A 56,897-nucleotide genomic window follows, 5' to 3' on the forward strand; every position below is an offset into this window, starting at 1 on the left:
TCGGTGCTGGTGTTCGGCGAATCGATCGCGATCTGCGCGATCGGCGGCGGCATCGGCATTCTCGCGACGCCGCCGCTCGCGGAAGTCTTCAAGCACGCGACGGGTGGCGTGTTCCCGGTCTTCCGGGTCTCGCACGAGACCATGCTGTTCCAGGCCGCCTGCGCGTTCGTGGTCGCGCTGGCTGCGGCGATCGTGCCGGCGGTGCAGGCCAGCCGGGTGCGCATCGTCGAAGGCCTGCGGGCCATCGGCTGAGGGCGCGCGATGGCCATTCCCGTCTCCTATGTCGCGCGCAACCTGTGGGCGCGCCGCCTCACGACGGCGCTCACGGCAGGCGGACTCGCGCTCGTCGTATTCGTGTTCTCGACGGTGCTGATGCTGGATGCGGGCCTCAAGAAGACGCTCGTCTCGACGGGCGAGGCTGACAACGTCGTCGTGATCCGCAAGGGCGCGGAGACCGAGATCCAGAGCGCAATCGATCGCGGGCAGGCGAACGTGATGGAGATGCATCCGTCCGTTGCGATGAACGGCGACGGCCAGCCGTTGGCATCGAAGGAAACGGTGGTGCTGATCTCGCTCACCAAGCTCGGCAGCAGCACGCCCGCCAATGTCGTGATTCGCGGCGTGTCGCCGATGGGCCCGCAACTGCGGCCGCAAGTGAAGCTCACGGCGGGCCGCATGTTTCGCAGCGGCTCGTCGGAGATCATCGTGGGCAGCAGCATCGCGAAGGGCTTCGGCGGCACGCGCATCGGCGATCATTTGCGTTTCGCGCAACGCGACTGGACCGTGGTCGGCCATTTCGATGCAGGCGGCAGCGGCTTCGATTCCGAGATCTGGGGCGACGTCGATCAACTGATGCAGTCCTTCCGCCGCACGAGCTTTTCGTCGATGGTCGTGCGGCTCGCGCGCAGCGACGCGTTCGAGCGCTTCAAGGCGGATATCGACGTCGATCCGCGTCTTGCACACGAAGCCAAGCGTGAAAGGATCTTCTACGGCGATCAGTCGAAGGCGCTCTCGACCTTCATCAATATCCTGGGCTTCACCCTCTCCATCATCTTCTCGATCGCGGCGATGATCGGCGCCATGATCACGATGTACGCGTCGGTGGCGAACCGCGTCGCTGAAATCGGCACGTTGCGCGCGCTCGGGTTCAAGCGGCTCGACGTGCTCGGCGCGTTCATGCTCGAAGCCTTGCTGCTCGGCCTGACCGGCGGCGTCGCGGGATTGTGCTGTGCTGCGTTGATGCAGTTCGCATCGTTCTCCACGACCAACTTCCAGACCTTCGCGGACCTGTCGTTCCGCTTCATCCTGACGCCGTCGGTTATCGTGCGGACACTGCTGTTCTCGCTCGCGATGGGCTTCGTCGGCGGCTTTCTTCCGGCGCTGCGCGCGTCACGCATGAATATCGTCGATGCGCTGCGCACGCGTTGACCGTGCTTCTCGATCATTCGATTTTTCTGCATCGTCGCTTCCAAACTTTGCCCTGTTCGCGGCGGACGCGGCGGCGTAGAGTCGCCACATCGGGCGATGCCCGCATCGCTCATCGTACTCATCGCGAAGGAGAATTCATCATGCCGCTCGTTCACATTTCGCTTCTGAAAGGCAAGCCGCGCAAGCACCTTCGCGCCATCGCCGACGGCGTTCACGAGGCGCTCGTCGAGACCTTCAAGGTGCCCGCCGACGATCGCTTCCAGTTGATCCAGCAATTCGAGCGCGACGATTTCATTTACGACGACGGCTATCTCGGCGTGGACCGCAGCGACGATGTCGTGTTCATCCACATCACCGCGAGCGACTGGCGCGACACGGCTACCAAGCAGGCGTTCTACCGGGCGCTGGTCGCGAAGCTCGTCGCGTCTCCTGGCTTGCGGCCCGAGGACGTGATGATCGTGCTCGGGCCGAATCGCCGCGACGACTGGTCTTTCGGGCGCGGCATCGCGCAGTACGTCGAGAATGCCGCATGAGGCTCAGGCGCTCCACGTGAAGGTGGAAACCGGGAATGCGCCTTGCTTCTCCCCGGCACCCACAAGCCGTTCGCCTTCGATGTGACGAAGCGCAACCGCGCCCCGGCACGAACATGAAGGCGTGCGAGAAAAGCACTCACGCGGAGCGCCATCATGACCGACAAGCCGTCCAAGCCCGTCTCCATCGAACCCGATGCAATACGCCGGCGCCTGCTCGCGGCGCTCGCCAGTTCGGCGATGCTGTCCGCCTGCGGTGGCGGCGGCAACGACGACAACTCCGGCACGGTCACGCCGACGAGTCCCATCGGCACGATCCCGGCGGATCGCGCTAACCTGCCGCGCCCCGCCTTGCCGGCGCCCGCGACATCGGGCATCGATCACATCGTGCTGGTCACGATGGAAAACCGCTCCTTCGATCACATGATGGGCTGGGTTCCCGGCGCGGAAGGCACGCAAGCCGGCAGGCAGTTCACCGATGCGTTCGGCACCGTGCAAACGAGCTTCTCGCTCGCGGCCAATGCGGCGTTCGGCTTCCAGGGCTGCCAGTATGCGGACCCCGATCATCAATACGACGCGGGCCGCACGCATCTTGCGAATGGCGCGATGAACGGCTTCCTGCTGACCCCAGACACGAACGAGACGCGCGGCGACCTGTTGCCCATCGGGTACTTCACCGGCGCCGATCTCGACTTCTATCGCCAGGCCGTTGCGCAATACACAGTCTGCGACTACTACATGAGCGGGATTCTCGCGGACACGTTCCCGAACCGCGTCTACCTGCACAGCGGCGAGACCGATCGGCTCAGCGATACGCTCGATACGTCATCGCTCTCGACCATCTGGGACCGCCTCGACGCGAAGAACGTCTCATCGAAGTACTACTTCCACGACGTGCCCTTCACCGCGCTCTACGGCACGCGCTATGTGGGACGTTCGAAGCTGTTCTCCGATTTCCTTTCGGATGCGGCGGGCGGCAACCTGCCGTCGTTCTGCATGGTCGATCCCAGCTTTGCCGGCGAAGCGAACGGCACCTCGAACGACGATCACCCGCACGCCGACGTCCGCAACGGCCAGGCCTTGCTCGGTCAGATCTACGAGGCACTGCGCGCGGGTCCCAACTGGAGTTCGACGCTGATGATCGTCGTGTACGACGAGTGGGGCGGCTTCTTCGAGCACGTCGCGCCGCCAGTCAAGTCGCTCTCGGTGGCGGAGCAGAAGCTCGGCAACGATGGCCGGCTGGGCTTTCGCGTGCCTTGCATGCTGCTCGGTCCGCGCGTGCGCGCGGGCAGCGTGTCGCGCTATCCGTTCGATCCGAGTTCGATCCATCAGCTGCTGGCGTGGCGCTTCGGGCTCGATCCGCTGGGCGTGCGCGCAAGCGATCCGACGACCTTCAACATGGCCTACGCGCTCGATCTGAGCGATGCGCCCCGCACCGATGCCCCTGCCTTCGTCGTGCCGCCAGGACCGTTCGGCCTCGAATGCTCGAACACGCCTTCGAGCGGAACGGGACTCGGCACCGTGGACAAGCGCGCGGGCGAGGGCGCGGCGCAAACGCTCACGCCCGGCGGCCGCTTTGCCGATCTGCGTGCGAAGGCCACGACGCTGGGCTTCCCTTCGAATTGATGCAACAGCCAGTCTGAAATACCGGTTCGACGCGAGGCGCATATGCGTGCATCATGTGCGTTCGCGTCGCGGGCGCCGTTTCGGAGGGTCCGTGGCCTGATGAAGCATGAGGCAGTTGTTCCTATCATCGACACAAGGACTCCATGGTCATGACTCGTCTGTTGCAGAAGCTCACGTGGTTCATCGCGCTTGCATGCCTCTCCACCTCGCTCGCGCTGTCATGCACACGCGTGCTCTATACGGGCGACAAGGGGCTCGTGGTCACGGGACGCTCGATGGACTGGTCCGAGGACATGCGCTCGAACTTGTGGGTGATGCCGGCGGGCATCGAGCGCGACGGCAATGCCGGGCCGCGCTCCATCAAGTGGAAGTCCAAGTACGGCAGCGTGGTGGTGTCGGGCTATGAGATCGGCAGCGTGGACGGCATGAACGAGCGCGGGCTCGTCGCCAATGCGCTGTACCTTGCCGAGACCGACTACGGCAAGCCCGACCCGAAGCGCGACCCGATGTCGATCAGCCTGTGGGCGCAATACGCGCTCGACAACTTCGCGACCGTGGCGCAGGCGGTCTATGTGCTGAGTCGCGAGCCCTTTCAGATCATCGCGCCGCCCTTGCCGAACGGCAAGCCGCTGACCATCCATCTGTCGCTCTCGGATGCGCGCGGCGACTCGGCCATCCTCGAATACATCAACGGCAAGCTGGTGATCCATCAGGGCAAGAAGTACAAGGTGATGACCAATTCGCCCATCTACGACGAGCAGCTTGCCATCGATACGTATTGGAAGAGCGTCGGCGGGCTCGGCTTCCTGCCGGGCACGAATCGCGCGGCGGACCGCTATGTGCGCGCCTCCTTCCTGCTGGACGCCATTCCAAAGCAGGCCGATCCGAACTACCTCGCGGGCGTGCCGCAGCAGTCGTATGCGTTTCAGGCAGTGGCCAGCGTGATGAGCGTGGTGCGCTCGGTCAGCGTGCCGCTCGGCATCAGCACGCCGGAGCAGCCGAACCTCTCTTCGACCATCTGGCGCACGGTGGCGGATCAGCAGAACCTCGTCTATTACTTCGATTCCGCCACGCGCCCCGACACTTTCTGGGTGTCGCTCAAGAAGCTCAACCTGAGCCCTGGCGCGCCGGTGATGAAGCTGACCATCGACGGCGGGCAGGTGTTCTCCGGCGAAACGGCGGGCAGTTTCGTGGCGACGCCGGCCTTTGCCTTCATGCCGGCGAAAGCGCCCTGACAGGCGCGCGATGGCCGCATGACGGGCAAACGGGGCGAGCCACGCGCGCGGGCAGGTAAAATACCGTCCTTTTGCCTCTGGTGATCTCGTGCAAGGCCTTAAGCGCACGGCATTCAGCGGCCCGGCGCTCGTGCGCCTGCTGGCGCAATGTGCCGATCTCGAAGTCCACGAACCCGCGCAATCGCTGTCGGACCGCCTGAGCCAGTGGCTCGGCTGGACCGATGCGATCGCGCTGTCCACCGCGCTCGGCACCGATCCGCAGCCTGTCGCCAGTCCGCGATCCGCTTCCGGCGATGATGCAGCGGCAGGTGCGCAGACGCGCGCGCGCCTCGTGAGCGCCATCACGCGCGATGAAAGCGGCGAGCCGGGCCTGCATGGCCGGCGTCGGACGACGGCAGTGCAGACGCCGCCCGATGCCGTGCAGATCGACTTCGCGATCTTCCGCCAGCACTATTTGTCGTTGCAGCAGACGATGGAGTCCGACATCGGCGAGTTGCGCAGCCGGCTGCGTGCGTCTGTGGCGGCCCGTGCGGGCGGCATGACGCGTCTCGCGGTCGTCGATGCCGTCATGGAGCGTACCTTCGCGGCGCGCGAACGCACGCTGCTGGCGCAGGTGCCTGTGATCCTCGGCCGCCACTTCGAGCGGCTCAAGCGCGGCCAGATGCAGGCCGAAGCCGATACGGGCACTGCCTCCAACGCGTGGCTCACTACGTTCCGCACGGACATGCGCAACGTCCTGCTCGCCGAACTCGAAGTTCGTTTTCAACCGGTCGAAGGCCTGCTTGCGGCGCTTCGTACTCAGTCTCAGTAACTGGCACGCTATGCCCCGAAATTTCGTCAAAGTCGCAGTCTTTCTGGTGGGCCTTGCAGCGGTGTGCGGCATCGCCATCGGCTATATCGTTTCGAATCCGCTCGCGTTCGCGGTGACCGTGTTGATCGGCGCCTGCTATGTCGTCGGCGCGCTGGAGCTGCGCCGCTTCCAGCAGACTACCGACGCCTTCGTGCAGTCCTTGGACGCGCTGCTCAATGCGCCGAAGAGCCTTGCCGTCTGGATCGATACGGTGCCACCAGGCCTGCGCAACGCAGTGCGTGCGCGCGTGGAGGGCGAACGCGCCGGTCTGCCCGGACCCGCGCTCACGCCGTATCTCGTCGGGCTGCTGGTGCTGCTGGGCATGCTCGGCACGCTGCTCGGCATGGTAGTGACGCTGCATGGCACCGGCGCCGCACTGGAAAGCGCAACGGACCTGTCCGCGATCCGTGCCTCGCTCGCCTCGCCGATCACGGGTCTGGGTTTCGCATTCGGCACCTCCATTGCGGGTGTCGCGACATCGGCGATGCTGGGTCTGTTGTCGGCGCTGTGCCGGCGAGAACGGCTGCACGCCGCGCACGCGCTCGACACGAAGATCGCCACGACGCTGCGCGCGTTCACGCAGACCCATCAGCGCGAGGAAGCATTCAAGCTGATGCAGAAGCAGGCCGATCTGATGCCCGCACTCGCCGAACATCTGCACGCGATAATGCACGCCATCGAGCAACACAGCCTCGCCGCGCACGAGCGGCAGATCGCGAGCCAGGGCGAGTTTCATGCGAAGACGGAAACGGCGTACCGCAGGCTGGCGACGTCGGTGGAACTGTCGTTGAAGCAAAGCGTCGCCGACAGCGCCCGCGCCGCCAGCGCCGCGCTCCAGCCCGTCATGCAGGCGACGATGGATGGCATCGCGCGCGAAACGGCCGCGCTGCACGTCACGGTCGAACAGGCGGTGACGCGCCAGCTCGACAGTCTGAACACGGGCTTTGAGGCATCGGCGACGAAGGTCGCAGGCATCTGGAATCAATCGCTCGATGCGCAGCGTCTTGCGAACGACGCGCTCGCGGAGAAGTTCGAGGCACGCTCGATCGTGCTGGTGGACGGCATCGCCACGCAGATGAGCGGCGTCAGGGAAGGGCTGGACAGTTTCGTCACCAGGCAGCGTGAAGCCAGCGACGCACAGACCGAGCGCATGGCCGCTTCTCTGGACCATTTCGCTGACACCTTCGAGCAGCGCTCGACGCGTCTGGTCACGGAAGTATCGACAGAGATGGCCGGCGTGAAGCAGGGCCTCGATACGCACGTCGGGCGCATGTCCGCTTCGATGGAGCAGTTTGCCTCGGCATTCGAGGCACGTTCGTCGAGTCTCGTCGACGGCATCGCGGCGCGCATGGAACAGGCCACGTCCGGCATGTCGGAAGCGTGGCAGAAGGCGCTCGCACAGCAGACCAGCAGCGGCGAACAACTCGCCGCGCAGCACGAACAGGCGCTTGCCAACGCTGCCGCGACCTTCGAAGGGCACGCGGCGTCGTTGCTGGATTCGATGAACCGGGCGCATGCAGCGTTGCGTACGGAGATCGGCACGCATCACGATGCGCGTCTCAGCGCATGGACCGATGCGCTCGGCGCGCTCGCCGCGACCTTGCGCGAGGAGTGGCAGAGCACGAGCGCGTTTGCCGCGAGCCGTCAGCAGGACATCTGCGACACGCTCGCTCGCACTGCAAGCGAGATCTCGGAGCAGAGCAAGCTGCACGCGAACGAAACCATCGCGCAGATCGGGGAGCTGGTGCAGGCGGCTTCCGAAGCGCCGAAGGCTGCGGCCGAGGTCATTGCCGAACTGCGTCAGAAGCTCTCCGATTCCATGGTCCGCGACACCGCGATGCTCGACGAGCGCGCGCGTCTGCTGGCCACGCTGGAAACGCTGCTCGATGCGGTGAATCACGCATCGACCGAACAACGCACGGCGGTCGATGCACTCGTGACCGGCTCGGCCGATCTGCTCGAACGCGTGGGCACGCAGTTTACCGGCAAGGTCGATGCCGAGGCCGCAAAGCTGAACGATGCGGCCGCGCATGTGACGAGCGGCGTCGTCGAAGTGGCGAGTCTTGCCGATGCCTTCGGCGCGGCCGTGCAGGCCTTCGGTGAATCGAACGAGACGCTGGTCGCGCAGCTGCAACGCATCGAAGGGGCGCTGGACAAGTCGCTCGCACGCAGCGACGAGCAACTCGCGTACTACGTTGCGCAGGCACGCGAGGTCATCGATCTGTCGATGATGTCGCAGAAGCAGATCGTCGAGAACCTGCAACATCTGGCCGGCGAGCGCGGCGCACACGGAGCGAAGGCCGCATGAACGAGGAGATCGACGGCGGCGTCGAGACCGCGGCGCCCGTATGGGCGGCATTCGCCGATCTGATGTCGGTGTTGCTGGGCGCGTTCGTGCTGATACTCGTCGCCGTGCTCGGCGTGCAGCTGCAGTTGTCGACCCGGCTCGAACAGGCCATCAAGCAGCAGCAGAAAGAGACTGAGCGTCGCAAGACGCTCGAACAGGCGCTCGCGGGGCCGCTCGCTTCGGGACGCGTGACGCTGGTGAACGGCAAGATCGGCATCAGCGGCAACGTGCTGTTCGCGTTGAACTCGGATCAGCTGCAGCCGCAGGGTCGCGATGTATTGAAGAGTCTCGCGGGTCCGTTGACCGCGTATCTGGGATCGCACGAACAGATCCTGATGGTGAGCGGTTTCGCCGATGATCAACAGGTCCACGAAGGCAACCGTCGCTTCGCGGACAACTGGGAACTGTCGGCCAAGCGCGCCCTGACCGTGATGCGCGCGCTGATCGATGCGGGCGTGCCGTCCTCGTCGGTGTTTGCTGCGGCATTCGGCTCGGAGCAACCGGTGAGCTCGAACGCCGATGACGCGGGCCGCGCGAAGAACCGGCGCGTGGAGATTTCGGCGGTGCCGCGTCCGGTCAATGCAGCGGTGCCCGCGCATGACTGACAGCGTGACGCGTGCGCGCGAGATGCTCGACGCATGGCGCGAGCGTGGCGACGCACGCGTGGGCGGCATGTCATGCCGCATCATCGAAGCGTTGACGCAGCGCGCCTCATATCATGAAGGTGATGCAAGGCGTGTGCTGAATGCGCGTCTCGCCGCGCTGCTCGATGCGCAGGAGTCTGCGGATGAACCTACCGCGGTCACGCAGGACACCCTTGACACGCCGTTCGCCGCATTGCTCGACGAGTTGAACCAGCGCGCGCAAGCCCGTCCCGCGCCCGCCGAGTATCTCGATGCATTGCGCGCCGTGTGGACCTCGGTCAGCGCGGAGAAGCGCCTGCGCGAGTCGCTTGCACAAGTGCCGAAGAATGCGGGGCCGCTCAATTCAAGCAGCCTCGTGCATCGTTCACTGGCGCTGATGGGTGAAGTGTCGCCGGATTATCTGCAACACTTTCTCGGCTATGTCGATGCGCTCTCGTGGATGGACGCACTGACGCTCGTGAGTGCCCCGGTGAAGGATGCGCCGCGCGCGGCCTCCCAGAAGAAGACCGCGCGCGGCAAGGCGCGCTGAAGCTGCCGGACTGCGCTATGCGAGCCAGCCTTTGATGGAACGTGCGATAGCGTTGGTCGAAATGCCGTAGCGTTCGTGCAGCGTCGGCAATGCGCCGGCATCGAGGAACGCATCCGGCAAGCCGATCTGCCGATACGCGCACGACACGCCTTCAGTCAGCAGCGTGGTGGCCACCGCTTCGCCCAGGCCGCCGATCACCGTATGATTCTCCGCCACCACCACGAGCCGCCCGGAACGGCGCGCTTCGCGGATGATCGTCGCCGTGTCGAGCGGTTTGATCGTGGGCACATGCAGCACCGCGACATCCACGCTGTCCTTCTGCAGCGCCTGCGCCGTTTCGAGCGCGCGCATGGTCAGGATGCCGGACGAGATGATGAGCACGTCACGGCCGTCGCGCAGCAGCTTTGCGCGGCCCAGTTCGAAGTGGTAGTCGTATTCATCGAGCACGGCGGGCACGTTGCCGCGCAACAGGCGCGCATACACCGGCCCCTTGTGCGCGGCAATGGCCGGGACCATCTGCTCGATGTCGAGCGCATCGCACGGGTCGATCACGGTCATGTTGGGCATCGCGCGCATCAAGGCGAGATCCTCGGCGGCCTGGTGGCTCGGGCCGTAGCCGGTGGTGAGTCCGGGCAGCGCGCAGACGATCTTTACATCGAGATTGTCTTCCGCAATGGTTTGATGGATGAAGTCATAGGCGCGCCGCGTGCCGAACACGGCGTAGGTCGTCACGAAGGGCTGCGCGCCTTCGTGCGCAAAGCCTGCCGCCGCGCCCATCAGCAACTGCTCGGCCATGCCCATCTGGTAATAACGCTCCGGGAACTCCTTGGCGAAGATATGCAGGTCCGTGTACTTGCCGAGATCGGCCGTCATGCCGATGACGTTCGCCTTCGTGCGAGCAAGCTCACACAACGCATGACCGAAGGGCGCCGAACGCGTGACCTGTCCTTCGCTTGCAATCGAGGCGATCATCGCGGATGTTTTCAAACGAGTGCTCATGCCTGTCTCCCTGCTTCAAGTGCTTCCAGTGCCAGCTTCCATTCGTGCGGATCGACGCGGATGAAATGGTTCTTCTCGCGCTGCTCGAGGAAGGGCACGCCGCAGCCCATCTTCGTATCGCACACGATGATGCGCGGCTTCGCCTCCTTCGAATTGCGAGCGTTGTCGAAGGCCTGCTTGACGGCGTCGATGTCGTTGCCGTTGACACGCTGCACATACCAGCCGAAGGCGTCGAGCTTCTCGACCAGCGGCTCGAAGGACATGATCTGCGTTGAGGGGCCATCGGCCTGCTGATTGTTGACGTCCACCATCGCGATCAGGTTGTCGAGCTTCCAGTGCGCCGCGGACATCAGGCCTTCCCAGATCGCGCCTTCATCGAGTTCGCCGTCCGAGAACAGCGTGTAGACGAAGGATTTCGAGCCCTTGCGTTTCAGGCCAAGGCAACGGCCCACCGCGATCGTCAGACCCTGGCCGAGCGAGCCGCCCGACATCTCCATGCCGGGCGTGTAGCTCGCCATGCCGGACATCGGCAGGCGGCTGTCATCGCTGCCATAGGTTTCGAGTTCCTCCGGCGGCAGGATGCCCGCTTCAAACAGCGCGGCATACAGCGCGATCGCATAGTGACCGTTCGAGAGCAGGAAGCGGTCGCGGTCTTCCCACTCGGGATCGTCGGCGCGGTAATGCATCGCGCCGAAATACGCGACCGCCAGTACGTCGGCGATATCCAGCGCCTGGCCGATATATCCCTGGCCCTGCACCTCGCCCATCAGAAGCGCGTTGCGGCGAATGCGCCAGGCACGTTCGGCGAGGGTCGTCTCCTCGATGACGGGACTGCTCATGGTTGTGTCTCCTTTGAATAATGCATTCAGCGATTGACCGTCCGGGCCGGCACGAAGAACACCAGCACCGCGCCCACCACGACGGCCGCCGAGATGAAGATCAGGCCGGCGGTGGACTTGCCCGTGAAGTCGTTGAGCCAGCCGACGATGGCGGGCGAGAAGAAGCCGGCGAGATTGGCGAAGCAGTTCACCGCCGCGATGCCCGCCGCCGCCGACATGCCGCCCAGCACGGCGGTGGGCAGTGACCAGAACTGCGATGACGACGCGAGAATGCCGGCCGCCGCGACGCTCACGCAGACGATCGAGGCGCCCACGCTGCCGAGCATCGGCAAGGTGGCGAAGCCGGCGGCGGAGATGAGCATCGGGATCGCGAGATGCAGGCGGCGCTCGCGGCGGCGGTCGGCACTGGCGCCGATCAACGGCAGCGCGACGATCGCGCAGAGATACGGAATGGCAGTGAGAATCCCGACCCACAGCGGGTCCGCGACGCCGGTCCTGCGCACGATGGTCGGCAGCCAGAAGGTGAGCCCGTACTGGCCGAGCACGACGCAGAAGTAGATGGCCGCCATGAGCCACAGCCTGCGGTCCGCGACGAATGCGCGGATCGACACATGCTGCACTGTCTGCGCGTTGTCCTTGTCGACGTTGCGCCGGAGCAGGGCCTTCTCGTCATCCGTGAGCCACTTCGCGCCGGCGATCCCATCGTCGAGATAGAACAGGATCGCGACGCCGAGGCACAGCGAGGGCAGCGCTTCGAGCATGAAGAGCCACTTCCATCCGGCCAGCCCATGCGCGCCCTGGAATGCATGCATGATGTAACCGGACAGCGGACCGCCGACGATGCCCGCGAGCGGAATCGCCATGAAGAACAGCGAGAGCGCCTTGGCGCGGCGCGCGGCCGGGAACCAGTACGTCAGGTAGAGGATCACGCCGGGCGCGAAGCCTGCCTCGGCCACGCCGAGCAGGAAGCGCAGCGCGTAGAACTGGGTGGGCGTCTGGACGAACACGAAGCTTGCCGAGATCAGCGCCCAGGTGAGCATGATGCGTGCGAGCCACTTGCGCGCGCCTACGCGGTGCAGGATGACGTTGCTGGGCACTTCGAAGAGGAAGTAGCCGAGGAAGAAGATGCCTGCGCCGACGCCATAGATGGTCTCCGAGAAGCGCAGGTCGTTCAGCATCTGCAGCTTCGCAAAGCCGACGTTGACGCGGTCGAGATACGCGCCGAGGTAGCACAGCATCAGGAAGGGAATGAGGCGGCGTCCGACCTTGGCGTAGGTCTTCGTTTCGAGGCTGGCGGCATCGTCGGCGGAAGCGAAGCCGGCCGCGGCCACCGGTGTGGCGAGTCTGGATTTCATGAATGTCTCCTGCCATGGAGCGCCCCGGTTGTTCCGGGTGCGCTGGTGGGTGCATCTGTAGGTGCGTTCGATCAGTGGATCAGCATGCCGCCGTTCACGTCGAGCGTGACGCCGGTGAGATACGACGAGAGATCGCTCGCGAGGAACAGGCAGGCGTTCGCGATGTCGGCGGCGTCGCCGAGTCGGCCGAGCGGAATGCCCTTGATGATGTCGGTGCGCATCTCGGGCGTGAGCTTGTCGCCGGTGATGTCGGTCTGGATGAGGCCCGGCGTGATCGAGTTCACGCGGATGCGGTCCGACCCGAACTCGCGCGCCATGGCTTTCGCGAGGCCCAGCACGCCGGCTTTCGCCGCGCTGTAGTGCGGTCCGCCGAAGATGCCGCCGCCACGCTGCGCCGATACCGACGACATGCACACGATGCTGCCGCGCTGCTGCTTCTTCATCTGCGGAATGACGGCCTGCGACATGTACAGCGTGCCGCGCAGGTTCACGCCGATGACGGCGTCGAAGTTGTCCGCGCCGATCTCCAGCGTCTTGATCGGCTGCGTGATGCCCGCGTTGTTGATAAGCGCGTCGATGCGGCCATAGCGCTCCGTCGTCGCTGTCGCGGCGGCGACGCAGGCGGCCTTGTCGGTGACATCGCAGGCCAGGCCGAGATGGCCTTCGCCTAGGTCGTCGGCGGCGGCTTGCGCATCGGCTTCCTTCAGGTCGAGCACGACAATGCGTGCGCCCTGTGCGGCCAGTGCCCGCGCCGTGGCCTTGCCGATGCCGCGCGGCGAGGCCGCGCCCGTGACGATCACTACCTGGTTCTCGAGCAACATCGCTGTCTCCGTTGATGGTCTGGTGTAGGCGCAGTGTCTTCGCCTTCAGCCTGACGATCAACGCAGTTTGGCTCAACTATTGCTGAGAAATTTTCAGGTATCGATATGCTGTGCCATTTGTTGATCCATCCACGCGAGGAACTTGGCGACGCGCGGCAGGCCTGCGTTCTGGCTCGGGTAAACCAGATGATGTGCGCCCACTTCGACCGCATATTCACGACCGAACACTGGCGCCAGCGTGCCGCGTGCGAGATGGCGCGAGGCCAGCATCGTGCTTTCCAGTGCGATGCCATGACCCAGCGCCGCCGCCTCGAGCGACATGTATGAGCGGTCGAACGAGAAGTCGAACGCCTTGCGCCTGACCGCCACGCCGAACTTGCCGAACCACTGCTGCCATTGCACCAGCGGCGACTCGGAGAGGATCAGGCGGCGTTCCAGCAGATCGTCGGGCGAGGCGACGGGAAAGCGTTCGAGATATTCGGGCGAGGCCAGCGGCGCGATGGTCTCGTGGCGCAGGGTCCGGATCTCGACATCGCTCCAGTGTGCATAGCCGTGACGCACGGCGATGTCGTAGTAACCCGAGGTGAACGACACATCCTCGTACGAGCACGCCAGGTTCATCTGGATGTCGCCGTTCGCCTCCTGGAAGGCGGCGAGACGCGGCAGCAGCCACATCAGGCCGAAGCTCGGGCTTGAATGGATCCGCAGGATCTCGACCGAGGTCTCACTCGATGCGCGTTCGGTGGCGCGGTTCAGTTCGGCGAGCGCGCCCGTCACGTCGGACAGATACTGCGTGCCGGTCGGCGTCAGCACGAGTCCGCGTCCCAGGCGCGTGAACAACGGCCGCCCGACGATGCCTTCGAGGTTCGCCAGTTGATGGCTCACCGCGGAGGGCGTGAGGCCGAGTTCGTCGGCGGCGCGGTTGACGCTCTTCGTCCGCGCCACGCTTTCGAAGGCGATGATGGCTTTCAGCGGAGGCAGGCGCATCGGCTTACTGCTTCGGCTCGCGCGGCACGCGTCCCATCAGGAAGAATTCGTCGTTGGGCCGCATCGAGATCACGTTCGCCATGCGGTTCGACAGGCCGAAGAACGCCGTGATGGCCGCGATGTCCCAGATGTCTTCGTCATTGAAACCGTGCGCGCGCAGCGTGACGAAGTCGCTGTCGTCCACGCTGCCCGACGCGCGGCAGACCTTCAGCGCGAAATCGAGCATGGCGTGCTGGCGCGGCGTGATATCCGCCTTGCGATGATTCACCGCGACCTGATCCGCCACCAGCACGTTCTTCTCGTAGATGCGCAGGATCGCGCCATGCGCGACGACGCAATACAGGCAGTCGTTCACAGCGCTCGTCGCGACGACGATCATCTCGCGCTCGCCCTTGCTCAGGCCGCCTTCCTTCAGCATCAGCGCATCGTGATAGGCGAAGAATGCACGGAACTCGGCGGGGCGGTGCGCCAGCGTGAGAAACACGTTCGGCACGAAGCCGGCCTTCTCCTGGACCTCGAGGATGCGAGTGCGGATGTCGTCGGGCCAGTCTTGCGGTTGGGGAACGGGATAGCGGCTGATGGGCGGGGTCGTCATGGCGTCGTCGTGAATGAAGGCGTTGATCGAACGCTCATTCTAGTTCGATGGCGCGCCGCGTGTGGCAGTCAGCGAACCCAGCAGCTTGAGCAGGCTCTCCACGTTCACGGGCTTGACGAAGTGATAGTCGAAGCCCGCCGACTGCGCGCGCAACCGGTCTTCGGCCTGACCGTAGCCGGTGATCGCGATCAGCAGCGGCATGGTCTCGCCCTTGCGGCGCAGGCGGCGCGCGAGTTCATAGCCATCGATATCGGGCAGGCCGATGTCGAGCAGCGCGACGTCCGGTTTCAGGAGCGGCGCCGCTTCGAGCGCTTCCGACGACGAATACGCCACCTGCGCGACATGACCTTCGGACTCGCACAGCATGGCGAGCGAATCGGCGGCGTCGCGGTTGTCATCCACCACGAGAACGCGCAAGGTCTTGCGCGCGGTGCGCGTACCCTGATCGGCGAGCGCGAGCGCCGAGTGCCGCTCATGATGATGCAGGCGCGGCAGGCGAATCGTCACGGTCGTGCCGAGTCCCGGGCCCGGACTCTGCACGCTGATGGTTCCCTTGTGCATCTCGACCAGCTTCTTCACCAGCGAAAGCCCGATGCCGAGCCCGCCGTTCGAACGGTCGAGCGTGCGCTCGCCCTGCGAGAACAGCTCGAAGACCTTCGGCAGGAGATCCGCCGAGATGCCGGTGCCGGTGTCGGCGATGACGATCGCCACCGCCTCCTCGTCGGCGCGCACGCTCACGGTGATGCGGCCGTTTTCGGGCGTGTACTTGCTGGCATTGTTCAGCACATTGACGAGGATCTGCGACAGACGCGTGACGTCGCCGCACACCCAGGTGGTGGCATCGGAGACATCGACGTGAATGGATTGCGCGCGCGCCTCGACCATGCCCGCGATCGCCTCGACCGAGTGATACACCGCCGTGCCGACGAGGATCGGTTCGAGCTGCAGTGCAATGCGTCCCTGCGTGATGCGCGACACTTCGAGCAGATCGTCCACGATGCGCGTCATGTGCTCGACCTGCCTGCGCATCAGATCGATCAGGTCGCGCAGATGCGGCTCGCTGTCCTTGTCCTTCTGCAGCAGCGCGATGGCGGTTCGCAACGGCGCGAGCGGATTGCGCAGTTCATGGGCGAGCATGGCGAGGAACTCGTCCTTGCGCCGTCCCGACTCGCGCAGCATCAGTTCCATGTGCTTGCGCTCGGTGATGTCGATCACGCTGCCAATGATGCGCAGCGGCTTGCCGTCCTTGCTGCGCTGGAGCAGCGCGCTGCCTTGCATCCATCGTTCGCCGTGCAGATTTCGCACGCGGAATTCAAAATGCCCGCCGGGGTTCTCGCCGGCGGCAAGACTGCGCATGTAGCGGTCGAGCGACGCGCTGTCCTCGGGATGCACGCGCGTCAGCGCCGCGTCATAGGTGAGCGTCTCGTGGATCTGGCGCTCGCCGCCGGTTTCGAGGAAGAGCGTCCAGGTGGCGAGTTCGAGCGAGGCGATGTGGATGTTCGCGGCCTGCATGGCCACCGTGAGGCGCAGGCTGCGCGCTTCGATGGCGGCCTGCGCCTCGTAGCGCGGCGTGACGTCGGTGGTCGTGCCGAACCATTCCTGCAGCTTGCCTTGATCGTCGTGGAGCGGGGCGGCGTGTGCCTGCACCATGCGATACACGCCGTCGCGCCGGTACATGCGGAAGGTGAGCGTGCGCGCGGCGCCTTGCTCCAGTGCGTCGAGCCAGTCGCGCTGGGTGCGTTCGCGGTCGTCCGGATGAATGAATTCGAGCCATCCCCAGCCGGACAGCGCCTCGGGCGGGACGCCGGTGAAGCGCTCCCATTCGCCGCCCGACGGACGGATCTCGCCGTTTGCATCGGCGGACCAGACGAGCGCTCCCGTTGATTCCACCAGCGCACGATAGCGCCGCTCGGAGAGGCTCAGGCGGTCTTCGTCGGCGCGCTGCGTGCTGATGTCGAAGCTCACGCCGTAGACGCGCGTGAGCACGCCTTCGCGGTCGAACTCCGGATGCCCGCGCATGCGCAGCCAGCGGCGCGTGCCGGGATCGGGCTCGAGCACGAAATCGAATTCGAACGGACCGCCGTCGCGCAAGGCCTCGGTGAGGTTGCGCTGAAAGGGCGCGCGATATTCCGGAGCGACCCGGTCCCATACTTCCGAGAGCAGCACGGCTTCCGTGCCGGGGGGAAACGAGTAGAGCGCCGCGAGCTGCGCGGTCATGCGCACCACGCGCGTCTTCATGTCCCATTCCCACGCGCCCATGCGCGCGCCGGCAAAGGCCGCCTGAAGACGCCGCTCGCTGGCTTCGTACATGGCCCACGCATGCCGGCATTCGTGAATGTCGATGGCCACGCCCACGGTCTCGCCGATCAGCCCTTCTTCGTCGCGCCGCGCCTGCAGATGCAGCGTGTGCCAGCGGAATGCGCCGTCCGCGCGCAGCAGGCGCACATCGACGTTGCGCAGCAGGGTGCCGTCGCGCATGAGCCGCAGTGCATCGAGCACCGGAGGGATGTCGTCGGAATGGACGAAGGCGTTCCAATGCCGCCCCGACAGCTCTGCAAGCGCCACGCCGAGATAGCGGCACGCCCAGGGATTTGCGTATTGGATAGTGCCGTCGCGTGCGGCGCGCCAGACGAATGACGGCAGGAAATGAGCAGGATCGTGCATGGGCGTCCTTGCTTCCGCTGACTCGTTGTCGGCGAGACGCGTCGCCGTACGCGGCATCGAACGCTGCGATAGCCTGGGGCTACCATACAACAAAAGCGCCGCCCGGGACGCTCATGGCAGGCACTCTTGCCGCTTGTCGGGTGAGTCGAAAAAAATCAGGAGTAATTTCTACGCTGCAAGCAGCGAACGCTGTTGCCGAACCCGCGCCTGCCCATTGCGAAAGGGCGGGATTTGGCGTATCAGCCTGCTTCGCCCACTTCCTTCGGGTCGGGCAGCTTGCCGGACTGGCCGCCGCTTGGCCGTTCGGGTTCGTTCTTCAAGTCACGCTTTTGCTCGTCGGAAAGCCGCCGGTCAGCGACGTTCGGGTCGTCGGGTGTCTGTTTCGGCGGGGTCGGACGGTCGTTCTCGTCGGTCATGATGTGCGCTCCCTGTTCGTCATGAGATCGGAATCGTGTTCACAGGAGCGCATGTCGCGTGCCAGCGTGCGGGCCTTATGTCAGGACATTCCACAGCACCAGCGTGAGCACCAGCCCGACCACCGAAACGATGGTCTGCAAGATCGACCACACCGCGACCGTGCGCTTCAGCGTGAGACCGAAGTATTCGCGCACCATCCAGAAGCCCGCGTCATTGACGTGGCAGAAGAACACCGAGCCCGCGCCGATGGCGAGCGCCATCAGCGAGTTGTGGGTCGCGGTGAGTCCGCTGACGACCGGCGCGACGATCCCCGCCGTGGTCGTCGTGGCGACGGTCGCCGAGCCGGTCGCCTGACGCAGCGCGACGGCGATCAGCCATGCGAGCAGGATCAGCGGCAGGTGCGTGCCGACTGCAATCTTGCCGATGGTCACGCTGATGCCCGCGTTGACCAGCATCTGCTTGAGACCGCCGCCCGCGCCGATGGTCAGCAGCAGCGCGGCGATGGGCGGCAGGCTCTTGCGCAGGATGCCGCCGACGCGTTCCCGCGCCATGCCGCGCGACCAGCCCAGCATCACGATGGCGAACAGCACGGTCAGCGCGAGCGCGACGAGCGGTTCACCGACGAAGTCGAGCATGTCGTACAGCAGCGTGTCCTTCGTGAGCGCCAGCTTGGCGACGGTGCGGCCGAGCATCATCACGACGGGCAGCAGGATGGTCACCAGCGAGATCGCGAAGCCGGGTGTGGCCGCGCCTTCGTCGCGAGTGGTGAACAGCTGGCCGATTTCCTCGGGCGCCTCGATATGCAGCCGCTTCGACAGCCAGATGCCGTAGACCGGTCCGGCGAGAACGACAGCAGGCAGCGCGACGAGCAGGCCCAGTCCGAGCGTCAGCCCGAGGTCGGCATGCAGCGCGCTCACGGCGATCAGCGGACCGGGGTGCGGCGGCAGCAGCGCATGCAGGGTGGTCATGCCGGCGAGGGCAGGAATCGCGATGCGCAGGATGGGTTGCCCGGAGCGGCGCGCCATGACGAAGATGATCGGCACCATCATCACGAGGCCGACTTCGAAGAACAGCGGCAGCCCGACGATGATCGCGACGAGCGCCATCATCCACGGCAGCCTGCGCGGTGTGGAATGGTCCAGGAGGGTGGTGACGAGCCTGTCGGCGGCGCCGGATTCGGCCATCAGCGCACCGAGCATGGCGCCGAGCGCGATGATGATGCCGACGTCGCCGAGCAGCGCGCCCGCGCCCTTGCTGAACGCCTGCGCGATGGCTTCGAGCGGCTGATGCGCGGCGAAGCCTGCCGCGAACGTGCCCACCAGGATGGAAAGGAACGGCGCGAGCTTCAGGACGCTGATGGAAACGATGATGATCGCGAGGCCGAGTGCGCAGGCGATGAGAAGCTGGGTGTCGTGTGCGGACCAGGGGGCGAGGGTTGTCGTTGGGTTCACTGTGGTCTTGAGGTGGTTCTTGAGATGACGCTTGCTCTGACGTTCGATCTGACGCGGCTGAGTGCGACGGCAATACGATTACGGTTTGCTTTCGCGGTGCGGGTCGTGCCAGCTTCCCGCGAGGCCGTGTCGTAATAGCATTTTTCGCGGCGCCGGTCAAAAAATCGGACCAATCGGCCGGCGCGCCGCTCAGTTTAAGCAGAGACGCACGCGCTTGCATTTTGCGTTTTGCACTTTGTATTCGAGATGCCGTCCGTCGACGAGACGAAACCGGCGTCGCGGCTGAACGAACGGGGCGGGCCGTCGTGCGTCCCGGCGCAGGCTTGCGCTACGATTCTGTATGGACCTTTTTCAGAGGCTTGAACCCGCACGGATCCGGAGCCGACACCATGGATGAAGCCACGCGCGAGTTCGATCGCCTGCGCCCTCGTCTGCAGGCCATTGCTTACCGCATGCTGGGTTCGGTGGCGGAAGCCGAGGACATCGTCCAGGATGTCTGGCTGCGCTGGCATGCGGCTGCGCGCGTGGCCATCGAGAATGCGGAGGCGTGGCTGGTATCGGTCACGACGCGTCACTCGATCGACCGCCTGCGCGCCGCGAAGATCCAGCGCGAGCACTACACCGGTATCTGGCTTCCCGAACCGCACATCACCGAGCCGCCCGCGACACCTGAGGAAATGACGGAACGGGCCGACGATGTCTCCGTCGCTTTCCTGATGCTGCTCGAACGTCTGACGCCGGAGGGGCGTGCCGCCTTTCTGCTGCGCGAGGTATTCGACGCCGACTACCCCGAGGTGGCGCGCATCATCGGCAAGACGGAGGCCGCCTGCCGTCAGCTCGTGAGCCGCGCCAAGGTGCAATTGCGCGAGGAACGTCCGCGCCGCACGGTGTCGCCCGAGCTTCATCGGCACGTGCTGCTGGCCTTCGTGAGCGCGCTCGAACACGGCGACTTCGCATCGATTCATGCGATGCTCGCCGACGAAGCCACGCTCATCGGCGACGGCGGCGGCCGCGTCCAGAGCTTCCCGGAGCCCATGCGGGGCGGCCGGCGCATCGCGCAGCTTTTCTATGCCGCATATCTGCGCTACGGAAGCGAAGTGCGCGTGGAACCGGTGATGCTGAATGGGCAATGGGCGTTGCTGCGCTTCATCGAGGGCAAGCTCGAGTCCGCGCAGTCGTTTGAAATCGAGCAGGATCGCATCGTCAACATCCAGGTGCAGCGCAACCCCGACAAACTCGAACGGATCGCGGCCTGGCTGGACAGCCAGTAGGGAAGTGGACAACGATTGATGCGCAGCAGGCAACAGCGTGCGGCCTGCCGCGGGTCTACCGTCCCCAGCCGCGCAAACCTACGATGACATCCATGCCGGGCCGCGCCCGCGGTCGGCTGAACCCACCTGCATGGAGCCGTCATGTCGCAGCGCATCAACTACGTTCACCAGTCTCCCGAACTCTTCAAGAAGTTTTATGAATTCAGCAATACTGTCGCGGAATGCGCGATCGAGCAGACCGTTCGCGATCTCGTCTCGCTGCGCGCATCGCAGATGAACGGCTGCGGCTTCTGCGTCGACATGCATGTGAAGGAAGCGAAGATCCATGGCGAGCGTGAACTGCGCACGCATCATGTAGCAATCTGGCGCGAGTCCACTTTGTTCTCGCCGCGCGAACGCGCCGCGCTCGCCTGGACCGAAGTCCTGACACGTCTCCCGGAGCATGGCGTGCCCGACGAGCTGTATCAGCGCGTGCGCGAGCAATTCAACGAAAAGGAATTGTCCGACCTGACCTACGCCATCATGGCGATCAACGGCTGGAACCGCGCCAACGTCGCGTTCCAGACGGTGCCGGGTTCGTCCGACAAGGTGTTCGGCCTCGAGAAGGCAAACCTGTCCTGAAGCCTCGGGCGCCGTCCTTTTACCTGCGGAGACTCATCGTGCAGAACATCAGACGCATGGGACTGGCGCTCGCCCTCGGAAGTGCGGCGCTCTTTGCCCAAGAGGCGCGGGCGGCGCCCGAGGCCGTCGTCACCGAGTTGATGACCCGGCCGTTGCCGGACTATCCCGGCAAGGAGGCGTTGATGATCAACGTGGACTATCCGCCGGGCGCGGTGGATCCGGTGCATCGGCACGATGCGCATGCGTTCGTCTATGTCGTCGAAGGGTCGATCGTGATGCAGCTCAAAGGCGGCAAGCAAGTGACGCTGAAGCCGGGCGACACCTTCTACGAAGGTCCCGACGACATCCACACGGTCGGCCGCAACGCCAGCATGACGAAGCCCGCGAAGTTCATCGTGCTGTTGCTCAAGGACAAGGGCAAGCCTGTGCTGACGCCGGTGAAATAAAACCGGAACCAGGCGCGAAAATTTTTTTCAGCATGCGATGTCACAAACCGGGCGGCGCAAACGTCTTGTAAGTCAGAGCCACTCCGTTTAGCGCCGCCATGCCACTGGACCTCGTTTCTCATTCCGACGATTCGCTCGCCTACAGCTTCAGCACCAGTTATGCGGGCGTCGTTTCGTTTCTGGCCGTCGCCAATGAAGGCAGCTTCGCGAAAGCGAGCGATCGCCTGGGCATCGGCCGCTCCGCCGTCAGCCGCAACGTGCAGAAACTCGAAGCGCAACTCGACGCGCGCCTGTTCCTGCGCACCACGCGCAGCACGTCGCTGACGCGCGAGGGCGAACTCTTCTACAAGAATTGCCAGCCGGGCGTCGAACGCATCGTGCAGGCGCTCGAAGACATGCGCGAACTACGTAATGGACCGCCGCGCGGACACCTGCGCATCGCCTCGACATCGGGCTTCGGCCGCAAGGTCGTGGCGCCGCTGCTGCCCGGCTTCAATGCGCGCTATCCGGACATCGCGCTGGAACTGCTGCTGAACGATGCGGCATGCGACTTCACCGCGGATCGTGTGGATGTCGCGTTCCGCGATGGCCATATCGACGATTGCGAGGTCGTCGCGAAGCAACTCATACCAATGCAGATGATCGTCTGCATGTCGCCCGGCCATGCGCGCGAACATGGGCTGCCGCGCAGCATCGAACAACTGGAGCGGCATCGCTGCATCAGCTTGCGCACGTCGTCCGGCCGTATCGCTGAATGGGAATTCAAGGTCAACGGCGTGGCGCACAAGGTGATGCCTCATGCGCGGCAAATCTTCAACGATATCGATCTGATGCTGCAGGCCGTGATGGATGGACAGGGCATCGCGCAACTTCCGGCCTATCTCGTGTGCGATGCGTTGAAAGCCGGCCGGCTGGTCATGTGTCTCGCCCAGTACGCGCCGGACGATGGCGGTCATTACCTGTGCTATCTCAGCCGCAAGCATCTTCCCACGCGCGTGCGCGTGTTCGTCGACTACATGACGGAGCAGACGCGCGCGCTCGATCTGCATTGCCTGACAACCACGATCAGCAACGCAACGCGCCCATTGAGCGGCGCGGATTGATGCGTGCAGGGCAACACCGTGCGTCCGCCGACGGGACTACCGGACGCGCGCCGGCATGCATACGATGCATGCTGGACAGACGTCGGGCATGCGCATCGAAGAGACCATCATGGCATCACTCACTCCGCCTTCCACGACTCTGCTCGACAAGTACCAGGGCCAGGACACGCACACGCTGTATTCGACGACCGTGACGATCACCGGCGGCGACGCGGGCCATGGCCGCGCCTCGGGCAAGGCACGCTCCGACGACGGCAATCTCGATCTCGAACTGCGGCTTCCCGAGTCGCTGGGCGGCGCCGGCGGCGGCACGAATCCGGAACAGTTGTTCGCGGCCGCCTATGCCGCCTGCTTCCATGGCGCCCTCACGCTGCTCGCGACCCGTGTGGGCATCGAAGTCGCGCAGGCCGCCGTGTCCGTCACGGTGAACTTCGCGCGCGATCCGGTCGATGGCCTCTTCGTGCTCACCGCGCATACCGAGGTGCAGCTTCCCGGCGTCGAGCGCACCGTCGCCGAGGAACTCGTGCGCAATACGGAACGCTTCTGCCCCTACACGAAGATGGCCCGCAAGGGCATCGTGAATATCGTTGTGCTCGCGGGAAACGCGGACCAAGCGTAACGAGGGTTGCTACTCGCGATCAAGCGTTCTATGCTTCGCCGTGCTGCCGAACGAACCCATAATCAAAAGCGCTGCTTGAGCGAGACCAGTCCGGTTCAACATCCTTCGAGGGAGGGAGCATGATCGCACTGTCTTCGCACGGCGCAGGGTCTGACGTGTCATCGCGTGAATCCGCAGCGACACGACGAGCAAGCACACGCCGAATGCTCGGCGTCTGGTTCTTCCTGAGCATCGCCGCGAGTGCGGCGCATGCCGACGCCACCAGCGGCTATGTGTTGCCCCCGCCGCCGAGCGAGCTTTATGGCGATCTCTTCGTCGCGGTGCAGACGCAAGGCGTCTATCCCGATCAGAAGACCTTCGTCGATGCGACCCCGAAGATGGATCCCGCGCAGATCCTGCAGGCCTATCAAACGCAGATGTCCGCGCCAGGTTTCGACCTGAAGGCATTCGTCGCGCAATACTTCACGCCGCCCACGGATCAGAGCATTACCCCTCCGCCGGGTCAGTCATTGCGTGATCATATCGACTGGCTCTGGCCGAAACTCACGCGCCTGACGACCGTAGCGGACGTGCCGCCGAACAGTTCGCTGATCCCGCTGCCGAAGTCGTATGTCGTGCCGGGCGGGCGTTTCCGCGAAGGTTACTACTGGGACACCTATTTCACGATGCTGGGCTTGCAGGAAGCGGGCCGCGAAGATCTGGTCGACGACATGCTCGATAACTTCGCGTATCTGATCGACACGATCGGCCACATTCCCAACGGTAATCGCACTTATTACGTGAGCCGTTCGCAGCCGCCGTTCTTCTCGTACATGGTGGAACTCGCCGCGCAGAAGGAAGGCGGGCGCGTGTATCAGAAGTATTTGCCGCAGTTGCGCCGCGAGCATGAGTACTGGATGAAAGGCGCGCGGTCATTGCAACCGGGCGAGGCGAAACGCAATGTCGTGATGCTGCCCGACCGGACGGTGCTCAACCGCTATTGGGACGAACGTGACACGCCGCGTGACGAATCGTATCTGGAGGACGTGACCACCGCGAAGCAGGCGAGCAGTCGTCCGCCGAATGAAGTCTATCGGGACTTGCGGGCGGCGGCCGAGAGCGGCTGGGACTTCAGCTCGCGCTGGTTCGGCGACAACATGACGCTCGCGACCATCCGCACCACCTCCATCATTCCCGTCGATCTCAACAGCCTGATGTTCCACCTGGAAACGACGATTGCAATCGGCTGCGGCGAGGTGCGCGACTTCGGATGCGTCGGCGAATACATTGGCCGCGCGGCGAAGCGGGCGATCGCCATCAACAAATATTTGTGGAACGACAACGGCTATTACGGCGATTATGACTGGCGGCTCGCACAGCCACGCAACAATCCGTCGGCCGCCATGCTTTATCCGTTGTTCGCAGGCGCCGCTTGGCCGGATCGCGCACAGAAGACGGCGAACACTGTCGCCAGGATCTTGCTCAAGCCGGGCGGTCTCACCACGACGACCTTCAATACGTCACAGCAATGGGATGCGCCGAACGGCTGGGCGCCCTTGCACTGGATAGCCGTGCAAGGGCTCAAGCGCTATGGGCGCGGTGACCTCGCGCGGCCAATCGGCACGCGCTTCCTCGCGGACGTGAACAACGTCTACTCGATGCAGCAGAAGCTTGTTGAGAAGTATGTCGTCGAAGGCGAGGGCACGGGCGGTGGAGGCGGCGGCGAATATCCGTTGCAGGACGGCTTCGGCTGGACCAATGGCGTGACGCTCAAGTTCCTCGATCTCTACGCGCCAGGGCAATGATGCGCTCGACGTGAGGCGTCAGCCCGGCCCGGCCTGCTTCTGCCGGCGATACGCCTGCACCGGCAGGCCGGCCACGCCCCAGTTGTCCATGTCCACTTCCTCGATCACGACGAAGGTGGCGTCCAGCGGCTTGTTCAACACGTCGAGCAACAACTGGCTCACGCCTTGAATGAGCCGCGCCTTTTCAGCGGCGGTGACGGCGTTCGTGCCTGGCGTCGTGCCCTCGCGCGTTACTTGAATGGTTACGATCGGCATGGGTGGCTCCTTTGAGCATCGGTTGTAACGGCCGTCATCAATGTCCGGCGCTCTGGCCGCCATCGACGTGAAGAATCTCGCCGGTCACGAACGACGCATTGTCGAGATACAGGACCGCCCCGGCGATGTCGCTCATTTCGCCCATGCGTCCCACCGGATGCAGTTTGCCGAGCGCTTCGTGCGTGTCAGGCGCATGCATGGGCGACTTGATGATGCCGGGCGAGACGGCATTGGCGCGAATGCCGGACTTCGCGTACTCGATGGCAAGCGACTTGGTAGCGGCATTCAGGCCGCCCTTGGTCAGCGAGGCGAGCACCGAGGGCACGCCGCTCACCGCGTGATCGACGAGGCTGGTCGTGATGTTGAGCACATGCCCGCTATGGTTCTTCTCCATCTGTTCGATGGCAAGCTGCGTGACATGGAAGAACCCATTGAGGTTCACGTTCAGCATCGCCGCATAATCCTCCAGCGTGTATTGTGTGAAGGGCTTGGCGATGAAGATGCCTGCGTTGTTGATCAGCGTATCGATGCGGCCGAAGTTTTCGATCGCCGCATCCACCACGCGCTGAGCGGTGGCGCGTTCGCCGATGTCGCCCGGCACGGCAATGATGTTCGGATCGTCGGCTTGCTGGATGGAACGCGCGGTGGCGACCACGGCATGACCCTGCGCGCGGAATGCCGCGACGATCTCTGCGCCGATGCCTTGCGACGCACCCGTGACGATAACGACTTTTTGCGTATTGCTCATGATGAACCTCGATAAGAGAAAGGGGCCTGTTGCGGATCGGCCTGTTGGCTCCGATGGCTTGTAATCTAGGCGCTTCGAGGTTCGTTGCGTACACCCGCGGTGGACTTTCAGTCTTGCGCGGCAGGAACAAATGGTCCGGCATGACCGTTCATTCAAACCCCAGGAAGGGAGCATTCCGGTGAGCTTGTCCCAGGTAAAGGCTTTCGTTTTCGATGTGTTCGGCACGGTGGTGGACTGGCGCGGCGGCGTGACGCGCGAGGCCGATGCATTCCTGAAGCGTCACGGGCATCCCGGCGCGCGGCCCGATGTCTTCGCCGATGCCTGGCGCAGCCGTTATGTGCCTGCCATGCGCAAAGTGATCAGCGGGGAGCGGCCGTTCGTCAGGCTGGACGTGCTGCATCGCGAGAATCTGCTGGACGTGCTGCCCGAGTTCGGCATCGATGCGAGCGCGGTCCCGCCGGAAGCGCTGGATGACCTCAATCTTGCGTGGCATCGGCTCGATCCATGGCCGGATTCGGTCGCGGGCTTGCAGCGCCTGAAGGCGCGCCATATCATCGCGCCGCTTTCAAACGGCAATATCAGGCTGATGGTGGACATGGCGAAGCGCGCCGGCCTGCCGTGGGATGCGATCCTCGGTGCTGAAATCGCGCAGATCTACAAGCCGGCGCCGGAGGCCTATCTGCGTACGGCCGAAGTGCTGATGCTCGCGCCCGCCGAGGTCTGTCTTGTCGCGGCGCACAACAACGATCTTGCGGCGGCAAGGCAATGCGGGCTGAGGACGGCGTTCATTGCACGGCCGCTGGAGCACGGTCCCGGTCAGACAAGCGACCTGCAAGCCGAAAGCGATTGGGATGCTGTGGTGAATGACATGAACGAACTGGCCGATGCCGTCGGCGCATGAGCGCGACGGACATCGGCCGGATAGTACGGTTCAGAGATGAATCAGGCCGCGCCTTCGACGATGCGGAAATCACGCACCACGGCGTCGCCGAGCACGCTCAGCGCTTCCTTGTAGGTGTCGCTGTTGTACGCGGCAATGGCGGCTTCGAGCGAATCGTATTCGACCACGACGGTGCGCTCGAGCGCGCCTTCGCCTTGCGCCAGGGCCGCGACGCCGCGCACCAGCGGACGGCCGCCGCCTTCCTTGATGGCCTGCGTGGCAAGCTTCGCGTATTCCGCAGCCTGCTCGGGCTTCATGATCGTCTTGTACACGCTGACCCAATAACCTTTTGCCATCTGTATCTCCGTGGTTTGAACGGCGCCCTGGCGCCTCGAGACGGACGCCATGCGTCAAGCGCGCGTGCGTCCGGTTGCGGCGGCCAGCATAGCAAATATTCGGGCGATCAATCGGCGGCGTACTTGCGGTCGAGTTCGTCGAAGAGCGGTTTGTTCACGAGCCTTTGACGCTCCGCAAATGGCGCAACGACCGCGGGATCCTCGTCGAGCCGGCCTTGCGACTTCAATGCGCCCAGCGCGTTCTGCATGCCGCGCACCGCGCCTTGCAGTGCCGCATTCGCATACAGCACGAGGCTGAAGCCGAGCTGCTGCAGGTCGGCGCGGTCCGTCACCGGCGTCTTGCCGCCAATCACGATGTTGATCAACTGCGGTGCGTCGAGCAGCTTGGGCAGCGACGCGATCTGCTCCGGCGTTTCGATCGCTTCGACGAAGAGAATGTCGGCGCCTGCTTCCACGAAGGCGCGGGCACGTTCGATGGCCGCGTCGAAGCCCTCGACCGCGCAGGCATCAGTGCGGGCAATGATCTGGAAGTTCTCGTCTTCGCGCGCATCCACCGCAGCGTGGATCTTGCCGACCATTTCGCTCGTCGACACCACCGCCTTGCCAGCGAAATGCCCGCATTTTTTCGGCATCACCTGATCTTCGAGCTGGATGGCATCGGCGCCCGCGCGTTCGAGCGTGCGCACCGTATGGCGCACGTTGAGGGCATTGCCGAAGCCGGTGTCGGCATCGACGAGCAGCGGCAGATCGACGGCATCGCGGATGCGCGCGGTATGTTCAGCAATTTCCGCGAGGCCGACAAAGCCGAGATCCGGCATGCCGAGCGACATGTTCGTGACGCCCGCGCCCGTGATGTAGATCGCTTCGAATCCCAGGTCCGCCACGACGCGCGCGCTCATGGCGTTGAAAGCGCCGGGCAGCAGCAGTCCGCGCCGTGCCTCGACCAGTTCGCGGAAGGCGGCGCGGCGGCGGGAAGAAGATGTCGTCATGGCAGAGTTCCAAAAAAAAGTGGAATAGAGCGTCTCGATGCACCCGGCGTTTGCCATGCTAACGCGGGCGTCGCCTCAGTGCTTGCCTTCGCTCGTTCTTCGTTTCTGTTAATCGAAACGAAACAGCGTGCGCGCCGAGTCGCGGATGACCGCCGTGCGCTGCGCGGCGTCCGGAATCCAGCGGTCCAGCGCGGCGCGCGAGTCGTCGTATTCGATCAGGCTGCGATGCTGCGTATGCGGCCAGTCGCTGCCCCACACGAGCCGTTCGGGGCCGAAGGCATCGAGCAGGGCGGCGGCAAGCGTCTGGCCGAGCGCCGTGCCGTTTTCGCCCACGACATTTCGATACGCCGCCGACAGTTTCACCCACACCTTGCCGCTCGATGCTGTCGTCAGCAGATAGCGGAAGCCTGGATCGGCGGCGCCGTGCGCGGGGTCGGGACGGCCGAAATGATCGATCACCACGGTGCAGTGCTGTTCGAGCAGCGGCGTGATGAGCAGCGGCAGGTCGATGGCGTTGCGATGGATCTCGACATGCCAGCCCAATGCGTTGACGCGTTCGAACAGGCCGCGCCAGTGCGCCGCCCGCACATCCGGCAACGCCAGTCCGATAAGATTCAGACGCATGCCCACGACGCCCTGTTCCGCAAGCCGATGCAACGCGGCGTCGCTGATCGAAGGATCGATGACGGCCACGCCGCGAAAACGCTGCGGATAGCGTTGCAGGACATCGATAAAAAACGAGTTGTCCGTGCCGAGAAAACTCGGCTGCACGAGCACGCCATGCGAAACGCCGTTGGCGCGCAGGTGCGCCGCGTAGTCATCGAGGGTCGCGTCATAGTCGGGTGCATGACGGCGATGCGGCGCGAGCGGCAGGCCGCGCACGAAGACATGCGCATGACTGTCGATGGCGTCGATGGGGGCGTGCGCCGCCTCGAGCCACTGCTCGTTTCTGGTGTCGAGTAATTGCGTCATGGCGTGTCAGACATGGTTGGGCGAACGTTCGCGCGCTGCGCCGGGTCCAGCATCCGTGGCGATGCGGCGGCCTCGGGTCTCCGGCAGCAGCAACGCGGCGATGACCACGAGTCCATAGGCGATGCCCGCATCGATGCCAAGCGCCTGTCCGATCGGCATTGAATTGCCCATGTGTCCGACGAGCACCGGAAACACCGCCGACACCACGCGTCCGAAGTTGTAGCAGAAGCCCACGCCCGTGCCGCGCACGCCTTGCGGATAGAGCTCGTTGAACAGCGCGCCGAGCGTGGCGGGAATGCCGGCGGAGAACAGCCCGAGCGGAAAGCTCAGGATCAGCATCGCGAGATCGCCGATGGGCAGGAACACATAGATGTTGACCGTGATGGCGCAGCAGACCGCGAAGAAGATCACGTTCCTGCGGCGGCCGATCCTGTCCTGCAGCCACGCGCTGACGAAGCAGCCGACGATGAACGCCGAGATCACTACCGCGAGATAGCCTCCGGTGCCGAGCACGGACAGATGGCGTTCCGTTTTCAGATAGGTGGGCAGCCATGTGGTGATGGCGTGATAGCCGCCATGCGCGCCCAGCCCGATCAGCCCGCCGACGATCGTCGTGCGCAGCACCGATGGATGAAAAATGCCGGCGAGGATCGAGAATGTGCCTTGAGGGCGGACGTCGCCGGCTTCGGCGGTGCGCACGGCGCGAGGCGGCTCTTCGATGTTGCGCCGCATGTAGATCACGAGCAGTGCGGGAATCAGGCCGATGGCAAACAGCACGCGCCAGGCCCATTCCGGCGAGACCCACGAGAACACGATCATGTAGAGCAGCACCGCGCCCGCCCAGCCGAAGCCCCAGGCGCTCTGCACGATGCCCATCGCCTTGCCGCGATGTTCCGCGCGAATCGTCTCGCCGAGCAGGACCGCGCCGGCCGTCCATTCGCCGCCGAAGCCGAGTCCCTGCAAGGACTTGAGCACGAGCAGCTGTTCGAAGTTCTGCGCGAAGGCGCTCAGGAAAGTGAATACAGAAAACCACAGCACCGTGATTTGCAGCGCCTTGACGCGGCCGATGCGGTCCGACAGCACGCCCGCCAGCAGGCCGCCGAGCGCGCCCGCCACGAGCGTCGCGCCGCCGATCAGGCCCGCCTGGCCCTTGCCGATGCCCCAGGTCGCGATGAGCGTCGGGATGACGAGGCTGAAAACCTGCGTATCGACGCCGTCCAGCGCCCAGCCGGCGAAGCACCCCCACAGCGTGCGTTTTTCAGCTGTGGATACCTCTCGGTACCAGTTCATGTCCTGTCTCCTGCGCGGATTCACGTCCGCCTCTTGTATCGATGAATGCAGATTGCCCGTGCATTCTAAAAACCAAAATTCGCCTCGCATACTATGCATATGTTCATTTTTCATAGCATTTTGATATGCTCGCACCATGGAGACCCGCAACCTCAAATACTTTCTTGCCGTCGCCGATGCGGGCAGCGTGACCCGCGCCGCCGAAGTGCTCGACATTGCCCAGCCCGCCTTGAGTCAGGCGTTGTCGCGCATGGAGCGGGATCTCGGCGTCAAGCTGTTCTCACGCACGCGGCGTGGCGCGCAGTTGACGCCGGCGGGTGAAGCCATCGTCGAAGATGTGCGCCTGAGCGTGGCGCGCATCGAGGCCGCTTCGCATCGCGCAAGGGAGATCGGCGCGCAGCGAGGTGGCCGCCTGACCATAGGTTTTGCTTCGGCTGCGCTGTTCAGTCTTCTGCCGCGCGCCATCGCCGCCCTGCGCGCCGAAGTGCCCAACGTCGAGTTGATGCTCAAGGAGATGAGCAACGCGGAACAGGCCAGTGCGCTGGAGCAGGGCACGATCGATATTGGTCTTTTGCATACACCGGTCGCGGTGGGTGGGCGGATGCGCGAGAAGCTGATCGTCCGCGAGCGGCTGCTCGCTGTGCTGCCGCAAACTTTCCGTACCGGCGAAGACGGCAAGGTCGGGCTCAAGGATCTCTCGGACGCGGGCCTCGTGTGGTTTCCCGGCGATCAATTACCCGTGGTGCGCGCTGGCATTTTGAGTGCATTTCGCCAGGCTGGATGTGAGGCGAATGTCGTGCAGGACGCGAACCGCTCCTTGACCGTGCTCGCTTGCGTTGCGGCGGGATGCGGTGCATCGTTGCTGCCGCAATCGGTGACGGCGCTGCAATTCGCGGGCGTGCGCTTCTGCGACGTGCGCGACGGAGACAACCTGCCGCCCTTCGAGCTGAGTGCAATCTGGCCGATGCGTTCGCGTCCCACGCTGGCAGACCGCTTCGCCGCGCTGCTCGAAGGATGATTCCAATTCAGAAGCGATAAAGAAATGAGCGACCCGTTGATCGATCTTCCTCTTCCCGAAGGCATTCGCGCGCGCAATGTCGACAACGGCAATGGCCTGTCGATGCATGTTCTCGAAGCCGGATTCGATGCGCCGGACCGGCCGTGCATCGTCCTCTTGCATGGCTTTCCCGAACTGGCGTATAGCTGGCGCAAGATCATGCTGCCGTTGGCCGCGGCGGGTTATCACGTCATCGCGCCGGACCAGCGAGGTTATGGCCGGACCACGGGCGCCGACACTTCCTTCGATGCCGATCTCACCCCATTCGGTTTTCCGAATCTCGTGAGCGATGTGCTGGGACTGGTCTCGGCGCTGGGCTATCGCCGGGTGGCGGCGGTGGTCGGCCATGATTTCGGCTCGCCCGTGGCGGCATGGTGCGGCGTGATACGGCCGGATGTATTCGCGTCGGTCGTCATGATGAGCGCGCCGTTTTCCGGACCGCCCGCATTCGCTTTCGATACCGCGCAGGACGATCCATCGCGCGCGCGCATCGACGTGACGGCCGCCTTGATGAAGGACGCTGTCGACGGGCTCGCGTTGCTCGATCCGCCGCGCAAGCACTATCAATGGTATTACTCGGGTCCGCAGGCGGACCAGGACATGCGGCATGCGCCGCGAGGGCTCGCCGCGTTCCTGCGTGCCTATTTCCATGTGAAGAGCGCGGACTGGGCGGGCAACCGGCCGCATGCGCTCGATGGCGTCACAGCGGACCAGCTCGCCTTGCTGCCGACCTACTACGTGATGAACGCGGACGCCACCATGCCCGCGACGGTTGCCGAACATGAGCCGAGCGAAAAGCAGGCCGCTTCATGCGCGTGGCTCACGAACAGCGATCTGGAGATCTATGCGAGCGAATATGCGCGCACCGGTTTTCAAGGCGGCTTGAACTGGTATCGCTGCGGTACGGATGCGCATCGGGCAGCCGCGTTGCGGACCTGGTCGGGCGCGACCATCGACGTGCCGGCGTGTTTCATCGCGGGGAGCAGCGACTGGGGCATGTATCAGCGTCCCGGCGACTTCGATGCGATGCGCCTGCTGACGTGCCGGAATTTCCGCGCCGCGCATCTGATTGAAGGGGCGGGACATTGGGTGCAACAGGAACAGCCGGCCACCGTGGCCAGCCGTATCCTGCGTTTCCTGAGGCAAGACGCGCCCGCGTTCTAGCAGGCGTGTCCTTGCATCACTTGGCCGGCGTGCGGCCCTTCTTGATGAGACGCGCGACGCGATGTGCACCGAGCCGCCATTCGTACGGATTGGTGTAGTCGAACTCCTTGACCTTGCGATACAGGTAAGGCCAGAAGGAGCCTTGAGCGCGCCGTGATTCATGTACGCGCTGGTCGCGCGACAGTTTCCGGTTGTCGTTCCAGGGGAAGCTGCGCACTTCGCTCGATGCCCGCCGCGGCAGGCCGAACACCAGCGAGTAAGCGTAGCGCGGCGCATTGGACGGATTGGGGCCGGCAAAGTGCAGCGTGCGCCCGCCATGGATCGTGCAATCGCCGAGCTGCAACGGGCAGATCACCGCTTCATTGACTTCGAAACCCGACGTGCATTCGAGCCCGTGCGTGGTGGGATCTCCGCCGATCGGCCCATGCGGCAAGACCGGGCCCAGATGCGATCCGGGAATGAACTGCATGCAGCCATTCTCGAGCGACACCGGTTGTAGCGGGAACCAGAAGTTCACTTCACGATGTTCGATACGCGGGTCGGTGAAGGCCTCGTCCTGATGCCAGGGCGTGACGGCTTCGGTATGCGGCGGCTTGTGGAAAAAGCTGTCGCTGACGAAGCGCGCCTTGGGTCCGAGCAACTGCATCGCCACGCGCTGCGCGCGCCGTGCCAGGTCCATTTCGAGCAGGCTGCGCTCGAAATGTGAAGGGTGATGCAACTGGGCGAGCTTCGGCTTTTCCGGCCCTTCACCTTCAGGGTAGAAGTCGAAGAGCAAGCCTTCGTTGAATCCCGCCTTTTCGCGCAGCAGGCGGTCACCCACACTGCGCAAGGTCTTGAGTTCCGCGTGCGTCGCGACGTTTTCCAGACGGAGAAAGCCGTCCTTCCAGAAGCTCCCGCACTGCGATTGGGATAGCGTTGTCATCTCCCTTGTCGCCCCGCTCAAAAGATTCCTCTGCCGGTTTATTAAATCCGGTCAGTGGAACAGCACACAAATTAACGCACTGTTCGGTATCGCACAGTGCGCCACCCTGGCCCCCTAAAACCCGGCATAAAAACTGCCGCTTTATTCTTTAACTTTTTTCAACGCGACAAAGGACGAAAAGCTGTAACGGACAGCTTTCAGCGATGTCGGTAGGTATTGCCTGAAGCGTAAGACGGATAGAAAAAAATTTCCGGTTTGCATCTGTTTCGTCAAGAAATCGGAAAGCTTTGCGTGCGATTGCACTAACTTCAGCAACAGTCTAACGAGAAAAGCCTACGAATAGCTTTCAAAACAGTGCCCGCTGAAATGTCGTTTGGTTGGCTAATGCACCAACGGATACTACTTTGTCGGATATTGCCGGACGACACGGCGGCATTTAACTAGAGCCTTCGTTAATCGAGCCGTCACGCATTCCTTTACTGCACGAAAAAATACGGAAAGAAGCTTTCAATTTATTAACTCATAGCATGCCGCATCGCAAAGCCAGAAGTTGTATCCATACGTGTATCAAGTTTCATCGTGTAAGAGTCTCCGGAATTGCGCTGATTTGTAGGAACTACCGCCTGTGCACCCGTGTCCACGGGCCTCGCGGCCTGTCAAGTTTTTGGAGGTCGGAACGAACCGCGAGGAGAGGAGTGATGGAGAAAGGACGTGTTGCCGCGCTCGACGCAGGACGGGCGCTCGCGATCGTCGGGGTGGTCGGCGTACACCTGTCGTTTCAGTTTCCCAATTTGCCCGGAACCGTAGCATTGATCGCGCGCATGGGGCAGTACGGCGTGCAACTGTTCTTCGTGATCAGCGCGATCACGATCTTCATGACGCTCGAAGTGGATCACGCGCGCTGCGCGGATGCGCGCCACGTCACGCTGCGCTTCTATATCAAGCGCTTCTTCCGCATCGCGCCGCTGTATTACGCGGCCATCGCCGTCTATGGGCTCATCAGCTACGGCGCGACGCGATCAGGCATCGAACGCGCGTGGATACTCGGCGCGCACGGCCCGATGGACGTCCTTCTCAATCTGGTATTCCTGCATGCGCTCTCGCCGACGGCCATCAATAACGTGGTGCCGGGAGGCTGGTCGATCGGCGTCGAAATGCTGTTCTACATGATCGCTCCGCTGCTGTTCTTTGTCGCCGTGGATCGCACGCGCCTGATGCTCGCCACGGTCGTCTTGCTGGCGATATCGCTCGGCGTGATGTCGATGAGCGAATGCCATCGGACGCTCGAGTGCAATGTCGCCAACAATACCTTCGGCTATTTCTGGCCACCGGTGCAAGGACCGTGCTTCATCGTCGGCATGTGGGCATGGTATGCGTTCCGCTCGCATCTGCTCGGCGCGTCCACGGTCACCCGGCGCGTGTGCCTGTTTTACTTTGCGCTCGCGATAATCTTTGCACTGGTAACGGGCGCGCTTGGCGTCTGGTTCGACAAGGCGCACGCACTGGCGCCCATCGCGGCGGCGTGCAGCGCGGTGGCGTTCCTGCTGTTCGTGTGCTCGCAGCAGGCGCGCAAGCATCACGGCATGCCGCGCGCCGCCTCTCGCGTGCGTTTCACGGGACTGCGGCGTTGCGCCGCCGCGCTGGGACGCGAAAGCTATGGCATTTATCTGTGGCACTTCATCTGCGTGTACCTCACCTTCCATTTCTTCGATCGCGTCTTCGGGCAGAAGAACGGCGAGACGTCCATCGCGCTGTTCGGCGCGACGCTGGTCGGCGTGCTGGCTGTGTCGTATGCGCTGTCGCGCGCGTCGGACCGGCTGATCCAGGGACGCGCGACGCGGTTGTCCCGACGCCTTCTGGCAAGCGTCGACCGGCGTTTTCACCTGACGCGCGAAGCCCGGGCATCGGCGTTGAGATAGCCCATGAAAGAAACCTGCCGCCCTCCCAGCCGAAACAACGCGATACTCGCCACCAGCGTGACAGCTTCGGTGAGCGCGACGGTCATCCAGATTCCGCGCGGGCCGAGCCATGCGGTCAACAGCCATAACATCGCCAGCAACAGCAGCCAGCTGCGCATGAGCGCCACGAGCATCGATGCGAGCGGCGCCTCGATGGCCGTCAGATAGCCGCTGATCGCCACGTTGATCGCGGCGGGCACAAATGCCAGCGCGCACCACGGCAAGGCCTGATGCAACAGCGCTTGCGCCGCGGCGTCGCCGGGCACGAAGAGGTCGCCGAGCGGCTGTGCAAACGCAAGGCAGGCGAGAGCGGCAAGCAGCGCGAAGCCGGTAGTGGTAACGAGCCCGGTGGTCAACGCGCGTGAAACGGCGTGCGCATTGCCCGCGCCGCGCTGGAAGCTCACGATCGGCTGCATGCTTTGCACCAGCGCGACCATCGTGACCGAGGCAATCATCGTCACATACTCGACGACTGCGAACGCGACCAGCCCGGTATCACCGAGCGCCCGCAATACCGCGTGATTGAAGGCGAAGATCGTGACGCTCGGCGCGATCTCGCCCAAGAATTCCGACACGCCGTTATAGGCCATGCGCCACGCATGTCCGGGCGCTGCGAAAGCGCGCGCGACAGGGCGCAAGCGACGCGCGCGGACGACGTGAAAGGCGAACATCGGCCCGCACGCCAATGCCTGACTGAGTCCTGCCGCCCATGCCGCGCCGCGCATGCCCCATTGCAGATGACCGACCATCCACCAGGTCAGTGCGACATCGGCAATGCCGCTCGCGAACAGGCAGGCAAGGCCGAACTTTGCGGCGCCTTCTATGCGCAGGAAGAGTTCGAGTGCATAGCACGCAGTTGGAAACAGCACGAAGGGCGCGTAGGCACGGAGGAATTGCGTCGCAAGCATGGCGAGATCGCCGCGCGCGCCGGTCAAGTGCACGAAGGTATCGGCATGGATGAGAATCGCCAGCGTGAAACCCGCGCCGCACGCGCCGAGCAGCCATAGCGCCTGCGTGAAGGCTTCGGCTGCTTCGCGTTCGCGCTGCTCGCCAAGCAGTCGCGCAACGAGCGTCGAACCACCCACGCCGATCATCACACTGAATGCATAAGGCAAATAGAGCAGGGGAACCAGCAGGTTCAGCGCGGCAAGCGCATCGGCGCCGATGTAACGTCCGATGAAAATGCCGCTGATGACCGAATGCATGCAATAAACCCATGCAGCGAGCACCGTGGGAATGGCGAGATCAGTGAAGTGCCGAAACAGGGAATCGCTTGACGAATGCATGACGACAAAACCGTGCGTGACTCGCGGGGTAGGTCAACCGGAGCACGCGACGTTTCGATCATGCGCGGCGAGGCAATGACATGGCACGGCGGACGCAGGCCGAAGCCGTTCAGGCGACAGGACTGCGCAACGCATTCTGGCGGCGCGAGATCACGCCAGCGGGCTCAACAGCAATGGGACATGCGCGGGTGGCATCTTGCATGCCGAATAATGAATGCAACTTGCATCGATGACGATGCAGGCATTCGAGCGCAGCGCGGGAGAAGAGGTTCCTGAAAACATGCGTAACCGAATCATGATTCGCATGCAGTATTCAAACGGCAAATGATGTGAAAGTCAGCTCCCCGACGCTTCCATCGGCCGGTCGGATTTGACCCGCAAGCCATACGCCGTCAGCATGCGATACAGCGTGACGCGCGATATGCCCAGTTCGTCGGCTGCTTCGCCCAGACGTCCCCGATGGCGCAGCAAGGCGACTTCGATCGCCTGCCGCTCGGCGGCTTCGCGCGCCTGTGCGAGCGTCATCGGCGCGGCCTCCGCATACTCGCCGAGTTCGAGGTCGCTTGCCAGAATCTGACGTCCTTCCGACATGACGATGGCGCGGCGCACGCGATTGATCAGCTCGCGCACATTGCCGGGCCAGCCGTAGTTATGCAGCGCCGCGATCGCGCACGGCGAGAAGCCACGCAGACGGCGGCTCGCATCCTTGCGAAAGCGTTCGAGCATGTGGTTCGCCAGCAGTTCGATGTCCTTGCCGCGCACGCGCAACGGCGGCTCGTCGATCTGCAGCACGCACAGACGGTGATACAGGTCCGCACGAAACCGTCCTTCGATCATTGCGGCCTGCATGTCGACGTGCGTGGCCGAGATGATGCGCACGTCGACGTCCGTCGAGTCCTGTCCGCCGAGACGTTCGATCTTGCGTTCCTGCAGGAAGCGCAGCAGGCTCGCCTGGCTTTCGAGCGGCAAGTCGCCGATTTCATCAAGGAAGAGCGTGCCGCCGTCAGCCGCTTCCACCCGGCCGATCTTGCGTTGGTTCGCACCGGTGAACGCGCCGCGTTCATAGCCGAAGAGTTCGGATTGCAGCAAGTGAGGCGGAATGGCGCCGCAGTTGATCGCCACAAAAGGCTGTTCGCGGCGCACGGAACGCTCGTGGATGGCCACGGCCGTGAGTTCCTTTCCGGTGCCGGATTCGCCGGAGATGAACACGGGCGCGTCGGTCATCGCCACTTTGCGGACCGAGCGATACAAGGCCAGCATGGCGTCGCACGAGCCCACCATGCCGCCTTCCACGCAGTCGTCCTTGCGGGTGTCGCGGGACGCATTGTCGTGCAGCGACACCATGCCGTACGCGTGCCCCACTGCATCGACCAGACGGTCCGCCGCGGAGGGCACGGTCACGTAGTCGAAACAGAAGTCGCGGATGAGGCGGCAGATTTCCGGGCTGTCGACGTAATCGGCATCGACAGTCGCAACCCAGCCCACCTGATAAGTGGCGAGCATTTCGCTCAGGAGCGCGGGTTCGCTGGCGAAGCCGCGCCGGGTCAGATCGACGATGCCCGCCGCCGCCCGCTTGCCCTGCTTCGAGGATTTCGCAGGCTTGGCCGGATCGATGCGTTCGATGGTCCAGCCGCGTGCATGCAGCCGTTCGGAGAGTTCTTCCGATACCGTGCGGCCCGCGAAATAGAGTGTTCTGGTTTCCCCGTGCATGGCTGTTGTTCCCGTTCTTATATATGCAGAAGCAAGTATGCATTGGAATGCATCGTGACGACACGTCTCGCAAACGATAAGCGGAATTTGAATGTTTGCATTGGTCGGCGGATATCGATTAGCAAATGCAAGGCATTTATTGCTTTACGTTCGTTCGAAACCGGCAAGCCTTGCAGCGATTGGCTGCCGCCACGGCGAAGATATGTCGCCGCCGGCGCCGGTCGCGCATTGCCGTGCAGTGCTTGAATGAATAAAATTTGGCGGATCATGAAATATCAGATAATTCTCGGGTTGATGCGATTTGCGTTTGCAGCGTGCGCAAGTCGAGCGTAAAGTTCATCAATGTTTATCGTCTGACGAATTTCCCGCGAAACATGGACACAGCCGAAAACTCCCCTTCTGTTTCTGTATTTCAGCCGCGTTTGCTTCTCGTGGACGACGACCCGGCGATGATTCGCATCATCGGCGAGATGCTCGCGGAATGCCCCGATCAACGCTTCGCCACCACCGGCGAGGCCGCGCTTGCCTTGGCGCGCGAATCCACGCCGGACCTGATCCTGCTGGATGCCAATCTGCCGACCATGACCGGCTTCGACGTCTGCGAGATCCTCAAGCATGACGCGAAGCTGTCGCGCGTGCCCGTGATCTTCGTCACGAGTCACGATGCACCGGCGCTCGAAGTCGATGCCTTCAACATGGGTGCCTCCGATTACGTCATCAAGCCGCTGGTCGCCGCGCGCCTGCAGGCACGTGTGCGCGCGCAATTGCGTCTGACGGACCGCGCGCTGCACATGCGGGCCCGCTCGCATGACGCGGATGCGCAGGCATCGGCATCGGCGGGGACGGGCGTGCGGCTGCTCGGCATCCTCGGCAACGATACGGCGCTGGCGCAACGTGACGCGCTCGAAGCGTTCGGTGCGCTGGATGTCGTCACGGATCGCGAGGCCGCGCTGAATCTCATCGCGCGCGACGAGCCGGACGCCATCGTGCTCGATTCCCGTTGCAGCAACGCACCCGGCGAAATGCAAGCGCTCGAACAGACCGTCCGCGCCTTGCTCGCGCCGAATCCGCTTGTGCCGCTCATCGTGCTCGCCGATGCCTGCGACGCCGAAACCGAACGCCGCATCCTCGATGCAGGCGCGGCCGATGTCATCGCGAAACCCGCCAAGCCCGCCGTGCTGCAAGCGCGCGTGCGTGCGGCGCTCGCTTCCACCCGCCGGGCGCGTGAGGCGCTGCGAGCGGCGCTGGAGGCATCGGCGGGTGCGAATGTTCATCCGTTCCCCGTGTACGTGCGTGACCCGCGCGGCATGTGATCTTCGTTCGTCGCCGCTCGCATTGCTTGCGGCGCTACTGCGAAGCGCGCGCGTCCTGCGCGTTTCGCCTCATAGAGCGCATCGTCGGCGGCCTTGAGCAGCATGTCGGGCGTGCTGCCGCGTGCCGGCCGCACGGACGCCACGCCGACCGAAATCGTCACGCGCGTTTCCACCTCCGATGACACATGGCCGACGTCGAGCGCGCGCACGCCATCGACGATGCGTTGAGCAATGCATTGCGCGCCCGCGAGATCGGTCTTCGGCAACAGGCAGGCGAACTCCTCGCCGCCATAACGCGCAAGCTTGTCGTACGGGCGGCGCAGCGCATCCGCCAAGGCCTTTGCAATGGCCTTGAGACAGGCGTCGCCGGCCAGATGTCCGTAGTGGTCGTTGAAGCGCTTGAAGCAATCCACATCCACCATCAGCAGGGCCAGCGAAGTTTCTTCGCGCGCGCACTGGCGCCAGTCCGCGTGCAGGTCCTCATCGAACTTGCGGCGGTTGGACACGCCCGTGAGTCCGTCGAGCAAAGCACTGGCGCGCAGCAGGTCGCCCTGGAATTTGATTGTCAGATGCGTGCGCACGCGCGCTTTCGTGACGACCGGATTGATCGGCTTGCTGATGAAGTCCACGGCCCCCAGTTCGAGCGCCTTGACTTCATCGTCGGCGCGGTCCTGCGACGTGATGAAGATGACGGGCACGTCGCGCGTGAGCGGATCGGCCTTCAGGCGGCGGCAGACTTCGTGTCCGTCGAGATCATCCATTACGACATCGAGCAGGATCAGGTCCGGCGCTTCGGTACGGCATACCTGGAGCGCCTGCTCGCCGCTGGTTGCCATGAAGATATCGCACACATCGTGCAGCAACTCGTAGAGCACGCGGATGTTGAGCGGCTCGTCGTCGGCGATCAGAAGCTTGGGACGCCGGTTCACATGCAGCAGCCAGGTTTGCAGAAGCGCTTCCATGTCAGACCTGCTCCAGCATGTCGCGCGCGATCTTCGACGCACGCGCGAAGTCGAGCGCCCTGACGCGCGCGAGGAAATGCTCGAAGTCGTCGCGCTGCCCGCTGGGCGCAAGCGCCGACAGGTTCTCCGAGAGCGCAATGGCCTGCAGGTTCGATGCATCGAGCAGGTTCACGATAGTCGTGAGGCGCTCGCGCCAGTCTTGCTCATCGAGCGGCTCGGGCTGTGCGGGAGCCTGTGACGGCGGGGTCGCGTGCGCGAATGCGTGCGTGAGTTGATCGACACTCGATGCGAGCAGTTGCTGCATGCGTGGCAGCCCGGCGCGGATGGAGGCAAGCGCGCGGTCGTCGTCATCGCGATGGAGCAGATCGCTTTCGAACTGGCTCGCAAGCTGCGCGAGCGCGTTGGCGCCCACTGTCCCCGCACTGCCCTTGATGGCGTGCAGCACCGAGGCGGCGCCGTTTGCGTCGTGATCGGCGAGCCGTCCGGCCAAACGGGCCAGTTGCGCTTCGGCTTGCGAGCCGAAGTCGCCGGCCACCTGATGGATCAGATCCAGATTGCCGCCGAAACGCGCGATGATCGAGCCGCGTGCCTCGATCGTCGTCAATGCTGCGCCCGGTTCGCTTGCCGTTTCAACCTGTGCCCGCGAGCGCAACACGGCAACGAGCCGCTCCACGTCGATCGGCTTGCCGACGTGATCGTTCATGCCCGCTTGCAGGCAACGCTCGCGATCCGCGCCGGATGCATTGGCGGTCATTGCGATGATCGGCAGCGCGGCGAAGCGGCTGTCGGCGCGAATCAGCCGCGTGGCTTCCAGGCCGTCAAGATCGGGCATCTGCACGTCCATCAACACGGCGTCGAAGTGCATGTCGCTCGCGCACACGCGCTCGACGCCTTGGCGTCCGCCTTCCGCCAGCGTCACGTGCGCACCCTCGGCGTGCAGCAGGCCTTCGGCGACCTGACGGTTGAGCGCGTTATCCTCGACGACCAGCAGCGTCATGCCCGCGAGACGCCGCGCGCCGGCGGCATCGCCAAGCGCTGGCGTATGGGACGACCGTGTGCCGCCCGGTCCCGGCAGTGCCGCGCGAATCGCGTTGACGAGCTGCTTCGGCGTGACGGGCTTCGTGAGGAACCCGGCGAAAGGCGCGCTGCCTTGCTCCTGCGATTCACGCAAGGTCTCGCGGCCGAACGCCGTCACGAGCAGCACCAGCGGCGCTGGAGCGCGGCCCTTCATCGTGCCGATGAGCCTGGCGGCGTTCAGCCCGTCGAGGCCCGGCATGCGCCAGTCCAGCAGTGCGATGTCATAGGGCGCGGGTCCGCGCGCGGCCTCGCCGATGCGCTCGACTGCCTCGATGCCGCTCGTGACCACGTCGGCCTGCCAGCCCAGCGCGCGCACCGTACGCGAGAGGATCTCGCGCGCGATCGCGTTGTCGTCGGCGATCAGGATACGTGCGCCATGTTCGAGGACCGGACTCTCATCAGGCACTGCTACGGGAGCGCGTTCGATACCCAGCGTGATGTCGAACCAGAAGCGGCTGCCTTCGCCGACACGGCTTTCCACTTCGATCCTGCCACCCATCATGCCGACAAGGCGCTTGCAGATGACGAGCCCAAGTCCCGAGCCGCCATAGCGCCGCGAGGTCGAGGCCTCCGCTTGCGTGAAGCCTTCGAAGATGCGTTCCAGTTGCTCTGCGCTGATGCCGATGCCGCTGTCGCTCACCGAGATGCGCACGCGCGCCGTTTCGCCGGCCGCATCGCGCGAGCTGTCGAGAAGCTGCATGCCGACGACGATCTCGCCGCTCGACGTGAACTTGAGCGCGTTGCCCGCGAGATTGATGAGCACCTGTTGCAGCCGGAAGCCGTCGCCGACCAGCACGCCGGGCACGGCCGGGTCGAGATCGAACAGCACTTCGACATCTTTCGCGCCCTGATTCCCCGAAAGCACGACGCCCAGTTCCTCCAGCAGTTTCTCGGGCTCGAACGGATGAATGTCCAGTTGCAGCTTGCCTGCTTCGATCTTCGAATAATCGAGGATGTCGTTGAGCAGGTTCAGCAGCGACCGCGCCGCCATTTCTGCCTTGCCGATGTAGTCCTGCTGCCTCAGATTGAGCGCGGTGGACTGCACCAGATGCAGCATGCCGAGGACTGCGTTCATCGGCGTGCGAATTTCGTGACTCATGTTCGCGAGGAACGAGGACTTCGCCGCGCTGGCGGCATCCGCCTGTTCCTTCGCGTTGCGCAGATGGAACTCGAGTTCGTACTGGTCAGTGATGTCGTAATTCACGCCCGTCATGCTCATGGGCTTGCCGTGCGCATCGCGTTGCACCCGCAGGCCGCTCTGGATGCGGCGCGTGGTGCCGTCGGGCAGGACGATGCGGAACGGCGGCAGGGCATCGGCAGTGCCCGCGGCCACGGCGCGCAGGCCGGTATCGACGCCCTCGACATCCTCGGCATGAATGCGGCGGCGCCAATGTTCGTAATGCAGGCCGTTGTCCAGCAGTTGCGGCGGGTACTGGTAGATCTCGAACATGCGCGCATTCCAGTGCAACTTGTCGGTGGCGAGATCCCACGACCAGATGCCCAGTTCGGCGATGTCGGCGGCGAGGAGCAACTGGTCGCGCGCATCGGCGAGTTCGCCGCGTTCCTTCTTCTGCCGCGAGATATCGGTAATCACAGATACAAAATGCAAAGCACCATCAAGGCGCATGGCCCCGGTGGAGACATGCGCCGGGAACGAAGTGCCGTCCTTGCGCAATCCAGACAGCTCGCATTCGGCCGTTGCGACGCCTGACTCGCCCTTGAATTGCATTATGTATTCGTTATACGCGTCGAGATGCGGCGGCGGCACGAGCATGCGGATGTTCTGCCCGATGATCTCGCTCGCTGCGTAGCCGAACACCCGCTCGCCGGCGGAATTGAAGGAGCGGATCGCGCCGCGCTCGTCCACGGTAATGATCGGGTTGATCGCCGTGTCGAGCACGGTGCGCGTGGTGGCGAGACTGCGGGCCAGTTCCTGCTCGACGCGCGTGCGTGCGTTGATCTGGCGCACGAGGCTCGAGCCGAAGAGGGCCAGCACCAGTGCCAGCATCCCGGTGATGGCGGCATGCCAGAGCGTGTCGCGCCACCACGGCGCGATGATCTCGTCACGCGACAGCGCCGCCGCGACGAACAGCGGATAGTCCGGCAACTCGCGGAAACTGTTGAGGCGCGTGATGTGGTCCTGCGACGAGTTGATCGTGAAAACACCCGAGCGGCCTTGTTCGAGGTGCGCGCGGAACAATGTCGTGTCGATCACGTTCTTGCCGACGAAGCGGTCCTCGAATGGGCGGCGTACGACCATCGCGCCGGAGTTCAGTACGAGCACCGCCGCGCCGTCCTCGCCGAGGTCCAGGCTTTCGTAGAAGCTCGAGAAGAAGGTGACGTTGATGGTCGCCAGCGCGACGCCCGCGAAGCTGCCATCGGGCGCGTCGATGCGGCGTGAAACCGGCACGATCCATTTTCCGGTCGAGCGGCTCTGCACCGGCACGCCGATATGCGTTCCCTGATCCGTGTGCGTGCGGTGGTATTCGAAATACTCGCGGTCGGAGTTGTTGAAGCGTTGATCCAGCACCGGCTGCGAGTTGACGATCCAGGTGCCGTTCTTGTCGTAGATGAACAGGCCGTTCAACTGCGGCAACTGCTCGACCCGCGAGACGAGCGAGCGATGCAGCCGCGCCAGTGCCTCCGGGCCGGTGCCGTCTTCCTCGACGCGTTCCACCATGCCGAGCAGCGTGACATCGGCTTGCCTGAAGGTATCGTTGGCGTGCTGCGCCATTGCGCGCGCGAGGTTGGACGTGGCGGTGGTCATCTCGTCGAGCTGGGCGCGACGGGCGGCGAGACTGCGCCATACGTCGGTGCCGATCAGCAGCACGCAGACTGCGACGATGAACACCGTCATCCTGGAGGTGAGCGAATGACGACCGGGGCTGGGCAAGCCGTTTATCTCCGAGTGAGCGTGGCAAGGGGCAGGCCGGGGCGCAAGGACCTAAGGCTGCCGTATCTTATCGCGCCATTCGCAGGTGGCCGGCTGTCGCGCCGGCCGAGGCTTTGCGCGGCTGTTCAGGCTGTTTACGGCACCCGTGTGGGACAGCTTGATCCCTTATTTCGGGAATTTTCCCCGAACATTCGCAGTTTGGATGGCTGTAAGACACAGCGCGCACGGCCATGGACGTGTTGGCTACGTGCCGACTTTCAGGTTTGAAAGCGTTGGCCGAGGTCCGACACGGTTCCGTGGCAGCGCGCGCCGAAGCCTTGCTGGACAGGCATTTCGCGAAACTGGCACGGCCGGTGCATTGCTGCTCCGACACCCGCCGCCTCAGCGACTTCCTGATCGAATCAAGCATCAGTGAACCAAAGAATGAATCGCTCTGCCGGCATTGAAACGCATGACCTGCTGCCGAAAGTGGAGTGAACCATGTTGGGAATCCTGATCGACGTGTCCAGGGAAATTCTTTTGCCCCATCTGATCTGCTGGGTCCGCGTGCTGCTCAACCGCGCCGAACACGGCCGGCGCGATGCCTGGCTGGAGTCGTGCGCCGACATCGGCGAACTCGAACGGCGCATGCGCGCATGCGATCAGACGGACGCCTGACCTCATCCTCCATCCGCCCTCCACCATGTCGACGACTTCGAAGAACGATAAAGCCGCTGTTTCCGTGATCGCCCTGCATTGCTCCGGCTCGGGCGCAAACCAGTGGCGGCCCTTGCGCGAGACGCTTGCCTCAATGAGTCCTCGGCACGCGTTCTTCGCGCCTGAGCACTACGGCTGCGACGGCGTCGGTCCGTGGGGCGGCGAGCGTGCCTTCACACTGGCCGACGAAGCGGCCCGCACGGTCGAGATCATCGATCGTCATCCGGGCCAGGTTCATCTGGTCGGTCATTCGTATGGCGGCGGCGTGGCGTTGCGCGCGGCGCTCGAACGCCCGCGCGACGTGGCAAGCATCACGCTGTACGAGCCCTCCGCCTTCAACTTGCTGAAGGGCATGGGCGCGGACGGCGCGCGCGAGTTCGCCGAGATCCTTGCGATCGCCTCGCGCACGGCGGAGGGCGTCGTGGCCGGCGACCTGCGCGGCGCCGCCACTGCTTTTGTCGATTACTGGGGCGGAGAGGGCGCGTTCTCGGCGTTGCGGCCTTCGGTGCAGTCAATGCTCACGCGCTGGGTGCCGAAGGCGCCGCTCGACTTTTGCGCGCTGATCCACGAACCGACACTGCCCAGCGCCTACGCGAAGCTGCGCATTCCCACCCTCGTGATGCGCGGCGAACATGCGCCCCCGCCGACGCGGCTCATCGCGGAGATCCTCAGCACGCTGATGCCTGTCGCGCAACTCATGACCGTGCCGGATGCCGGGCACATGGGGCCGCTCACGCATGCGGACAAGGTCAACGAAGCGATCGCGCTTCATATCGCGCAGTGTGGCGAAGCGCTGGAAAGCCTAGCCGAGTAGACCGTCGCGGGAAGGACCGCTCTCGCCCTGGCGTTCGATGAGTCTCGCGCGAAACCAGAAGGTCCACGCCAGCAGGCCGCCGTACATCGCGTAGCTCACGACAGGCGACACGACCAGATAGCGTTCCACCGGCCAGGTCCACGCGAACCAGAAGCGCAAGGCGGTTTCGGCCGTCAGCCCGATGCCCCAGACGAGCGTCATGAGTCGCAGCGAACTGCGCAGGCCGGCGCTTTCATTCCAATAGGCTTCGAAGCGCTCGGCGCCGTTTTCCTGTTCGCGCGTGACAGTGGCGCGCGCCAGATAAAAGATCAATGGGCGGTCGAACAGGAGCGAGATGAGGAAGACGATGCCGGTGGCGCCCGCGGCGAGCGATTCGCGCACGAGCAGGATGCGGGGACTGCCGCCCAGTGCGAGCAGCACGATGGACAGCGCGATGCCGAACAGGACCAGTGCGGAGAGCGCGTCGACGCGCCTCGTGCGTGCGAACTCGGCGAGACTCCAGACGAGCGGTGGTGCAGCCGATGCATATAGCGCCCCGACATCGCCCCAATGCGGCAGCGCGAGCCGGTAAGCGAGCCACGGCAGCAGAAGATTGGCAACGAGTTCGAGCAGCAGGCCGGGCTTGATCTTTTTCATGAGCTCGCGGAAGGGAATCGCGCGGTGCGCGAGAACATCTTGACCTTGAGCCCAGTATAAAAGAACAGCCGTGCTGGAATAGGGGAGATTGGCCGCCCGCGGCGTGGGCGGCCTTTTTTCAAGCCCGGCGCGAGTCTTACTTTCTGCCCGCCGCGGCGGCGCCATTCGCACTGTTCGCGCCATTCAAGCCATTGGCCGTGCCCGCATTGGCGGCATTCGGGTTGTAGGTCGAGTTGTTGTTATAGCCGGGATTCGTCGTATTGCTGTTGGCGTTGTTCGAATACGCGTTGTTGTTCGAGCGCAGTGGCTTGGGCTGCAGCGTCTGGTTGATGATCCCCATCTGCCCCATCTTCTTCGCGGCCTGGCTGTCGGCATTGGCCGCCGATGCAAAGCACAACCCGGCCGCGCCGGCGATCAGCGCGATGTGCATGGCGCGTCGCGGCGCGCGCGTGGAAACTTTCTTCATGACCGCCTCCTGTTTGGCGCTTGTCGTGTGAGCAAGCATATGAACGCGCTAAAGCGCGTGGCAAGCACTTAAGCATATAGGGTCGTGCAAGCCGAATGCCCAGTACAGAAAGGGTTTTGCCTAGGGGATTCATCGGATGTGAGGCACGCTTCAAGCGTGTTGAGCCCCTTCCTTGAGCGCCTCGGCGAGCAGGCGTGCGTGCGGTGTCAGCGCGTCGAAGTCGCGTGCGCACAGATGCAGGCGGCGCGTGGCCCAAGGCTCCGAGAGCGGCACGATGGCGAGCTCCGGCCGTTCGAGCATGCGCGCCGATGCCTCCGACAGGATCACGAGCCCGATGCCCGCCGCCGCGAGCATGCCGACATTGTCGACGCTGCGCATGCGGATGCGATAGTTGATCTGCCGCCCGATACGCGAGGCGCGCTCGGCCAGATGCATTTCAAGCGCGGCATCGGAGAGTCCGACGAACGCTTCTCCGACGATCTCCGCAAACGCCACCGCGCGTTCACCCGCGATGCGATGCGACCGGTGCGCCACGACGACCAGTTGATCCTGCGCGATCAGATGCGTCTGGAGCATGCCGAGATCCGTGGTATCGGAGACGACGCCGAGATCGGCGCGACCCTCGGCGATGATCTGCACGATGTCGACGCTCGGACGTTCATCGAGGTCGATGGAGAGATCGGGGTAATCGGCGAGGAAGCGTGCAAGCCGTGGCGGCAGCAGCGTGGCGAGCGCGGCGGTGTTCGAGAGCAGCTTGATGCGGCCTTTGAGGCCGGTGGCGAAGGAGCGCAACTCGCCGCGCATCTGCTCGACCTGACCGAGGATGGCGCGTGCGTGGCGCGCGAACGCTTCGCCGGCGGCGGTTGCCTGCACCCCGCGCCGGTTGCGCTCCAACAGCGGCGCACCGAGCGCCGCCTCCATGCCCGCGATGCGTTCGCTCGCGGAAGCCAGCGCGAGGTGCATGGCCTGCGCGCCCGCCGTGATGCTGCCGCGCTCGATGACGGTCAGGAACAGGCGCATGTCGGTGAGGTCGAAACGCATGACGCATGCTTCGGCGGAACCGAAGTCTCACATTGGAAATGCCAGATTGTAAGCGTGCAGTCCTGCCGATAGCATCTGTCGCATGCAATCCATTCTTCTCGTCAGCGGCGCAGGTTTTCTCGCGGGGGCCATGAACGCACTGGCCGGCGGGGGCTCGTTTGTCAGCCTGCCCGCGATGTTCGCCGCCGGCTTGCCACCGGTTCAGGCGAACGCTTCGAGCACCGTTGCATTGTTTCCCGGCGGCGTCGTGAGTGCCTGGGCGTATCGCGACGGGCTCGGGCCAGTCGGCTCGGTGCCTATCCGCTGGATGCTGGTCGTGACGTTGATCGGCGGCTTCACAGGGGCGGCGCTGCTGCTCTCCACGTCGTCGAAGACCTTCTCCTTCGTGTTGCCCTGGTTGCTGCTGTGCGCAAGCATCACGCTTGCCTTCGGGCGCAGGCTCGGCCAAACCTTGCGGCGCCGCTGGCGTATCGGCGCGCCTGCCGTGCTGTCCATTCAATTCGTGCTTGGCGTGTATGGCGGCTACTTTGGCGGCGCGGTCGGCATCATGATGATGGCTGTCTGGGGACTGCTCGATGCACGCGATCTGAAGAGCCTCAATGCGCCGCGCACGCTGCTGGTGAGCGCAGCCAATTCGGTTGCGGTGCTCACCTTCGCGGCCGCGCACGCCGTTCGCTGGCCCGAAACCATCGCCATGCTGCTCGCGGCGATGCTCGGCGGCTACGGCGGCGCACAGCTCGGCCGGCGCGCGCCGCCGCAACTGATCCGGGCGGGCACCTTGCTCGTCAGCGCCGGCATCACGATCGCGTTCTTCGTAAAGACCTACGCGCCGACGCTGTTCCACCGATAAAGCCTGTCCCGATGCACGGAGGCGATCATGATTCCCGCGCTGCTTGAAACCATCGGTGTGCTGTCCCTGCTGGCAAGCGTGCTGGCGAAGATCGCCTGGCTCTGCGATGACCCTTCGCGTGATGCGAAAGTCCCACATGCTGTGCGTTTCCCGCAAAGAGCACGCGAGGTCCGACGCTCAATGCGAGCCGGGAGCCAGGCCAGGAAGGCCGAGCGCGCTGCGCGCCGCATCGTAATCGCGGATGAAGCGCGGATCGTCGTCCATTTCACGCGTCATCCAGCGCGTGAGGTCGTCGCGGCAGGCAGGATCGGCGATATCAGCGAAGCATGGCGAGTTCGCCGACATCATGCTCGCGGCCCAGTAGAAACCGAATAGCGCCTGCTTCTCGGCGGGGTCCATCGTGATTGCGTGAGGATCCTTGCCGGAGAACCAGCGATCGAGCTTCGCTGCAAGCGCTGCCTCGGTCTCATGGCTGTCGTAGGAGAACACATAGCCGCCGCCAGCCTGAGCCGTATGGAAATCGTTGAGCACGACAGCGGAAGCAAAGCGCGCGGCGCGCGTGTTCAGGGCGAATGACTGTGCATGGGCGTCGCAAGCGGCAAACCACAAGGCGAAGAGCAATGCATTTGTTTTTTGCCGTACGCCTGCACGGCATTTTTTCCGATCGCTTGCCTGAATCACGGTATATGAAAGAAAGCATTTCGCCTAAGCGCGGGGCGGCCAAGCTAAAAATCATATTAATTCTACGGAATTCCGCCGCGTGCCGTGCGAAACGGAAACCTTGCACATTGCATGAGGCAAGTCCGCACGAGCCCGGAACACAAGGCCGGCATTTCAATTCCTGGGTTACCAATGCAAAACGGCCCTTGCGGGCCGTTTCGTGCCTGAAGGCTGAACCGCCTGACTTACAGCGGCTGGATCGTCGAAGCTTGCTTGCCCTTGGGGCCTTGCTTGACTTCGAAGCTCACCTTCTGGTTCTCCTGGAGTGACTTGAAACCCTTGGATTGGATTTCGGAGAAATGTGCAAACAGGTCTTCGCCACCGTCATCCGGCGTAATGAAGCCAAAACCCTTTGCATCGTTGAACCACTTAACAGTACCCGTTGCCATTTGTCCAAACCCTTTTGAGACGTATTCGGTTGAAGATGCGCTCTGAAATTTCGAGCGGCAGAGAGTTTTACCACGCCAGAACGCGAACTTCAAATAAGCGTTTCTGCTAAGAGACGTGACATTACATCGTCATACTCGCTGCAGCCAGTCTTGTCCGCCCGAATGTTTAGTTCGGAGACGCTATGTTCGGACTTTAATCAGGGGCGTGGATATGATTATCCATGACTTTCAGCCAGCCAAAAACAAATAAACATCATGCAGAGCACAGGTTATCCCTTTGGACACGGCCGTAGTCCCGCTCTGGAACCGGGTGCCGAAGGGGGCTCATCCTCCGCGCCCGGTGAAGCGCTTTAGCAGCCCGCGCTTGCCGATGTCAGTCTGCTGCAGGAATACCGCAATCACGATGATGAGCCCCTTGAGCACCAGTTGCGTGTTGCTGTCGATATCGTTGAGCAGGAGGATATTGCTCAAGAAGCCGAATATCAGCACGCCCGCGACCGTGCCCGACACACGTCCGACCCCGCCCGCGAGACTCGTGCCGCCGATCACCACGGCGGCAATGGCGTCCAGTTCCCAGCCCATGCCCGCATCGGCCTTGCCTTGCCGGTATTGCGCTGCGTAGAGCACGCCGACCAGCGCGGACAGCAGCCCCGAAAGCGCATACGCGGCCGTCTTGTGACGCGCGACGGAGAGCCCCGAGATCAGCGCGCACTTCTCGTTGCCGCCGATGGCGTACAGGTACTTGCCGAACACCGTACGGTTCATCACGAAGCCAACCACGACCGCGATCGCCAGGAAGAACAGCGCGGGCACCGGCACCACGTTGAAGAGCAGGGCGCGCAAGGCCTCGATGTCCGTGGTGGCGTTGGTGCCGCTGTAGATCGAATAAACCGCCGTGTCCTGGCCGGCAATCAGGCGTGCCGCGCCGAGCACGCCGACCATTGCGGCCAGTGTGACGATGAAGGGCTGCATGCGTCCGCGGGTGATGATCCAGCCGTTGAGCGCGCCGACCGTGAAGCCCGCGAGCGGCACGATGCCCATGACCGCGAGAAGCGGCATGCGATGCGCGCCATGCAACGCGATGCCGGCGCAGGCCAGCAACGCCGCGACGAGCGCGATGCCTGCCTGCGGCAGCACGCTCGCGGGCCGTCGCGCGGTCTTCAGGTTTCTTGTATTCAAAATGCCGCGTGCGATGCCGGACACGGTGAAGACGATGACGAACACCGCTATCGCCACCAGCACGAGGGATGCGTGGGTCGCGCGATTCCAGCCGTCGGTGGTGAGCAGCATGGCGGTGAGCACGCTGCCGAGGCCCATGATCGCGCCCACCGAGAGATCGATGCCCGCCGTGATGATGACAAGCGTCATGCCGATGGAGATCACGCCGACGTTCGCCACCTGACGGAACACGTCCGAGATATTGGCGCTCGACAGGAAGATGTTGGCGCCGTCGGCGGCATGCGGCGACGTAAGTGCGCCGACCACCAGCAGCACGATGAGCCCCAGGTAGTACTTGAGCGTCGTGAGGAAGGTGCTCAGGTGTCGCTGGCGGGCGCTGGCCGCGAGCTCGGCGAGTTGATCCTGCGCATGCAGCATGATGAATGCCTCCGTGTCTTCGCCCGGCTTGATTCAGGGCGATGCCATCCTGATGAGCACGTCGCCTGAAAACTGCTCGCGTTTCAGCACGCCGCGCGCGCGTCCTTCACACATCACGAGGATGCGGTCGCACAGCAACATCAGCTCGTCGATCTCCGAGCTCGCGACGATCACCGTCACGCCGCCGCGCGCGGCCGCCAGCGCTTGCCGGTAGATCTCGGCCTTGGCGGCCACGTCCACGCCGCGCGTCGGTTCATCGAGCAGCAGGATGCGCGGCCGGGTCATCAGCCACTTGCCGATGATGAGCTTCTGCTGGTTGCCGCCCGATAACGTGCTGGCGACCTGCGCGAGACTGCGATGCTTGACGTTCGACGCGCGCGCCTGCGATGCGGCCCATGCGTGCATGCGTGCGCGCCGATACAGCGGAAAGCCCGGCGCGCGCGATAGCGAGGGCAACAGCAGATTCGCTTCGAGCGAGTGATCGAGCACGAGGCCGTCTTTCTTGCGGTCCTCCGTGACAAACGCGAGTCCGGCGGCGGCCGCGCGATCCGGCGAGTCGATCGCGCGCGGCTGGCCGGCAATGCGAATCTCGCCGGTGCGCCGATAAGGCGACACACCGAAGATCGCTTCGAGTATCTCGGTCTTGCCCGCACCGAGCAGTCCCGAGATGCCGAAGACCTCGCCCTGCTGCACGGCGAACGAGACCTCGGCCACCGGCGCGCGTGCTGCGCCGCCAAGCGTGAGATCGCGCACTTCGACCGCAAGCGGGCGCGCCTGAGGCGCTTCAGCTTCAGTGCGCTCGGGCGGCGCGAAGTCCTTTCCGATCATCATCGAAACGAGCGCCTGGGAGGACTCCACATGCCGCATCGGCAGCGTTGCGATGCGCCGCCCATCGCGCAACACGGTCACGCGGTCCGCGACCGCGAAGACTTCGCTCAGGCGATGACTGATCAGCACGATACCCATGCCGCGCTCGCGCAACGCGCGGGTCAGGCCGAGCAGCGCGCGCGTTTCCGTGTCCGAAAGAGCGGAGGTGGGTTCGTCCATGATGAGGACGCGCGCGTCGGCGAGCAGCGCCTTGGCGATCTCCACGAGTTGCTTCTCGCCGACGCGCAGCGTGCCGACGAGCGTCTCCGGCCCAAGGCGAAAGCCCAGTTGCGTGAGCACGTTCATGGCGGCGGCGCGCATCGCGCGGCGGTCGGGGAAGCCCATGCGCGTGCGCATCTCCTTGCCGAGGAATATGTTATCGACGGCGGACAGCGTATCGACGAGATTCAACTCCTGATGAATGGTCGCGATGCCGGCGCGCGCGGCGTCGTTGACGCTCGACATGCGCGTGGCCTCGCCGCGCACACGGATGCTGCCTGAATCGGGCGCATACAGGCCGCCCAGTATCTTCATCAGGCTCGACTTGCCCGCGCCGTTCTCGCCGACGAGCGCATGAATCTCGCCCGCGGCGATGTCGAAGTCGACGCCCGCGAGCGCGGGACTGCCGTTGAACGATATCGACAGGCCCGCGGCCTCGACGAGCGGCGCAGTGACGGTTGCCATGACGCGTGTCCGCTCGTTCAGTGGCTCGCGATGTACTGCTTGGCGTTATCGGCGAAGATGCCCTGGGTCGGCAGCGTCACTTTCTTCGGCACCTTGTCGCCGTGCAGGACCTTGAGTGACTCGCGGATGCCTTCGGCGCCCGGCGTGGGATACATGAAAGTGCCGGCGAGCAGACCCTGTTCGACCCACGTCGCGCCTTCCTGCGGCAGGCCGTCGATGCCCACGAACTTGATGCTCTTCTCGCGGCCCGCATCCTTCGCGGCGAGATAGGCGCCATAGGCCATCGGATCATTGTGCGCGTAGACCACGTCGATCTTTGGCTGCACCCGCAGGACGGTCTTCATGTAGTCATAGGCCTTGTCCTGCTTCCAGTCGCAATCCACCCGTTCGCCCACGCGCTTGACGCCTTTCTCCTTGGCGAGCGCCTTGTCTGCGCCGTCGTGACGGTCGTGCGCGGGCTGTGCGCCGAAGCCGCCCCAGATCTCGACGAGACTGCCTTGCGCCTTGCCCGGCCCACCCATCAGCTTGACGATGAAGTTGCCCGCTTCCTCGCCGATCTGCACGTTGTCGCCGCCGATGAACTGCGTGAACTGCTCGCCGTTCACTTCGCGGTCGAGCACGAACACGGGAATGCCTGCCTTGAAGGCCTTTTCCACGACGCCGGTGAGCCCGGCCGACTCCTTCGGCGAGATGAAGATGGCATCCATCTTCTGCGCGATGAAGTTCTCCATGTCGGCGTTCTGCTTGTCAGTGCGATCGCCTGCGTCGGCGATGATGAGCTCGACCTCAGGATGCTTCGCGGCCTCGGCCTTCATGTCCTTGTTGAACTGCACGCGCCAGGGTTCGACGGTCGTGACCTGCGAGAACCCGAAGCGATATTTCTTTTGCTGTGCGAACGCGGGCTGCGAGATGAGCGCCGCGAGCGATCCCACTGTCCCGGCCAGCGGCACGGCGATGAGACTCGCGGTGATGATGCGTCGTTTGCTGTCCATTGCGTCTCTCCTGATGGGTTGGCCAGCTTGTGCGTGGTTTTTTAACGCCAAAAAATAAAACGTTATAGTGCGCCGCTAATGATCGGCGAGCGTCGCCCGCCTGCGGCCGCGCCCGGCGTTCTGGTGCGCCGGCTGGGTCTCCGCGCTGTCTTCCTTCTCCGTTGATCTGCGAGGCGGCGCGGTGCTCTCCCGCACGCGCAAGTCCGCCCGCATGCGCAAATGCACCGGCTCCGCGGCTTCGCCCTGCAACTGCTTGTGCAGCAGTTGCCAGATCGCTCCGCCCACCGCTTCAACCGGCTGATGAATCGAGCTGATACGGGGATGCAGCACGGACATCCATGGCGCGTCGTCGAACGAGAGCAGCGAGATATCCTCAGGCAGGCGCAGCTCGGCGTCGCGGATGGCACGCAGCGCGCCGAGCGTCGCCACGTTCGCGCCCGTGAACAACGCAGTGGGGCGCTCGCGTTCCGCCAGCAGACCGAGCGTGACCGTATGGCTCTCGGTATCGGTCATGCCGCAGACGACGATGCGCGCATGACGCGTGAGGCCCGCGCGCTTCATCGCCGCGAGATAGCCGTCCGCGCGCTCGCGGCTGTTGACCAGATCGAGCGCGTTGACGATGAACGTAACGCGCTTGTGGCCGAGCGCGATCAGATGTTCGGTGCCGTCGCGGGCGGCGCGCCGGCTGTCGGTGGTGACGGTGTTGGCGGGGAAGCTGTCGTCCACGCGGTCGGCCATGACGAGCGGGACATCGCATTCACGCAGCTCGTCGATCGCGTGGGCATAGCCGTGGCAGGGAATGATGATCATGCCGGCCACTTGCCGTGACAGCACGAAGCGGATGCGCTCCGCCTCGCGCTCGGGATCTTCCTGCGCATGCGCGAGCAACAGGCGATAGCCGCTTGCCAGCGCGTGGTCCTCGACAACACACAATAGTTCGATGAAGAAGGAGTTGGTGAGGTCCGGCACGACGAAGCCGATGGACGTCGAGCGGTTGCTGCGCAGTTCCGCCGCCAGGCTGTTGCGCCGGTAGCCAAGCTGGCGGGCCGCCTCCCAGACCTGCTGGCGGCGCGCGTCGCTGACGCCGTCGGCGCCCGCCATGACCTTCGACGCGGTGCCGAGCGAAACGCCGGCCGCGTTGGCGACATCCTTGAGCGTGCTGGTGATCTTCTTTCTTGAGTCCAAGGCGCGTTGACCGTCCGTATTCTGAAACGTTTCAGAATAGTAGAAAGTGTCGTGCGAAGGCGCAAATGAGTGTTTTTACCGAGCCGGCCGCAGGGCCTATATCGCGACGTCGTGCAGACCCTTGACGACGGGCGGTCCTATTTTGAGGTCCGAGAACCGGACCTCGAGACCGCCGCGCTCGGGCGTGCAACACATGGGTCCGACGTGCCACCCCGAGCCCGAGTGTGCTGGAAAGGGCGCGAGACGCATCAGGATCCAGTGCTTCTCGTCCGCGCTGCATTGCACCTTCAGTACGTTCTCCAGCACCGTGATGCGCAAGCGGAAGCGGTTTGCGTCGGCACGCGCGCCGAGCGACCAGTCGGAGAGACCGTCGGTCAGGACCGTGCTGAAGGTGAGGGCGCCGTCGTTGTACTCGGCGCCCGCCTTGACCCAGCGCTCGGCGCTTGCGCGCACCATGAGGCCCGCCTGGTCATAGAGCGCGGAAAACGCGCCTTCGACCGTTACTTCAGCGGTAAAGTCGCCTTCGACGGTTGCGCCGAACACATGGCCGTTGTCGCGTACGAAGCCGTAATGCGTCTTGCGCCAGAAATCGGTTCTGGCGTCGGTGGTGACATGGAGCGTATCGCCGTCGAGCTTCCATTGCGCGGGCTCGTTGATCCATTGGCACTGGTCGAACATGGCGTCTCCGTCGCGTGGGTCGCGGCGCCAGTATGGCATGGCTCGTCTCACGGCAGGCGCCGGATCATGATGCGGTGCAGCGCGCGATCTGCACTAACATGAACGATGAATGCGCATGAGTCGTCCCCGTTCAAAAGGAAGAACGATGGTCAAGCTGATGATGATCCTGCTGGGCGTGGACTATCTGCGCAATCGCTGGCGCAGCCTGATGGCGATCGGCTGGCTGTTGCTCATGGTCGGCATCGGCGTGTTCATCGATGCGCTCGACGGCGCGCTGGGTTTTCCCATCG

55 protein-coding genes (2 of these 55 running past the window's edge) are annotated in these 56,897 nt (G+C 64.1%); 25 read left to right on the forward strand and 30 right to left on the reverse strand.

The features are described from left to right. From QCE64_RS22490 to QCE64_RS22530, 9 genes are all read left to right on the forward strand, one after another. Nucleotides 1–252, forward strand: the 3' portion of a protein-coding gene (locus QCE64_RS22490) for an ABC transporter permease (protein ID WP_310006331.1). 903 nt of this gene lie to the left of the window's left edge; only the last 252 of its 1,155 coding nucleotides appear in the window; the start codon falls outside the window, past its left edge; its stop codon occupies nt 250–252. A gap of 9 nt (nt 253–261) precedes the next feature. Continuing rightward, entirely contained in the window at nt 262–1,428 is a 1,167-nt protein-coding gene (locus QCE64_RS22495) for an ABC transporter permease (RefSeq protein WP_309933372.1), read from the forward strand. A gap of 140 nt (nt 1,429–1,568) precedes the next feature. Then, on the forward strand, nt 1,569–1,961 hold the full coding sequence (locus QCE64_RS22500) for a tautomerase family protein (protein WP_309933373.1): 393 nt from the start codon (nt 1,569–1,571) through the stop codon (nt 1,959–1,961). A 153-nt stretch (nt 1,962–2,114) separates the two neighbouring features. After that, entirely contained in the window at nt 2,115–3,584 is a 1,470-nt protein-coding gene (locus QCE64_RS22505) for an alkaline phosphatase family protein (protein ID WP_310006333.1), read from the forward strand. Nucleotides 3,585–3,733: 149 nt separating this feature from the next. Further along, nucleotides 3,734–4,819 carry a linear amide C-N hydrolase gene (locus QCE64_RS22510; RefSeq protein WP_309923721.1) on the forward strand — a complete coding sequence of 362 codons (1,086 nt, stop codon included), beginning with the start codon at nt 3,734–3,736 and terminating at the stop codon, nt 4,817–4,819. Nucleotides 4,820–4,907: 88 nt separating this feature from the next. Next, entirely contained in the window at nt 4,908–5,630 is a 723-nt protein-coding gene (locus QCE64_RS22515) for a DUF3348 domain-containing protein (protein WP_310006335.1), read from the forward strand. A gap of 10 nt (nt 5,631–5,640) precedes the next feature. Further along, nucleotides 5,641–7,977 (forward strand): DUF802 domain-containing protein, encoded by a 2,337-nt coding sequence (locus QCE64_RS22520; protein ID WP_310006337.1) that lies wholly within the window; start codon nt 5,641–5,643, stop codon nt 7,975–7,977. Next, nucleotides 7,974–8,621 (forward strand): OmpA family protein, encoded by a 648-nt coding sequence (locus QCE64_RS22525; RefSeq protein ID WP_309815917.1) that lies wholly within the window; start codon nt 7,974–7,976, stop codon nt 8,619–8,621. The genes QCE64_RS22520 and QCE64_RS22525 overlap by 4 nt, the downstream gene beginning before the upstream one ends. Next, nucleotides 8,614–9,189: a DUF2894 domain-containing protein gene (locus QCE64_RS22530; RefSeq protein WP_310006339.1), complete on the forward strand. Its 576-nt coding sequence runs from the start codon at nt 8,614–8,616 to the stop codon at nt 9,187–9,189. The genes QCE64_RS22525 and QCE64_RS22530 overlap by 8 nt, the downstream gene beginning before the upstream one ends. A 15-nt stretch (nt 9,190–9,204) precedes the next feature. Here the strand turns inward: QCE64_RS22530 and QCE64_RS22535 are convergent, their stop codons facing one another. From QCE64_RS22535 to QCE64_RS22575, 9 genes are all read right to left on the reverse strand, one after another. Continuing rightward, nucleotides 9,205–10,188 carry a transketolase family protein gene (locus tag QCE64_RS22535; protein ID WP_310006340.1) on the reverse strand — a complete coding sequence of 328 codons (984 nt, stop codon included), beginning with the start codon at nt 10,186–10,188 and terminating at the stop codon, nt 9,205–9,207. Beyond that, nucleotides 10,185–11,027: a transketolase gene (locus tag QCE64_RS22540; protein ID WP_309923731.1), complete on the reverse strand. Its 843-nt coding sequence runs from the start codon at nt 11,025–11,027 to the stop codon at nt 10,185–10,187. Before QCE64_RS22540 ends, QCE64_RS22535 begins: the two co-directional genes overlap by 4 nt. Before the next feature lie 26 nt (nt 11,028–11,053). Beyond that, a complete protein-coding gene (locus tag QCE64_RS22545) occupies nt 11,054–12,382 on the reverse strand; it encodes an MFS transporter (protein ID WP_309923734.1) in 1,329 nt (442 codons plus the stop codon). Nucleotides 12,383–12,453: 71 nt separating this feature from the next. Then, nucleotides 12,454–13,203: an SDR family NAD(P)-dependent oxidoreductase gene (locus QCE64_RS22550; RefSeq protein ID WP_309923736.1), complete on the reverse strand. Its 750-nt coding sequence runs from the start codon at nt 13,201–13,203 to the stop codon at nt 12,454–12,456. A 93-nt stretch (nt 13,204–13,296) separates the two neighbouring features. Continuing rightward, a complete protein-coding gene (locus QCE64_RS22555; RefSeq protein WP_309923739.1) occupies nt 13,297–14,190 on the reverse strand; it encodes a LysR substrate-binding domain-containing protein in 894 nt (297 codons plus the stop codon). Between the two features lie 4 nt (nt 14,191–14,194). Continuing rightward, nucleotides 14,195–14,785, reverse strand: a complete 591-nt coding sequence (locus QCE64_RS22560) for a peroxidase-related enzyme (protein WP_309815937.1) — start codon at nt 14,783–14,785, stop codon at nt 14,195–14,197. A gap of 39 nt (nt 14,786–14,824) precedes the next feature. After that, nucleotides 14,825–17,449 (reverse strand): PAS domain-containing protein, encoded by a 2,625-nt coding sequence (locus QCE64_RS22565; RefSeq protein ID WP_310006342.1) that lies wholly within the window; start codon nt 17,447–17,449, stop codon nt 14,825–14,827. A gap of 239 nt (nt 17,450–17,688) precedes the next feature. Beyond that, nucleotides 17,689–17,865 carry a hypothetical protein gene (locus QCE64_RS22570; protein ID WP_309923743.1) on the reverse strand — a complete coding sequence of 59 codons (177 nt, stop codon included), beginning with the start codon at nt 17,863–17,865 and terminating at the stop codon, nt 17,689–17,691. Between the two features lie 75 nt (nt 17,866–17,940). Next, nucleotides 17,941–19,317 carry a gluconate:H+ symporter gene (locus QCE64_RS22575; RefSeq protein WP_310006344.1) on the reverse strand — a complete coding sequence of 459 codons (1,377 nt, stop codon included), beginning with the start codon at nt 19,315–19,317 and terminating at the stop codon, nt 17,941–17,943. A gap of 389 nt (nt 19,318–19,706) precedes the next feature. Between QCE64_RS22575 and QCE64_RS22580 the strand changes: the two genes are divergently transcribed. From QCE64_RS22580 to treA, 6 genes are all read left to right on the forward strand, one after another. After that, nucleotides 19,707–20,588 (forward strand): RNA polymerase sigma-70 factor, encoded by an 882-nt coding sequence (locus QCE64_RS22580; RefSeq protein ID WP_309933387.1) that lies wholly within the window; start codon nt 19,707–19,709, stop codon nt 20,586–20,588. Nucleotides 20,589–20,729: 141 nt separating this feature from the next. Beyond that, nucleotides 20,730–21,209, forward strand: coding sequence for a carboxymuconolactone decarboxylase family protein (locus tag QCE64_RS22585; RefSeq protein ID WP_309923748.1), 480 nt, complete (start codon nt 20,730–20,732; stop codon nt 21,207–21,209). Nucleotides 21,210–21,265: 56 nt separating this feature from the next. Continuing rightward, nucleotides 21,266–21,655, forward strand: a complete 390-nt coding sequence (locus tag QCE64_RS22590) for a cupin domain-containing protein (RefSeq protein WP_309925267.1) — start codon at nt 21,266–21,268, stop codon at nt 21,653–21,655. A 98-nt stretch (nt 21,656–21,753) separates the two neighbouring features. Next, on the forward strand, nt 21,754–22,758 hold the full coding sequence (locus tag QCE64_RS22595) for a LysR family transcriptional regulator (RefSeq protein ID WP_309933390.1): 1,005 nt from the start codon (nt 21,754–21,756) through the stop codon (nt 22,756–22,758). Between the two features lie 109 nt (nt 22,759–22,867). After that, on the forward strand, nt 22,868–23,377 hold the full coding sequence (locus QCE64_RS22600; RefSeq protein ID WP_309933391.1) for an Ohr family peroxiredoxin: 510 nt from the start codon (nt 22,868–22,870) through the stop codon (nt 23,375–23,377). A gap of 203 nt (nt 23,378–23,580) precedes the next feature. Next, complete coding sequence (gene treA, locus QCE64_RS22605; RefSeq protein WP_310006347.1) at nt 23,581–25,161, forward strand: alpha,alpha-trehalase TreA; 1,581 nt, start codon at nt 23,581–23,583, stop codon at nt 25,159–25,161. A gap of 18 nt (nt 25,162–25,179) precedes the next feature. On the opposite strand, the gene QCE64_RS22610 is transcribed toward treA, so the two are convergent. Continuing rightward, on the reverse strand, nt 25,180–25,416 hold the full coding sequence (locus QCE64_RS22610; RefSeq protein ID WP_310006349.1) for a 4-oxalocrotonate tautomerase family protein: 237 nt from the start codon (nt 25,414–25,416) through the stop codon (nt 25,180–25,182). Nucleotides 25,417–25,453: 37 nt separating this feature from the next. Continuing rightward, on the reverse strand, nt 25,454–26,164 hold the full coding sequence (locus QCE64_RS22615) for an SDR family oxidoreductase (protein ID WP_309923758.1): 711 nt from the start codon (nt 26,162–26,164) through the stop codon (nt 25,454–25,456). 178 nt (nt 26,165–26,342) lie between these two features. Between QCE64_RS22615 and QCE64_RS22620 the strand changes: the two genes are divergently transcribed. Further along, complete coding sequence (locus QCE64_RS22620) at nt 26,343–27,065, forward strand: haloacid dehalogenase type II (RefSeq protein ID WP_309923760.1); 723 nt, start codon at nt 26,343–26,345, stop codon at nt 27,063–27,065. A gap of 41 nt (nt 27,066–27,106) precedes the next feature. Here QCE64_RS22620 and QCE64_RS22625 read toward each other — a convergent pair whose 3' ends face one another. The 4 genes from QCE64_RS22625 to QCE64_RS22640 form a co-directional block, all read right to left on the reverse strand. Continuing rightward, the gene (locus tag QCE64_RS22625) at nt 27,107–27,400 is read right to left on the reverse strand and encodes a DUF1330 domain-containing protein (protein WP_310006351.1); all 294 of its coding nucleotides are present in this window, start codon (nt 27,398–27,400) and stop codon (nt 27,107–27,109) included. Between the two features lie 107 nt (nt 27,401–27,507). After that, a complete protein-coding gene (locus tag QCE64_RS22630) occupies nt 27,508–28,389 on the reverse strand; it encodes an oxaloacetate decarboxylase (RefSeq protein WP_309923766.1) in 882 nt (293 codons plus the stop codon). Nucleotides 28,390–28,497: 108 nt separating this feature from the next. Then, a complete protein-coding gene (locus QCE64_RS22635) occupies nt 28,498–29,361 on the reverse strand; it encodes an amidohydrolase family protein (RefSeq protein ID WP_310006353.1) in 864 nt (287 codons plus the stop codon). 6 nt (nt 29,362–29,367) lie between these two features. Then, nucleotides 29,368–30,651: an MFS transporter gene (locus tag QCE64_RS22640; RefSeq protein WP_309933395.1), complete on the reverse strand. Its 1,284-nt coding sequence runs from the start codon at nt 30,649–30,651 to the stop codon at nt 29,368–29,370. A gap of 136 nt (nt 30,652–30,787) precedes the next feature. Between QCE64_RS22640 and QCE64_RS22645 the strand changes: the two genes are divergently transcribed. Continuing rightward, the gene (locus QCE64_RS22645) at nt 30,788–31,669 is read left to right on the forward strand and encodes a LysR family transcriptional regulator (protein WP_309933397.1); all 882 of its coding nucleotides are present in this window, start codon (nt 30,788–30,790) and stop codon (nt 31,667–31,669) included. 24 nt (nt 31,670–31,693) lie between these two features. Beyond that, the gene (locus QCE64_RS22650) at nt 31,694–32,872 is read left to right on the forward strand and encodes an alpha/beta fold hydrolase (RefSeq protein WP_310006355.1); all 1,179 of its coding nucleotides are present in this window, start codon (nt 31,694–31,696) and stop codon (nt 32,870–32,872) included. Between the two features lie 16 nt (nt 32,873–32,888). Here the strand turns inward: QCE64_RS22650 and QCE64_RS22655 are convergent, their stop codons facing one another. Then, nucleotides 32,889–33,794, reverse strand: coding sequence for a phytanoyl-CoA dioxygenase family protein (locus QCE64_RS22655; protein WP_309923775.1), 906 nt, complete (start codon nt 33,792–33,794; stop codon nt 32,889–32,891). 698 nt (nt 33,795–34,492) lie between these two features. Here QCE64_RS22655 and QCE64_RS22660 point away from each other — a divergent pair. Continuing rightward, the gene (locus QCE64_RS22660) at nt 34,493–35,713 is read left to right on the forward strand and encodes an acyltransferase (protein ID WP_310006357.1); all 1,221 of its coding nucleotides are present in this window, start codon (nt 34,493–34,495) and stop codon (nt 35,711–35,713) included. Here the strand turns inward: QCE64_RS22660 and QCE64_RS22665 are convergent. Both QCE64_RS22665 and QCE64_RS22670 read right to left on the reverse strand, forming a co-directional pair. Next, complete coding sequence (locus QCE64_RS22665) at nt 35,674–37,038, reverse strand: MATE family efflux transporter (RefSeq protein WP_310006360.1); 1,365 nt, start codon at nt 37,036–37,038, stop codon at nt 35,674–35,676. The genes QCE64_RS22660 and QCE64_RS22665 overlap by 40 nt on opposite strands. Before the next feature lie 336 nt (nt 37,039–37,374). Then, the gene (locus QCE64_RS22670; protein ID WP_309923783.1) at nt 37,375–38,748 is read right to left on the reverse strand and encodes a sigma 54-interacting transcriptional regulator; all 1,374 of its coding nucleotides are present in this window, start codon (nt 38,746–38,748) and stop codon (nt 37,375–37,377) included. A gap of 449 nt (nt 38,749–39,197) precedes the next feature. Here QCE64_RS22670 and QCE64_RS22675 point away from each other — a divergent pair, with 449 nt between their 5' ends. Further along, the gene (locus tag QCE64_RS22675; protein ID WP_404987428.1) at nt 39,198–40,061 is read left to right on the forward strand and encodes a response regulator; all 864 of its coding nucleotides are present in this window, start codon (nt 39,198–39,200) and stop codon (nt 40,059–40,061) included. Here QCE64_RS22675 and QCE64_RS22680 read toward each other — a convergent pair. Both QCE64_RS22680 and QCE64_RS22685 read right to left on the reverse strand, forming a co-directional pair. Further along, nucleotides 40,019–41,023, reverse strand: a complete 1,005-nt coding sequence (locus QCE64_RS22680) for a diguanylate cyclase domain-containing protein (RefSeq protein ID WP_310006365.1) — start codon at nt 41,021–41,023, stop codon at nt 40,019–40,021. The two genes, QCE64_RS22675 and QCE64_RS22680, sit on opposite strands and share 43 nt — an antisense overlap. A gap of 1 nt (nt 41,024) precedes the next feature. Further along, on the reverse strand, nt 41,025–44,993 hold the full coding sequence (locus QCE64_RS22685) for a response regulator (RefSeq protein WP_310006367.1): 3,969 nt from the start codon (nt 44,991–44,993) through the stop codon (nt 41,025–41,027). A gap of 230 nt (nt 44,994–45,223) precedes the next feature. Here QCE64_RS22685 and QCE64_RS22690 point away from each other — a divergent pair, with 230 nt between their 5' ends. From QCE64_RS22690 to QCE64_RS22700, 3 genes are read left to right on the forward strand one after another with little or no spacing between them, the layout of a single operon-like run. Beyond that, the gene (locus QCE64_RS22690; protein WP_310006369.1) at nt 45,224–45,439 is read left to right on the forward strand and encodes a hypothetical protein; all 216 of its coding nucleotides are present in this window, start codon (nt 45,224–45,226) and stop codon (nt 45,437–45,439) included. A 34-nt stretch (nt 45,440–45,473) separates the two neighbouring features. After that, on the forward strand, nt 45,474–45,650 hold the full coding sequence (locus QCE64_RS22695; RefSeq protein WP_309923793.1) for a DUF3563 family protein: 177 nt from the start codon (nt 45,474–45,476) through the stop codon (nt 45,648–45,650). A 25-nt stretch (nt 45,651–45,675) separates the two neighbouring features. Next, the gene (locus tag QCE64_RS22700; protein ID WP_310006371.1) at nt 45,676–46,503 is read left to right on the forward strand and encodes an alpha/beta hydrolase; all 828 of its coding nucleotides are present in this window, start codon (nt 45,676–45,678) and stop codon (nt 46,501–46,503) included. Here QCE64_RS22700 and QCE64_RS22705 read toward each other — a convergent pair. The 3 genes from QCE64_RS22705 to QCE64_RS22715 form a co-directional block, all read right to left on the reverse strand. Beyond that, nucleotides 46,492–47,139 carry a VC0807 family protein gene (locus QCE64_RS22705; RefSeq protein ID WP_309923799.1) on the reverse strand — a complete coding sequence of 216 codons (648 nt, stop codon included), beginning with the start codon at nt 47,137–47,139 and terminating at the stop codon, nt 46,492–46,494. The genes QCE64_RS22700 and QCE64_RS22705 overlap by 12 nt on opposite strands. Nucleotides 47,140–47,275: 136 nt before the next feature. Then, nucleotides 47,276–47,605, reverse strand: coding sequence for a hypothetical protein (locus QCE64_RS22710; RefSeq protein ID WP_310006373.1), 330 nt, complete (start codon nt 47,603–47,605; stop codon nt 47,276–47,278). A gap of 150 nt (nt 47,606–47,755) precedes the next feature. Then, complete coding sequence (locus tag QCE64_RS22715) at nt 47,756–48,646, reverse strand: LysR substrate-binding domain-containing protein (RefSeq protein ID WP_310006374.1); 891 nt, start codon at nt 48,644–48,646, stop codon at nt 47,756–47,758. 82 nt (nt 48,647–48,728) lie between these two features. Between QCE64_RS22715 and QCE64_RS22720 the strand changes: the two genes are divergently transcribed. After that, nucleotides 48,729–49,496: a sulfite exporter TauE/SafE family protein gene (locus QCE64_RS22720; protein ID WP_310006376.1), complete on the forward strand. Its 768-nt coding sequence runs from the start codon at nt 48,729–48,731 to the stop codon at nt 49,494–49,496. 177 nt (nt 49,497–49,673) lie between these two features. Here QCE64_RS22720 and QCE64_RS22725 read toward each other — a convergent pair whose 3' ends face one another. The 7 genes from QCE64_RS22725 to QCE64_RS22755 all read right to left on the reverse strand — a co-directional run bounded on the left by QCE64_RS22725 (nt 49,674) and on the right by QCE64_RS22755 (nt 56,607). Then, nucleotides 49,674–50,117, reverse strand: a complete 444-nt coding sequence (locus QCE64_RS22725) for a hypothetical protein (RefSeq protein WP_309923808.1) — start codon at nt 50,115–50,117, stop codon at nt 49,674–49,676. 284 nt (nt 50,118–50,401) lie between these two features. After that, nucleotides 50,402–50,605: a cold-shock protein gene (locus tag QCE64_RS22730; RefSeq protein ID WP_008347993.1), complete on the reverse strand. Its 204-nt coding sequence runs from the start codon at nt 50,603–50,605 to the stop codon at nt 50,402–50,404. Nucleotides 50,606–50,929: 324 nt separating this feature from the next. After that, a complete protein-coding gene (locus QCE64_RS22735; protein ID WP_310006378.1) occupies nt 50,930–52,201 on the reverse strand; it encodes an ABC transporter permease in 1,272 nt (423 codons plus the stop codon). 33 nt (nt 52,202–52,234) lie between these two features. After that, a complete protein-coding gene (locus tag QCE64_RS22740) occupies nt 52,235–53,752 on the reverse strand; it encodes a sugar ABC transporter ATP-binding protein (protein ID WP_310006380.1) in 1,518 nt (505 codons plus the stop codon). A 17-nt stretch (nt 53,753–53,769) separates the two neighbouring features. Further along, complete coding sequence (locus QCE64_RS22745; RefSeq protein ID WP_309816041.1) at nt 53,770–54,744, reverse strand: substrate-binding domain-containing protein; 975 nt, start codon at nt 54,742–54,744, stop codon at nt 53,770–53,772. A gap of 75 nt (nt 54,745–54,819) precedes the next feature. Beyond that, a complete protein-coding gene (locus tag QCE64_RS22750; protein WP_310006383.1) occupies nt 54,820–55,929 on the reverse strand; it encodes a LacI family DNA-binding transcriptional regulator in 1,110 nt (369 codons plus the stop codon). A 96-nt stretch (nt 55,930–56,025) separates the two neighbouring features. Further along, complete coding sequence (locus QCE64_RS22755; RefSeq protein ID WP_310006385.1) at nt 56,026–56,607, reverse strand: DUF1349 domain-containing protein; 582 nt, start codon at nt 56,605–56,607, stop codon at nt 56,026–56,028. 145 nt (nt 56,608–56,752) lie between these two features. Between QCE64_RS22755 and QCE64_RS22760 the strand changes: the two genes are divergently transcribed. Beyond that, nucleotides 56,753–56,897: the 5' end (the start) of a DUF308 domain-containing protein gene (locus tag QCE64_RS22760; RefSeq protein WP_310006387.1), read on the forward strand. The gene runs 1,208 nt beyond the window's last position; only the first 145 of its 1,353 coding nucleotides appear in the window; the start codon lies at nt 56,753–56,755; its stop codon lies beyond the right edge, outside the window.

It is taken from the genome of Caballeronia sp. LZ043 (assembly GCF_031451075.1).
Lineage (GTDB): Bacteria > Pseudomonadota > Gammaproteobacteria > Burkholderiales > Burkholderiaceae > Caballeronia.

Coding starts and splice junctions, on each gene's coding strand:
- QCE64_RS22555 (WP_309923739.1), bottom strand. CDS start 14,190: ATGCGCCTGCCTCCGCTGAAAGCCATCATCGCCTTCGAAAGCGTGGCG.
- QCE64_RS22700 (WP_310006371.1), top strand. CDS start 45,676: ATGTCGACGACTTCGAAGAACGATAAAGCCGCTGTTTCCGTGATCGCC.
- QCE64_RS22550 (WP_309923736.1), bottom strand. CDS start 13,203: ATGTTGCTCGAGAACCAGGTAGTGATCGTCACGGGCGCGGCCTCGCCG.
- QCE64_RS22580 (WP_309933387.1), top strand. CDS start 19,707: ATGGATGAAGCCACGCGCGAGTTCGATCGCCTGCGCCCTCGTCTGCAG.
- QCE64_RS22740 (WP_310006380.1), bottom strand. CDS start 53,752: ATGGCAACCGTCACTGCGCCGCTCGTCGAGGCCGCGGGCCTGTCGATA.
- QCE64_RS22535 (WP_310006340.1), bottom strand. CDS start 10,188: ATGAGCACTCGTTTGAAAACATCCGCGATGATCGCCTCGATTGCAAGC.
- QCE64_RS22705 (WP_309923799.1), bottom strand. CDS start 47,139: ATGAAAAAGATCAAGCCCGGCCTGCTGCTCGAACTCGTTGCCAATCTT.
- QCE64_RS22730 (WP_008347993.1), bottom strand. CDS start 50,605: ATGGCAACGGGTACTGTTAAGTGGTTCAACGATGCAAAGGGTTTTGGC.
- treA (WP_310006347.1), top strand. CDS start 23,581: ATGCTCGGCGTCTGGTTCTTCCTGAGCATCGCCGCGAGTGCGGCGCAT.
- QCE64_RS22755 (WP_310006385.1), bottom strand. CDS start 56,607: ATGTTCGACCAGTGCCAATGGATCAACGAGCCCGCGCAATGGAAGCTC.
- QCE64_RS22710 (WP_310006373.1), bottom strand. CDS start 47,605: ATGAAGAAAGTTTCCACGCGCGCGCCGCGACGCGCCATGCACATCGCG.
- QCE64_RS22615 (WP_309923758.1), bottom strand. CDS start 26,164: ATGAGCAATACGCAAAAAGTCGTTATCGTCACGGGTGCGTCGCAAGGC.
- QCE64_RS22590 (WP_309925267.1), top strand. CDS start 21,266: ATGGGACTGGCGCTCGCCCTCGGAAGTGCGGCGCTCTTTGCCCAAGAG.
- QCE64_RS22565 (WP_310006342.1), bottom strand. CDS start 17,449: ATGCACGATCCTGCTCATTTCCTGCCGTCATTCGTCTGGCGCGCCGCA.
- QCE64_RS22670 (WP_309923783.1), bottom strand. CDS start 38,748: ATGCACGGGGAAACCAGAACACTCTATTTCGCGGGCCGCACGGTATCG.
- QCE64_RS22525 (WP_309815917.1), top strand. CDS start 7,974: ATGAACGAGGAGATCGACGGCGGCGTCGAGACCGCGGCGCCCGTATGG.
- QCE64_RS22675 (WP_404987428.1), top strand. CDS start 39,198: ATGATTCGCATCATCGGCGAGATGCTCGCGGAATGCCCCGATCAACGC.
- QCE64_RS22585 (WP_309923748.1), top strand. CDS start 20,730: ATGTCGCAGCGCATCAACTACGTTCACCAGTCTCCCGAACTCTTCAAG.
- QCE64_RS22500 (WP_309933373.1), top strand. CDS start 1,569: ATGCCGCTCGTTCACATTTCGCTTCTGAAAGGCAAGCCGCGCAAGCAC.
- QCE64_RS22695 (WP_309923793.1), top strand. CDS start 45,474: ATGTTGGGAATCCTGATCGACGTGTCCAGGGAAATTCTTTTGCCCCAT.
- QCE64_RS22745 (WP_309816041.1), bottom strand. CDS start 54,744: ATGGACAGCAAACGACGCATCATCACCGCGAGTCTCATCGCCGTGCCG.
- QCE64_RS22655 (WP_309923775.1), bottom strand. CDS start 33,794: ATGACAACGCTATCCCAATCGCAGTGCGGGAGCTTCTGGAAGGACGGC.
- QCE64_RS22600 (WP_309933391.1), top strand. CDS start 22,868: ATGGCATCACTCACTCCGCCTTCCACGACTCTGCTCGACAAGTACCAG.
- QCE64_RS22510 (WP_309923721.1), top strand. CDS start 3,734: ATGACTCGTCTGTTGCAGAAGCTCACGTGGTTCATCGCGCTTGCATGC.
- QCE64_RS22520 (WP_310006337.1), top strand. CDS start 5,641: ATGCCCCGAAATTTCGTCAAAGTCGCAGTCTTTCTGGTGGGCCTTGCA.
- QCE64_RS22680 (WP_310006365.1), bottom strand. CDS start 41,023: ATGGAAGCGCTTCTGCAAACCTGGCTGCTGCATGTGAACCGGCGTCCC.
- QCE64_RS22665 (WP_310006360.1), bottom strand. CDS start 37,038: ATGCATTCGTCAAGCGATTCCCTGTTTCGGCACTTCACTGATCTCGCC.
- QCE64_RS22495 (WP_309933372.1), top strand. CDS start 262: ATGGCCATTCCCGTCTCCTATGTCGCGCGCAACCTGTGGGCGCGCCGC.
- QCE64_RS22540 (WP_309923731.1), bottom strand. CDS start 11,027: ATGAGCAGTCCCGTCATCGAGGAGACGACCCTCGCCGAACGTGCCTGG.
- QCE64_RS22650 (WP_310006355.1), top strand. CDS start 31,694: ATGAGCGACCCGTTGATCGATCTTCCTCTTCCCGAAGGCATTCGCGCG.
- QCE64_RS22735 (WP_310006378.1), bottom strand. CDS start 52,201: ATGCTGCATGCGCAGGATCAACTCGCCGAGCTCGCGGCCAGCGCCCGC.
- QCE64_RS22660 (WP_310006357.1), top strand. CDS start 34,493: ATGGAGAAAGGACGTGTTGCCGCGCTCGACGCAGGACGGGCGCTCGCG.
- QCE64_RS22545 (WP_309923734.1), bottom strand. CDS start 12,382: ATGAAATCCAGACTCGCCACACCGGTGGCCGCGGCCGGCTTCGCTTCC.
- QCE64_RS22530 (WP_310006339.1), top strand. CDS start 8,614: ATGACTGACAGCGTGACGCGTGCGCGCGAGATGCTCGACGCATGGCGC.
- QCE64_RS22595 (WP_309933390.1), top strand. CDS start 21,754: ATGCCACTGGACCTCGTTTCTCATTCCGACGATTCGCTCGCCTACAGC.
- QCE64_RS22625 (WP_310006351.1), bottom strand. CDS start 27,400: ATGGCAAAAGGTTATTGGGTCAGCGTGTACAAGACGATCATGAAGCCC.
- QCE64_RS22635 (WP_310006353.1), bottom strand. CDS start 29,361: ATGACGCAATTACTCGACACCAGAAACGAGCAGTGGCTCGAGGCGGCG.
- QCE64_RS22570 (WP_309923743.1), bottom strand. CDS start 17,865: ATGACCGACGAGAACGACCGTCCGACCCCGCCGAAACAGACACCCGAC.
- QCE64_RS22610 (WP_310006349.1), bottom strand. CDS start 25,416: ATGCCGATCGTAACCATTCAAGTAACGCGCGAGGGCACGACGCCAGGC.
- QCE64_RS22720 (WP_310006376.1), top strand. CDS start 48,729: ATGCAATCCATTCTTCTCGTCAGCGGCGCAGGTTTTCTCGCGGGGGCC.
- QCE64_RS22690 (WP_310006369.1), top strand. CDS start 45,224: ATGGACGTGTTGGCTACGTGCCGACTTTCAGGTTTGAAAGCGTTGGCC.
- QCE64_RS22645 (WP_309933397.1), top strand. CDS start 30,788: ATGGAGACCCGCAACCTCAAATACTTTCTTGCCGTCGCCGATGCGGGC.
- QCE64_RS22630 (WP_309923766.1), bottom strand. CDS start 28,389: ATGACGACATCTTCTTCCCGCCGCCGCGCCGCCTTCCGCGAACTGGTC.
- QCE64_RS22640 (WP_309933395.1), bottom strand. CDS start 30,651: ATGAACTGGTACCGAGAGGTATCCACAGCTGAAAAACGCACGCTGTGG.
- QCE64_RS22505 (WP_310006333.1), top strand. CDS start 2,115: ATGACCGACAAGCCGTCCAAGCCCGTCTCCATCGAACCCGATGCAATA.
- QCE64_RS22715 (WP_310006374.1), bottom strand. CDS start 48,646: ATGCGTTTCGACCTCACCGACATGCGCCTGTTCCTGACCGTCATCGAG.
- QCE64_RS22560 (WP_309815937.1), bottom strand. CDS start 14,785: ATGACGACCCCGCCCATCAGCCGCTATCCCGTTCCCCAACCGCAAGAC.